The 57,671-nt window shown below is 34.2% G+C and carries 49 protein-coding genes and 1 tRNA gene (1 of these 50 running past the window's edge); 30 read left to right on the top strand and 20 right to left on the bottom strand.

The features are described 5' to 3' along the window. From EKL97_RS11345 to EKL97_RS11330, 4 genes are all read right to left on the bottom strand, one after another. Nucleotides 1–754: the 5' portion of a cysteine desulfurase family protein gene (locus EKL97_RS11345; protein WP_126568905.1), read on the bottom strand. It extends 386 nt beyond the left edge of the window; 754 of the gene's 1,140 nt are visible here — the first part of the coding sequence; it begins with the start codon at nt 752–754; its stop codon lies beyond the left edge, outside the window. 181 nt (nt 755–935) lie between these two features. Continuing rightward, nucleotides 936–3,101: a xanthine dehydrogenase family protein molybdopterin-binding subunit gene (locus EKL97_RS11340; protein WP_199736780.1), complete on the bottom strand. Its 2,166-nt coding sequence runs from the start codon at nt 3,099–3,101 to the stop codon at nt 936–938. A 41-nt stretch (nt 3,102–3,142) separates the two neighbouring features. Further along, nucleotides 3,143–3,766, bottom strand: coding sequence for a hypothetical protein (locus EKL97_RS11335; RefSeq protein ID WP_126568904.1), 624 nt, complete (start codon nt 3,764–3,766; stop codon nt 3,143–3,145). A gap of 87 nt (nt 3,767–3,853) precedes the next feature. Then, entirely contained in the window at nt 3,854–4,321 is a 468-nt protein-coding gene (locus tag EKL97_RS11330; RefSeq protein WP_126568903.1) for a (2Fe-2S)-binding protein, read from the bottom strand. Between the two features lie 359 nt (nt 4,322–4,680). Between EKL97_RS11330 and EKL97_RS11325 the strand changes: the two genes are divergently transcribed. Further along, the gene (locus EKL97_RS11325) at nt 4,681–5,007 is read left to right on the top strand and encodes a hypothetical protein (protein ID WP_126459463.1); all 327 of its coding nucleotides are present in this window, start codon (nt 4,681–4,683) and stop codon (nt 5,005–5,007) included. Nucleotides 5,008–5,121: 114 nt separating this feature from the next. On the opposite strand, the gene EKL97_RS11320 is transcribed toward EKL97_RS11325, so the two are convergent. From EKL97_RS11320 to EKL97_RS11305, 4 genes are read right to left on the bottom strand one after another with little or no spacing between them, the layout of a single operon-like run. Next, nucleotides 5,122–6,534 (bottom strand): efflux transporter outer membrane subunit, encoded by a 1,413-nt coding sequence (locus EKL97_RS11320; protein WP_126568902.1) that lies wholly within the window; start codon nt 6,532–6,534, stop codon nt 5,122–5,124. Next, on the bottom strand, nt 6,524–9,694 hold the full coding sequence (locus tag EKL97_RS11315; RefSeq protein ID WP_126568901.1) for an efflux RND transporter permease subunit: 3,171 nt from the start codon (nt 9,692–9,694) through the stop codon (nt 6,524–6,526). The genes EKL97_RS11320 and EKL97_RS11315 overlap by 11 nt, the downstream gene beginning before the upstream one ends. Nucleotides 9,695–9,727: 33 nt before the next feature. After that, a complete protein-coding gene (locus EKL97_RS11310; RefSeq protein ID WP_126568900.1) occupies nt 9,728–10,834 on the bottom strand; it encodes an efflux RND transporter periplasmic adaptor subunit in 1,107 nt (368 codons plus the stop codon). Nucleotides 10,835–10,847: 13 nt separating this feature from the next. Beyond that, nucleotides 10,848–11,357: a GbsR/MarR family transcriptional regulator gene (locus EKL97_RS11305; protein WP_126568899.1), complete on the bottom strand. Its 510-nt coding sequence runs from the start codon at nt 11,355–11,357 to the stop codon at nt 10,848–10,850. A 235-nt stretch (nt 11,358–11,592) separates the two neighbouring features. Between EKL97_RS11305 and EKL97_RS11300 the strand changes: the two genes are divergently transcribed. The 10 genes from EKL97_RS11300 (at nt 11,593) to EKL97_RS11255 (ending at nt 20,637) form a co-directional block, all read left to right on the top strand. Further along, a complete protein-coding gene (locus EKL97_RS11300) occupies nt 11,593–12,387 on the top strand; it encodes a DUF1080 domain-containing protein (RefSeq protein WP_231507346.1) in 795 nt (264 codons plus the stop codon). 119 nt (nt 12,388–12,506) lie between these two features. Next, a complete protein-coding gene (locus EKL97_RS11295; RefSeq protein ID WP_126568898.1) occupies nt 12,507–13,736 on the top strand; it encodes an HD domain-containing protein in 1,230 nt (409 codons plus the stop codon). Nucleotides 13,737–13,775: 39 nt separating this feature from the next. Next, the gene (lpxD, locus tag EKL97_RS11290) at nt 13,776–14,819 is read left to right on the top strand and encodes a UDP-3-O-(3-hydroxymyristoyl)glucosamine N-acyltransferase (protein WP_126451547.1); all 1,044 of its coding nucleotides are present in this window, start codon (nt 13,776–13,778) and stop codon (nt 14,817–14,819) included. Beyond that, entirely contained in the window at nt 14,812–16,200 is a 1,389-nt protein-coding gene (locus EKL97_RS11285) for a bifunctional UDP-3-O-[3-hydroxymyristoyl] N-acetylglucosamine deacetylase/3-hydroxyacyl-ACP dehydratase (protein WP_126460118.1), read from the top strand. Before lpxD ends, EKL97_RS11285 begins: the two co-directional genes overlap by 8 nt. A 70-nt stretch (nt 16,201–16,270) precedes the next feature. Then, nucleotides 16,271–17,056: an acyl-ACP--UDP-N-acetylglucosamine O-acyltransferase gene (gene lpxA / locus EKL97_RS11280; RefSeq protein WP_126451549.1), complete on the top strand. Its 786-nt coding sequence runs from the start codon at nt 16,271–16,273 to the stop codon at nt 17,054–17,056. A gap of 29 nt (nt 17,057–17,085) precedes the next feature. Beyond that, nucleotides 17,086–17,652: an elongation factor P gene (efp, locus tag EKL97_RS11275; protein WP_126459482.1), complete on the top strand. Its 567-nt coding sequence runs from the start codon at nt 17,086–17,088 to the stop codon at nt 17,650–17,652. An 87-nt stretch (nt 17,653–17,739) separates the two neighbouring features. Continuing rightward, nucleotides 17,740–18,669, top strand: a complete 930-nt coding sequence (locus EKL97_RS11270) for a UDP-3-O-(3-hydroxymyristoyl)glucosamine N-acyltransferase (protein ID WP_126568897.1) — start codon at nt 17,740–17,742, stop codon at nt 18,667–18,669. A gap of 1 nt (nt 18,670) precedes the next feature. Next, complete coding sequence (locus EKL97_RS11265; protein WP_126451552.1) at nt 18,671–19,033, top strand: nuclear transport factor 2 family protein; 363 nt, start codon at nt 18,671–18,673, stop codon at nt 19,031–19,033. Between the two features lie 94 nt (nt 19,034–19,127). After that, the gene (sucD, locus tag EKL97_RS11260; RefSeq protein ID WP_126451553.1) at nt 19,128–20,000 is read left to right on the top strand and encodes a succinate--CoA ligase subunit alpha; all 873 of its coding nucleotides are present in this window, start codon (nt 19,128–19,130) and stop codon (nt 19,998–20,000) included. A gap of 214 nt (nt 20,001–20,214) precedes the next feature. Next, complete coding sequence (locus EKL97_RS11255) at nt 20,215–20,637, top strand: hypothetical protein (RefSeq protein WP_126459488.1); 423 nt, start codon at nt 20,215–20,217, stop codon at nt 20,635–20,637. 49 nt (nt 20,638–20,686) lie between these two features. Here EKL97_RS11255 and EKL97_RS11250 read toward each other — a convergent pair whose 3' ends face one another. Then, a complete protein-coding gene (locus EKL97_RS11250; protein ID WP_126568896.1) occupies nt 20,687–21,877 on the bottom strand; it encodes a cytochrome-c peroxidase in 1,191 nt (396 codons plus the stop codon). Nucleotides 21,878–22,271: 394 nt separating this feature from the next. Between EKL97_RS11250 and fabG the strand changes: the two genes are divergently transcribed. From fabG to EKL97_RS11230, 4 genes are all read left to right on the top strand, one after another. After that, the gene (fabG, locus tag EKL97_RS11245) at nt 22,272–23,018 is read left to right on the top strand and encodes a 3-oxoacyl-[acyl-carrier-protein] reductase (protein WP_126568895.1); all 747 of its coding nucleotides are present in this window, start codon (nt 22,272–22,274) and stop codon (nt 23,016–23,018) included. A gap of 100 nt (nt 23,019–23,118) precedes the next feature. Further along, nucleotides 23,119–25,146, top strand: coding sequence for a hypothetical protein (locus tag EKL97_RS11240; RefSeq protein WP_126568894.1), 2,028 nt, complete (start codon nt 23,119–23,121; stop codon nt 25,144–25,146). A 14-nt stretch (nt 25,147–25,160) separates the two neighbouring features. Next, entirely contained in the window at nt 25,161–26,057 is an 897-nt protein-coding gene (locus EKL97_RS11235; RefSeq protein WP_126568893.1) for a LysR family transcriptional regulator, read from the top strand. Between the two features lie 75 nt (nt 26,058–26,132). Continuing rightward, nucleotides 26,133–27,110: a YeiH family protein gene (locus tag EKL97_RS11230; RefSeq protein WP_233588579.1), complete on the top strand. Its 978-nt coding sequence runs from the start codon at nt 26,133–26,135 to the stop codon at nt 27,108–27,110. Here the strand turns inward: EKL97_RS11230 and EKL97_RS11225 are convergent. Further along, complete coding sequence (locus tag EKL97_RS11225) at nt 27,094–27,843, bottom strand: YoaK family protein (RefSeq protein WP_126553328.1); 750 nt, start codon at nt 27,841–27,843, stop codon at nt 27,094–27,096. The two genes, EKL97_RS11230 and EKL97_RS11225, sit on opposite strands and share 17 nt — an antisense overlap. Nucleotides 27,844–27,941: 98 nt before the next feature. On the opposite strand from EKL97_RS11225, the gene EKL97_RS11220 reads away from it, so the two are divergent. After that, nucleotides 27,942–28,940: a zinc dependent phospholipase C family protein gene (locus tag EKL97_RS11220; protein WP_126553326.1), complete on the top strand. Its 999-nt coding sequence runs from the start codon at nt 27,942–27,944 to the stop codon at nt 28,938–28,940. 184 nt (nt 28,941–29,124) lie between these two features. On the opposite strand, the gene EKL97_RS11215 is transcribed toward EKL97_RS11220, so the two are convergent. Beyond that, on the bottom strand, nt 29,125–29,634 hold the full coding sequence (locus EKL97_RS11215; protein ID WP_233588578.1) for an LTA synthase family protein: 510 nt from the start codon (nt 29,632–29,634) through the stop codon (nt 29,125–29,127). Nucleotides 29,635–30,418: 784 nt separating this feature from the next. Here EKL97_RS11215 and kdsB point away from each other — a divergent pair. Further along, nucleotides 30,419–31,156 (top strand): 3-deoxy-manno-octulosonate cytidylyltransferase, encoded by a 738-nt coding sequence (gene kdsB, locus EKL97_RS11210; RefSeq protein WP_126568891.1) that lies wholly within the window; start codon nt 30,419–30,421, stop codon nt 31,154–31,156. A gap of 13 nt (nt 31,157–31,169) precedes the next feature. On the opposite strand, the gene EKL97_RS11205 is transcribed toward kdsB, so the two are convergent. Next, nucleotides 31,170–31,835 (bottom strand): spermidine synthase, encoded by a 666-nt coding sequence (locus tag EKL97_RS11205; RefSeq protein WP_126568890.1) that lies wholly within the window; start codon nt 31,833–31,835, stop codon nt 31,170–31,172. Between the two features lie 62 nt (nt 31,836–31,897). Here EKL97_RS11205 and EKL97_RS11200 point away from each other — a divergent pair, with 62 nt between their 5' ends. Together EKL97_RS11200 and EKL97_RS11195 are read left to right on the top strand one after the other, a co-directional pair. Next, a complete protein-coding gene (locus EKL97_RS11200; RefSeq protein WP_126568889.1) occupies nt 31,898–32,452 on the top strand; it encodes a 1-acyl-sn-glycerol-3-phosphate acyltransferase in 555 nt (184 codons plus the stop codon). Nucleotides 32,453–32,626: 174 nt separating this feature from the next. After that, nucleotides 32,627–33,013: a hypothetical protein gene (locus EKL97_RS11195; protein ID WP_126568888.1), complete on the top strand. Its 387-nt coding sequence runs from the start codon at nt 32,627–32,629 to the stop codon at nt 33,011–33,013. A 69-nt stretch (nt 33,014–33,082) separates the two neighbouring features. On the opposite strand, the gene EKL97_RS11190 is transcribed toward EKL97_RS11195, so the two are convergent. Next, nucleotides 33,083–33,559, bottom strand: a complete 477-nt coding sequence (locus EKL97_RS11190) for a helix-turn-helix domain-containing protein (protein WP_126568887.1) — start codon at nt 33,557–33,559, stop codon at nt 33,083–33,085. Between the two features lie 310 nt (nt 33,560–33,869). Between EKL97_RS11190 and EKL97_RS11185 the strand changes: the two genes are divergently transcribed. The 4 genes from EKL97_RS11185 to EKL97_RS11170 all read left to right on the top strand — a co-directional run bounded on the left by EKL97_RS11185 (nt 33,870) and on the right by EKL97_RS11170 (nt 38,785). Beyond that, a complete protein-coding gene (locus tag EKL97_RS11185; RefSeq protein WP_126561558.1) occupies nt 33,870–35,024 on the top strand; it encodes a M14 metallopeptidase family protein in 1,155 nt (384 codons plus the stop codon). A gap of 76 nt (nt 35,025–35,100) precedes the next feature. Further along, nucleotides 35,101–35,580, top strand: coding sequence for an Lrp/AsnC family transcriptional regulator (locus EKL97_RS11180; protein WP_072943262.1), 480 nt, complete (start codon nt 35,101–35,103; stop codon nt 35,578–35,580). 93 nt (nt 35,581–35,673) lie between these two features. After that, nucleotides 35,674–38,259, top strand: coding sequence for a phosphoenolpyruvate carboxylase (locus tag EKL97_RS11175; protein WP_126568886.1), 2,586 nt, complete (start codon nt 35,674–35,676; stop codon nt 38,257–38,259). A 10-nt stretch (nt 38,260–38,269) separates the two neighbouring features. Then, a complete protein-coding gene (locus EKL97_RS11170; protein ID WP_126459538.1) occupies nt 38,270–38,785 on the top strand; it encodes a DinB family protein in 516 nt (171 codons plus the stop codon). Between the two features lie 275 nt (nt 38,786–39,060). Here the strand turns inward: EKL97_RS11170 and recQ are convergent, their stop codons facing one another. From recQ to aroB, 6 genes are all read right to left on the bottom strand, one after another. Continuing rightward, nucleotides 39,061–41,166 (bottom strand): DNA helicase RecQ, encoded by a 2,106-nt coding sequence (gene recQ / locus EKL97_RS11160; protein WP_126568885.1) that lies wholly within the window; start codon nt 41,164–41,166, stop codon nt 39,061–39,063. Between the two features lie 87 nt (nt 41,167–41,253). Continuing rightward, a complete protein-coding gene (locus EKL97_RS11155; RefSeq protein ID WP_126568884.1) occupies nt 41,254–41,646 on the bottom strand; it encodes a DNA primase in 393 nt (130 codons plus the stop codon). Nucleotides 41,647–41,654: 8 nt separating this feature from the next. Then, on the bottom strand, nt 41,655–42,626 hold the full coding sequence (locus EKL97_RS11150) for a deoxyhypusine synthase family protein (protein ID WP_126459548.1): 972 nt from the start codon (nt 42,624–42,626) through the stop codon (nt 41,655–41,657). 84 nt (nt 42,627–42,710) lie between these two features. After that, the gene (locus tag EKL97_RS11145; protein WP_126459553.1) at nt 42,711–44,111 is read right to left on the bottom strand and encodes an arginine decarboxylase; all 1,401 of its coding nucleotides are present in this window, start codon (nt 44,109–44,111) and stop codon (nt 42,711–42,713) included. A gap of 53 nt (nt 44,112–44,164) precedes the next feature. After that, on the bottom strand, nt 44,165–44,344 hold the full coding sequence (locus tag EKL97_RS11140; RefSeq protein WP_126568883.1) for a hypothetical protein: 180 nt from the start codon (nt 44,342–44,344) through the stop codon (nt 44,165–44,167). Nucleotides 44,345–44,400: 56 nt separating this feature from the next. Continuing rightward, on the bottom strand, nt 44,401–45,468 hold the full coding sequence (aroB, locus tag EKL97_RS11135) for a 3-dehydroquinate synthase (RefSeq protein WP_126568882.1): 1,068 nt from the start codon (nt 45,466–45,468) through the stop codon (nt 44,401–44,403). 92 nt (nt 45,469–45,560) lie between these two features. On the opposite strand from aroB, the gene EKL97_RS11130 reads away from it, so the two are divergent. After that, nucleotides 45,561–46,730: a proline dehydrogenase family protein gene (locus EKL97_RS11130; RefSeq protein ID WP_126459563.1), complete on the top strand. Its 1,170-nt coding sequence runs from the start codon at nt 45,561–45,563 to the stop codon at nt 46,728–46,730. A gap of 117 nt (nt 46,731–46,847) precedes the next feature. Here EKL97_RS11130 and EKL97_RS11125 read toward each other — a convergent pair whose 3' ends face one another. Next, complete coding sequence (locus tag EKL97_RS11125; RefSeq protein WP_126553307.1) at nt 46,848–48,635, bottom strand: ABC transporter ATP-binding protein; 1,788 nt, start codon at nt 48,633–48,635, stop codon at nt 46,848–46,850. 211 nt (nt 48,636–48,846) lie between these two features. On the opposite strand from EKL97_RS11125, the gene EKL97_RS11120 reads away from it, so the two are divergent. The 6 genes from EKL97_RS11120 to rpsA all read left to right on the top strand — a co-directional run bounded on the left by EKL97_RS11120 (nt 48,847) and on the right by rpsA (nt 57,268). Then, nucleotides 48,847–48,924, top strand: a tRNA-Val gene (locus EKL97_RS11120). A gap of 356 nt (nt 48,925–49,280) precedes the next feature. Further along, nucleotides 49,281–51,731, top strand: coding sequence for an endopeptidase La (lon, locus tag EKL97_RS11115; RefSeq protein ID WP_126459571.1), 2,451 nt, complete (start codon nt 49,281–49,283; stop codon nt 51,729–51,731). 165 nt (nt 51,732–51,896) lie between these two features. Continuing rightward, the gene (gene porQ, locus EKL97_RS11110; protein ID WP_126568881.1) at nt 51,897–52,919 is read left to right on the top strand and encodes a type IX secretion system protein PorQ; all 1,023 of its coding nucleotides are present in this window, start codon (nt 51,897–51,899) and stop codon (nt 52,917–52,919) included. A 34-nt stretch (nt 52,920–52,953) separates the two neighbouring features. Beyond that, a complete protein-coding gene (cmk, locus tag EKL97_RS11105; protein ID WP_126568880.1) occupies nt 52,954–53,649 on the top strand; it encodes a (d)CMP kinase in 696 nt (231 codons plus the stop codon). A 75-nt stretch (nt 53,650–53,724) separates the two neighbouring features. After that, the gene (locus tag EKL97_RS11100; protein WP_126568879.1) at nt 53,725–55,101 is read left to right on the top strand and encodes a nucleoside permease; all 1,377 of its coding nucleotides are present in this window, start codon (nt 53,725–53,727) and stop codon (nt 55,099–55,101) included. 385 nt (nt 55,102–55,486) lie between these two features. Then, on the top strand, nt 55,487–57,268 hold the full coding sequence (rpsA, locus tag EKL97_RS11095) for a 30S ribosomal protein S1 (protein WP_126459583.1): 1,782 nt from the start codon (nt 55,487–55,489) through the stop codon (nt 57,266–57,268). Nucleotides 57,269–57,671: the final 403 nt, after the last annotated feature.

Here is a 57,671-nt window from a genome sequence, read left to right as displayed (position 1 = left end):
CTTTGCCAAGTCCGATGATTCCCGGAACATTTAAAGTACCACTTCGTTTGCTGTTTTGCTGACCACCTCCAGTGATTTGACCCGTTAATTTTGCTTTTATTTTTTTGGAAACAAATAATGCACCGATGCCTTTTGGTCCATAAAATTTATGTGCAGAAAGAGACAGAAGGTCAATGCCTAAATCAACGACATTAATTGGAATTTTTCCTATAGCCTGAGTGGCATCGCACAGGAAATAGGCTCCTTTAGATTTAGCAATTTCCCCGATTTTTTTAATATCCTGGAGTGTCCCCGTTTCGTTATTTGCCATCATGACAATTACTAGTGCAGTTTCTTCGGTCACGGATGCTGTAAGAAGGTCTAGGTCTAAAATACCATCCTTATTGACGCCTAAATAGCTGATTTTGTATCCGATGGTTTCTAGGTGAAGGCAAGTATCCAAAACGGCTTCGTGCTCTGTAATTACAGTAACAATATGTTTGCGTTTTTCGTTTGCAAGTCCTTTGATTGCAAGATTTATTGCTTCTGTTGCACCTGAGGTAAAAATAATGTCGTTTGGTTTTGCTTGAATTAGTTCCGCTGTTTGCCATCTGGCCTGTTCGACTGCTTCTTTCACCGTTAATCCAGCCAGGTGGCTACTGTTTGCATTGGCATAAAAATTAGTGAAATAGGGAAGCATGGCATCAAGCACCCGATCGTCAATACGCGTTGTTGCATTATTATCTAAATAGATTTTTTCTTGGATAAGTGTCATTTAAACTAGTATTGTAAAGTAGGTTTTATGCTTATTTAGTTCTTTTGTGAGTTTTTAAGAATCTGCTTTTGCGGAGCATAGGAATTAAAAAAGAGCTTGTAATTGCTATCACCTTTAAAGGTAAAAAATTTAGCCAGAATCATTTTGAAGTTTTAACGATTCTGGCTAAAAAAATAGGGCATTATACCGTTGCCAGACTAAACGGTAATTTTCGTATTCTTTTGCCTGTCAGGTCAAAAATGGCATTTGTCAACGCTGGTGCAAAAGGAGGAAGACCGGGTTCTCCAACTCCGCCTGCATCTTCTTCATTGTCTATAATATACACTTCTATTTGTGGAATATCCGTAATACGAGGCATTGGGTAATCATAAAAATTATTTTGTTCTACTATACCATCCTTAAATGTTATTTCATGTATTGTTGCCGCACCCAGACCCATGACGATGGAACCTTCAACCTGCGCGCGAATAATATCCGGATTTACATACCAGCCACAATCTATGACGGCCCAAACATTATCTATTTTTACACCTCCAGAGGCGTTTTTTGAAACTTTTACAATGTGTCCTACCGTTGATTTGAAACATTCAGTGATGGCTACACCATAGCCTTCATTTTTACTTCTTTTTTTCCAGCCGGAGACTTCTTCCATTTTGTCAATTAGTTTTTGGCATCTCTCATCCTGTAGATGAGCTCTTCTAAAATCCAGCGGATCCGCGCCAGCTTCTACAGCCATTTCATCCATAAAACTTTCAAACGCAAATCCGTTTGTAGAAGCATACACTGAACGCCACCACATTGTTGGTAGTGGTGTTTCAAAGGGAACATCTGAAATGCTTAAATTTTTGATACTCGCATAATAGGGTTCAAGGAATCCTTCGCTGGTACTATCATTAGGAACGTCTTTTTTTCCTCCACTCCAGTGGTCGTTATTTTGGCCTGCCATTCTAAATTTAAGCGCTTCAATTTTCCCGCCTTTTACTACACCTTCACAACGATAAGAGATTCCTGGTCGGTAAGGGCCCTGCTTAAGGTCATCCTCTCGTGTCCAAACTACCTGAACCGGAGCTCCAATTTCTTTTGAAATCAATACCGCTTCATGAGGATAATCGGTAAAGGCTTTTCTTCCAAAACCACCACCGAGGAAAGTCATATTTACAATTACCTTTTCTTTTGCAATTCCCATTTGGGTGCTTATAAAATCCTGAACCCATCCAGGTGCTTGAATCGGACCCCAAATTTCTACAGTATCTCCTTGGAAATTGGCAATACAATTCAGCGGTTCCATACAGCTATGGGATTGGTATGGGGTCTGGTAGATTACATCCAGTTTCTTATTTGATTTTTCTATGATTGCAGTAGGATCACCTTGAGATTTAAGAGGCAATCCTTCCTTCGTTTTTATAAATTCTTCCTGGCGTTTGAATATTTCGGGACTGTTTACATGTTCAAATCCAGTATCATCCCATTCAACTATTAAAGCCTTTTTCCCCTGCATCGCTGCCCAAGTCGAATCAGCCACAACGGCGACTCCTTCCCGAATGGTATTGTGGACCATCATTTTTACCACAAAAATCTGTTTTACCCCTGGTATTTTTTTTGCCACGGAATCATCAAAACTTTTTACTGTTCCACGAAGTCTTGGATTTCGTTCTACGGCTGCATAGAGCATGCCTGGAATCTTTTTATCGAGGCCAAAAATAGCAGTCCCATTTGTTTTCATGGGCGTATCCAAACGGTGTAATGGCTGGCGGATAAGCTTATATTCGGATATTTTTTTGAGTTTAGGATTTTTAGGAGCTTCTAATTTTGAAGCTTGGGTTGCCAGTTCACCATAGTGTTTCTTTTTGCCAGAAGGCCTGTGAATAACATGTCCTGCTTCGGCATAGCAATCGTCAACGGATACATTCCATTGGAGCGCAGCTGCGGCAATCAGCATTTCACGTGCCGTGGCGCTCAATTTTAGTAATTTTTTGTACGCGGATCTTATGGTTGAGCTACCACCAGTAATCTGGTTTCCGTATTTTTTTTCATTTCCTTGGGCAAATACTACGTCTATATCTTTTAAATTCACTTCTAGTTCTTCGGCTATAATTTGCGGAATGGAATGATAGGCACCCTGACCCATTTCGGCACGGTGACTAACTATGGTTACTTTTCCGGAGGTATTGATGAGTATCCAGGCGCACATTTCAATATCAGCTGCTGTTAAATCGGATGGTTTTATTAAAGTTGGAACTGTATCGCCGGGTAAATAAAACCCCATACAAAGAGCAGCCCCACCCAAACCAGTAAGTTTGAGAAAGCTTCGTCTTGTATTTACTAAATTGTTTTTTGAATCCATCATACTTTAGAAATTATTTATTTTACAATACTCTGGTTTAGAAATTATTTGGCGGGAGCATATGCACCGTTATTTAGCCATGTAAGCCATTCTTTTTTAAACTCTGCATGGGTCAGTGGCGGTAGGCTGAGCCCTTCGCCCGGATTCCATCCTGCAAGAACAAAAGCATCATCAGCATGTTTTTTGAGTTTATTAATATCCATATGTCCGTTTTTAGATGGATCCATTAATTGTTTTGCCAGCTGGTGAGCTGTTCTGCCTTCAAAAACCATTTTCATATCAGCAGGTGGCAAGTGCCAGTCTGAATTTCCTGGTGGTGTATGTAATCCAGGTGTATTTTGAGTTTGGTGGCAATTCGTACATTTCATGGCATATAATCCTCTTCCGTCAATACCGCGTTTAGGAGCCATGACATGTAAATGACTGTCTTCTCCTTGCAACGGAACGTCACCAATAGGGTGGCAGTTCACGCAGCGGGGGCTCATTAAAACTTTATAAACCTTTTGGAATGCTCTTACAGAGGCAATGCTGTCCTTGATGATTACAGTAGGATTAATATTTATATATTCACTTTCATTCTCCGGTTTTAGTGTCCAGCCCAATGCAACTACACTAACGAGCAAAAAAAAGAGAATAACAGCCGTTTTATTTTTTTGGAATAAAGCCATAGTAAATTGATTATTTTAAGAGAGGAATATCCTATAAAAAGTTGATTTAGTATATTGAAGTATCTTTTATCTTTTATCTTTTATCTTTTATCTTTTATCTTTTTCTTGTAATTGTGCGGCTAAATGAATGGCTTTTCTTACACGAGGATAGGTTCCGCATCGACAAATATTTCCTGACATCGCGTCATCAATATCCTTATCAGTCGGTTTTGGATTTTCTCTCAATAACACTGCAGCTGACATGATTTGGCCGGAATGGCAGTATCCGCATTGGGGTACATCCATTTCATTCCATGCCAGTTGCGCTGGATGGTCATTATGTAAAGACAAGCCTTCAATTGTGGTTATTTTTTTTCCTTCGGCCCTGCTGACTTTAGTTACGCAGGATCGAACTGCTTCTCCATCAAGATGCAACACGCATGCTCCGCACTGTGCAACACCACAACCAAATTTTGTTCCAGTCAGGCCCAGTGTGTCCCTTACTACCCATAGTAGAGACATGTCCGGACTTACATCAACTTGATAGGTTTTATTATTTACGTTTAATGTTATCATAAGTACTTGAAATTAGATTAAAGATCAATAGACAGTTTCCTGAAAATAGGTAAAAAAATATCTAATGTTTAAACTTACTAAAAAAAATAAAGGTTTTCTAATATTAACACTAAATTTAACGAAAAGTAAATACTGTATTATGATTCTCAACTCACTTTTACTATTGTAAAAATAGGGGTTGCATCTGACAATGAGATAATAAGTACATTTTTGAGGTTTATATTATGGTTTTATTCCTTAAAATTCTGATTTAAATGTGCAGTCCTGTTTATTGCTTCAATAATTATATACTTTTACCTAACAACAGAGATTTATAATACTTTGAAAGGACGTAATTAAATACTAAAGCAAATTGAATAATGAAGTTTACAACAATCACTCTTGGAGACAATAAGATAGAAGTTTTTAATTCTTTTATGGCAAAAGAAACTATACTATTAAACGGAAAAATAGTTTCAGAGAAACGTTCCATAGCAGGAGGAACACATCATTTTAAAATAATTGAAAACGATCAAGAAGTAGCGTGCAAATTTATTTTGGGATATGGTGCTAACGGAGTGGTAATGAGTTTATATAAAGACAACAAACCAGTAATTGAGTCCCAAAGAAATATGTTCTTTGGATTCGTATTAATTACGCTTCTTACGTTTGGGTTTGTATTTTTTTATACTTTACTCTTTCACTGAGAAAGTCCACTACTTAAATATTGGAATCCGAATTAAAAGACAAAACCACTGCTTATACAATAAACAGTGGTTCTGGAACTAACAGGAATCAATTCTAATTAGTCAAGTAAATCTTTATTGCCAGCCCCCACCAAGGGCTCTGTACAATTGAATTATGGCTTTGTATTGTTGGAATTTATTGTCTATCAAGCTTAATTCTGCATTCAAAGCATTGTCTTTTACAGTTAAAACTTCTAAATAATTCGCTAGTCCGTACGTCAATAATTCATCTGAATAATCAGTGGCTTTATTCAATGCAGCTACTTGTTTTCCCCTCACGGTGAGTTTGTAGGTTTCATTGTTGTATTGTGCCAATGCATCCGAAACTTCTTTTCCGGCGGTCAACAAAGACTGCTCAAACTGAAGATAGGCTTTTTCCTGATTTGCTTTTGCAATTTCAAATCTGGTTTTAATCTGTCTTTGGTTAAAAATAGGTTGTGTCAACCCCGTAATTATATTAGCAAAAAGGGAATTAGCACTAAACCATTCTTTCAAATCAATACTCTGAAGTCCACCTGTTGCAGTAAGTTTTAACGTTGGATAAAAATTACTTTTAGCTACATTGGTTTGCTCAAAACTCGAAATAAAGTTGTATTCTGCTGCAATCACGTCAGGTCTGTTTCTTAGTAACGTAGCAGGTACACCAAGTGTAATGGTTGGTTGTAAGGATTGTGTTTCAAAAGTGCTTCTTTCAATTTTGGCAGAAGCTTCACCCATAAGAATGCTCATCGTGTTTTCAAGAATGATACTATTATTCTTTAAATCAGCAAGGATAATTTCGGTAGCATATTTTTGCGCCTCGGTTTGCTTCACACCAACTTCGGTAACATTTCCTGCCGCCTTTAATGCTACAATTGTTTCAATACTTTGATTTCTGTTAATCAAGGTTCGTTCTGCTAATTTTATTTGTGCGTCAACAGAAAGCAATTGATAATAGGTTGCTGCAAGGGTAGCAATTAATTGTGTTTTGACCACTTGATTCGCTGCTGTAGTTTGAAGATAGGCCGCATTTGCTGCGCGCTTGTTGCTTCGTATTTTTCCCCAAATGTCTGCTTCCCAAGAAAGATTCCCTGTAAACAGGTATTGATCTACATTAGTTGCACCACCACCACCACTTATTAAGGCACCTAATTGACTGTTTTTAGAAAGCTCTTGATGCGTCCAGTCGGCACCTACAGAAAGGGAGGGAAAATACCCGGCTTTTCCCTGTCGCATGGCAGCCTCGGCAGCTTGGATATTTTGCATTGCAATTCTGATATCCAGGTTATTGTTTAACCCTTTTTTGATATACCCTTGCAAAAGAGGATCGGTAAAAACGACATCCCAAGCAACATTAGCAAGTGAAGTGGTATCATTTGAAACAACTTCAGTTCTGTAAAGATTTTCGGTTTTTAATTCTGGTCTGTTATATTTTTTAGCAACAAAGCACGACTGCATTACAGTAGCGGTTATAACAACTACTGCTATTTTATTTAACTTATTCTTCATTTTCTTTATTTAAAAGTGCGACATCAGTTTCCTTATTTACTGTAGAAAGTGGTTTTGTAGTAATTTTTTCTTGTAAGGTTTGGAAAACGATAAACAATATCGGTATTACAAAAATACCAAAAATGGTTCCTATTAACATACCGCCAATTGCTCCAGTTCCAATAGCATTATTCCCAACAGCTCCAGCTCCTTTAGCTAACATCAAAGGCAATAATCCGAAAATAAATGCAAATGATGTCATCAATATAGGACGTAAACGAGCAACTGCACCATGAATAGCCGCTTGGGTGATACTCATTCCTTTTTTTCTGGAATCTACAGAAAACTCGACGATTAAAATGGCGTTCTTAGCGAGTAATCCAATAAGCATAATAAGTGTTATTTGTAGGTAAATATTATCACTCACATTGAAAAAATAAGCAAATAAGTATGCTCCTGCTAAACCAATTGGCAATGAAATTAATACCGCAAAAGGCAACATATAGCTCTCATATTGAGCGGCTAACAAGAAATATACAAAAACCAAACACAATAGGAAAATATACAATGTTTGACCGCCAGCACTTATTTCCTCACGAGTCATTCCTGAAAACTCATAACCATAACCAATAGGTAAGGTTTGACTTGCCACTTCTTCAACTGCTTTAATGGCATCACCTGAGCTGAAACCTTCATTTGGAGCCCCTGTGACTTTTATAGAAGTGAATAAATTGAAACGTTCTATTGCCTGAGGGCCAAATACTTTTACTAAAGTCACAAATTGTGAAATAGGAGCCATCTGACCAGTATTATTTCTGACCAATACTTGATTTAAAGATTCGGGATTACTTCTAAATTCGGGTTCAGATTGGTAAATTACACGAAATTGTTTTCCAAATTTGTTGAAATTAGAAGCATAAACGCCACCATAATATCCTTGCATAGTGCCTAAAACATCCGTGACAGTTAACCCTGATTTCTTTATGGTAGCAACATTCAAATCAATTCGGTATTGCGGATAATTTGGAGAAAAAGAGGTAGTTGCATATTTGATTTCGGGACGGCTATTTAAAGCTCCTAAAAATTTACTTTTTACTTCATCCAACTCCTCAATTGTTCCTCCTTTTTGATCTTGTAATTGAAATTCAAAACCATTGGTAAAACCAAAACCAACAAGTGTAGGGCGAGCAAAATAGAGGACTTTTGCATCTTTAACAGAAGCCGTACGCTTAAACAATTCAGCTATTACTGCATTTATTTCCTGATTCGCATCTTTACGTTCAGCCCAAGTTTTTAATTTTACAATTACCATTCCGTAATTACTACCTGTACCACTTATTAAACTACGACCTGAAATACGAAGTACTTCTTTTATTTCAGGAATATCTTTTACTTTATTTTCAATTTGCAATAATACTTCCTCGGTTCTTTCTAATGAAGTGCCGGGCGGAAGAGAAACGTCAGAAAGAATTGCTCCTGTATCCTCACCCGGAACAAAAGCCTTTGGCGTAATATTTAATAATAAGATAAAAATCCCTGCAAAAATGGCAATTCCTAAAAAAGCCAACCATTTACGTTTTATAAAAAACTCAACAGATCTTTTATACTTAGCGGTTGTTGTTTCAAACCCAACATTGAATGCCGTATAAAAGCGTTCTGCAAAACCTTTTTTCTTTGAGTTTTTATCGTGTTCTTTCAAGAAAATGGCACACAAAGCAGGAGAAAGTGTTAGGGCGTTAATAGCTGATAATACAATTGCAACAGCCAAAGTTATTCCAAACTGCTTGTAGAAAACGCCCGCTGAACCACTAATAAAAGAAACAGGAATAAATACCGCCGACATGACAAGGGTAATAGAAATAATTGCACTACTAATATCTTGCATGGCACTATGAGCTGCTTTTTTGGGATCATGTTCCCCAGCTTCCATTTTGGCATGGACGGCTTCAACTACTACAATGGCATCATCGACCACAATTCCCACAGCCAATACCAAGGCAAAAAGAGTTAATAAATTAATGGTAAAGCCAAATAAACTTAGGAAAAAGAAAGTACCCACAATTGCAACAGGCACAGATATTGCTGGTATAAGGGTAGATCTCCAGTCTTGTAAGAAGATAAAAACCACAATAAAAACCAATAAAAAGGCTTCAATCAAAGTGTAGATCACTTTAGTGATAGATTCTTCTAAGAAGTCATTTGCATTAATTAAGGTGGCATATTTTACCCCTTTCGGGAAATTTACTTCCGCTTCATCTAACACTTTTAAAGAACCTTCAATTACTTCTTGTGCATTAGATCCTGCAGTTTGTGCAATAGCAATTGCAATAGATTTGTTTCCATTTGTGTACGCATTACTGGCGTAATTTACAGCCCCCAATTCAATTTTTGCGACATCCCCTAATTTAAGGATTTCTCCGTTTTGGGTTGAACGGATAATAATTTCTTCGAACTCTTTTACATCTTGCAGACGCCCTTTGTATTTTAATGTATATTGAAAAGATTGGTCACTACTTTCACCTAACTGACCGGGAGCGGCTTCAATATTCTGCTCAGCCAATAAAGCTGTAATATCCGAAGGAACAAGTCCATAAGCTCCCATTACATCTGGCTTAAGCCAAATACGCATCGAGTAGTCTTTTTGTCCAAAAATCATTGCTTCTCCAACTCCTGCTACACGTTTTATTTTTGGTAAAATATTGATGTTAGCATAATTTTGAAGGAAAGTATCATCATAATCCGGGTTGTCGCTGTATAAAGATAAAATCAAAATATTGTCGCTTTGTCTCTTTGAAGTTGTTACACCGGCTCTTGTAACTTCCTGAGGCAACAAAGGTGTAGCACGTGAAACACGATTTTGCACATTCACAGCTGCTAAATCTGGATTTGTACCTAATTTAAAGTAAATATTAATAGCTGCTGAACCGTCATTATTTGATGTAGAAGTCATGTAAGTCATGTCTTCAACACCGTTGATTTGTTCTTCTAATGGAATTACTACCGAGCTCATTACAACTTCGGCACTGGCGCCTTGATAGTTTGCTGCTACGGTTACCGTAGGTGGCGCTATTTCTGGATATTGTGAGACAGGGAGTGAGATTAACCCTAAAACTCCTAAAATTACGATGATAATAGAGATCACCGTTGACAATACCGGTCTGTCAATGAATTTTGAAAACATATTTTGTTATTTATTCAATAATTAGTTTCTGAATTACTTTTTTGTTGGATTGATGATAGTTTTAAAATCAATAATTTCAGCCTTAATGAGGGTTCCTTCAGTTACTATCCCCACTCCTTCAACAAGTATTTTATCGTTTACATTTAATCCGCTATCCACTACAAAAAATTGACCTCCAGGAATTGCGCGAACTTCAATTGGGATTGCTTGCACTTTGTTGTTTTTATCCACAACAAGTGCAATGCGTTTGTCTTGTAATTCTAATGTTGCATTTTGAGGAATGACAATAACATCCTCTAAATGTGTAGGGATTTGTATCGTTCCACTTTCTCCAGAACGCAACAATTTGTTTCCGTTTGTAAAACGTGCTCGTACATTAAACGATCCTGTTTGTGTGTTGGCTTGTCCGCTAAAGGTTTCAATTTTACCCTTTTGTTCATATTGCATCCCATTGCTTAAAATTAAATTTACCGCTTCCATTTTGTTTATTTTTTCTTGAAATGACTTTCCTGGAGTATTCATCATGATATCCAATTGTTCTTTTTCATTTACTGAAAAATAGGCATAAATCGTGCTCACATCCGAAATTCGGGTTAAAGGTTCAACGGTTTGGCTGCTTACATAACTTCCAAGTCTTAAAGGTAAAGTTCCTACAATTCCGTTAACAGGACTTTTTATAGTAGCATAATTAATTCTGGCAACGATACTTTGATATGTACTTTTAGCACTAGCTAAATTTGCTTTAGCCGTTTCTAATTGCACATCACTGATGATGTCACGCTCTACCAAAGGGATTAAACGATTTACCTCCACTTGAGCAGCCGCAACTTTTGCTTTTGCAGCGCCAGCTTCCTGGGTTGCTGTTTGAGTCTCTAATTTAAAAAGCAATTGCCCTTTTTTAACTTCTTGTCCTTCTTGTACATATATTTTTTGAATATATCCATCTACTTTTGGACGAATATCTATATCGGTAACGCCTTCTAAACTCGCAGGATATTCAGCTAATAAAGTTGTATTAGAGGTTGCTATCTCAACCACTTTGTAGGACATAACAGAAGGAGCCGTTTTAGCCGTTTCTTTTTTGCAGGAGAGCAAGCTTATTGATAATAAAATTACACTTATAAAATATTTTTTTTTCATCTGGGACTATTTACTAAAATTGATTAATTATTATTTTACTATTATTATTTTCTATTTCTTTGAATTTATGGATGATTTTAATCAATAATTCTTCGACTTCTATTACATGTTTTTTGTATGCTTTTGTATTTTCCAGATTGCACTGCTCTTCAGGACATGAAATGTTTTTTTCACGGTACGCTTGCAATTTTTCGATTATTTGTTTTTCAAAATCAAGTATTTTTAGATAATTAGTCAGTCTTTCGCTAAATGGACTGGATTTGAAATATTTTTTTCGATCACCAGTTAACGTATAATAATTTATTTTGTCCATTTTTAGCAGCAGATTCAAGTTCGTAGAAATCGAACTTTTACTGGCGCCCAGTTTTTCAACTATTTCTTCAAAGGTTAATCCTTTTTTGCAGCCATCAATTATTAATAGTCCCAGAATTCTGGAGCCAAGCGGAGATAAATTATACAGTAACTCAAAATGAATTCCGAACATTTCTATAAGTTCTTCTCTTTCTTTAGGAATATTGTTCATAATTTTTTTGCAAAAGTACTATTTAGTTCGGCATTTACCGAACTAAGCGAACTTAAATCTATGTTAATTTATTTAACAAATTGTAGTTAATGAAGTTACTGCTTCTACAATAAAAATCTAAAGTTTATTTCTTATTTAGTTATAATTAGATTAAAAGTTAGTTGGTGAAAAAAAAATGCTTAATATTGAAAAGTGAACATTTATCCATATTTTATTAAACCAAATGAATTTTACTATGAAATCTAAAAACTTCAAGAACTCTTTATTAATGATTTCTTTATTCTCTGCAACAGCAGTTATGGCGCAACACAACTATGTAAATACTCCGCCAGAGGTTTCCCCAATGTCAATGAAACCAGAAATGACTGAAATTTGGGAACCAGAAGTAAAAGGTATTACCCCGGCTAAAACCCTTGGAAATGCGCCTTCGGATGCGATTATTTTATTTGACGGTAAAAATTTAGCGCAATGGGTGAGCCAGAAAGATATAAATAAACCGGCAGGATGGAAAATTGTTGATCAAGATTACATGGAAGTTGTTCCGGGTACCGGAGCCATTCAAACTAAAATGGTTTTTGGGGATTGTCAGCTGCACCTGGAATGGAGCGCGCCGGATGTTGTTTTAGATGGGGGACAGGCAAGAGGAAACAGTGGCGTATTTTTCCAAAACAGATATGAATTACAAATATTGGATTCCTATAATAATAGAACCTATAGCAATGGCCAGGCCGGAAGTATTTATAAAGATCATCCACCTTTAGTAAACGCCGTGAAAACACCATTAGAATGGAATGCTTATGATGTAATATATACGGCACCTCGTTTCAAAGCAGATGGTAAAATTGATGCTCCGGCAAGAATTACCGTGTTTTTGAATGGTGTTTTAGTCCAAAATAATACTACAATAAACGGGTTGACACTTTACATCGGTTTGCATAATTATCCCTCGGCTCATGGAGAGGATGTTATTTCGCTTCAGGATCATGATTCTAAAAATCAATTTCGAAATATTTGGATCAGAAAAATATAAAATTAAATACCAACGGAGTGCTAAAACGCTCCGTTTTTTTAGCGCTACAGCACAATTAGCATTGTTCTGTTTTTGAAATCTAAATTACTTATATTTGTTGACCTAAAAAAAAACTTATAGTGAGTCAAATCAATAAGCTAAAAATATTCAATGATCCCATTTATGGGTTTATTACCATACCCAATGCCTTAATTTACGATTTAATACAGCATCCTTATTTTCAGCGTTTGCGCCGTATTTCCCAGATGGGCTTGTCGTATTTAGTATATCCTGGTGCCAATCATACCCGTTTTCATCATGCTTTAGGTTGTATGCATTTAATGCAAAAAGCGGTTGATGTATTGCGTTTTAAGGGAGTTTCAATATCTCCTGAAGAAGAAAATGCACTCTATATTGCCATTTTGTTACACGATATAGGACATGGCCCTTTTTCGCATGCTATGGAAAGAAGTATCGTTGAGGATGTACATCATGAGGAAATTTCCTTATTGTTCATGAATCAGTTAAATGTGGAATTCAAGGGCCAGTTGAGTCTAGCCATTCAGGTTTTCAAGGGGGAATATGACCGGAAATTTATGCTGCAACTTATTTCGAGCCAATTGGATATGGATCGTATGGATTATTTGAAACGCGATAGTTTTTATTCGGGTGTTTCAGAAGGCAATGTCAATTCAGAACGATTGATCCAAATGATGAATGTTGCGGATGATGTTTTGGTTATTGAAGAAAAAGGAATTTATTCTGTTGAAAAATTCTTGATGTCCAGACGATTAATGTACTGGCAGGTTTATTTACACAAAACCAGTTTAGTGGCCGAGTTAATTTTGACGAAAGTCCTAAAAAGAGCTAAAGAGTTGACCTTAAAAGGAGTACAATTGCCTTGCAGCAAGCCGTTGTCTTTTTTTATAGAAAATAAAGTTACGATGGACACATTTGATGCTCGGAGGTTAGATTTATTTGCACAATTAGATGATTTTGATATTATTGGGGCTTTAAAAGCTTGGCAAAAAGAGGATGATTTTATTCTGTCGTCTTTGAGTAAAATGATTGTCAACCGTGATTTATTAAAAATAAAATTGACGAGTGAAAAAGTCACTTTGGAAGAATTACAGCCGTTGAAAGAACGTTTTGCAGCAGAGCATCATATTTCTTTACAAGAAACAAACTATTTTATTTTTAGAGGAAAAATAAAAAATCAGGCTTACAGCAAACAGGCAGAACCCATACGGATTTTGAATAAAGACAAAACAATTGAAGACGTTGTGGATGCCTCTGATCAATTGAATTTGAAATCATTATCTAAATCCGTTACTAAATATTACATATGTTTTCCAAAACAACTGTTATAAATTCAGTATTTAAAACCTATTTTTTATATTTTTGTCGGGATGAAATTTACAGCAGAACAAATAGCAGGGATTTTAGAAGGTGAAGTTGTAGGAAATCCCATGGCAGAAGTTTCTAGATTATCAAAAATCGAAGAAGGCATCGAAGGATCACTAACTTTCTTGTCAAACCCCAAGTATCAGAATTATATTTATTCTACTAAAGCATCTGTAACAATTGTTAATGATACTTTTATAGCAGAGGCACCAATTACTACAACTTTGATTAAAGTGATTGATGCGTATTCCGCATTTTCAAAATTATTAGAATTTTACAATCAGGTAAAATTAAATAAAAGTGGGATAGAACAACCCTCTTTCCTTTCGGACAGCGTTAAATATGGAGAAAGTTTATATTTAGGGAGTTTTAGTTATGTAGGTCAAAATGTCGTTTTAGGAGAAAACGTAAAAATTTATCCCAATTGTTTTCTGGGTGATAATGTAGTAGTAGGGGATAATGTTATTCTATTTGCTGGTGCAAAAATTTATTCAGAGACCATAATAGGGAATAACTGTACGATACATTCCGGAGCTATAATAGGTTCAGATGGTTTTGGTTTTGCACCTAATCCAGACGGAACTTACACTAAAATCCCACAAATAGGAAATGTTATTATTGAAGACAATGTTGATATTGGGTCTTGTACTACAATAGATAGAGCCACAATGGGTTCAACTATTATACGAAAAGGCGTGAAGCTGGACAATCAAATTCAAATTGCGCACAATGTTGAAATTGGGGAGAATACGGTAATAGCGGCGCAAACCGGTGTTGCGGGTTCAACTAAAATTGGCAAAAACGGAATGATTGGTGGCCAAGTTGGAATTTCTGGACACCTAACCATTGGCAATAATGTACGAATTCAAGCGCAATGTGGTGTAGGAAGGAATATTAAAGATAATGAAATCTTACAAGGAAGTCCCGCATTTGGGTACAATGATTTTAGTAAATCGTACGTTCATTTCAAGAATTTACCCAAAATTGTTGCAGAAATCGAAGAATTAAAAAAACAAATTTTAAACCAAAAAAATGGAAAAAATGGTTAAACAGAAGACCATCAAAACAGAAATCTCTCTAACTGGAGTTGGATTACACACAGGTAAAGAAGTGAAAATGACTTTTAAACCTGCTCCAGTCAATAATGGTTTTACTTTTGTTCGAGTAGATCTAGAGGGACAACCTATTGTGGAAGCTGATGCAAATTATGTAGTAAATACACAAAGAGGAACCAATTTAGAAAAGTTAGGGGTCAAAATTCAAACACCAGAACATGTTTTAGCGGCATTGACGGGTTGTGACTTAGATAATGTCATCATAGAATTGAATGCTTCTGAACTACCAATAATGGATGGCTCCTCTAAATTCTTTGTTGAAGCTCTTGAAAAAGCGGGTATCGAAGAACAAAGTGCAAAAAGGAATGTATATATAGTAAAAGAAGTTATTTCATTTACTGATGAAGCCACAGGCAGCGAAATTTTAGTGATGCCAAGTGATTATTACTGTGTTACGGCAATGGTTGATTTTGGAACTAAAATTTTAGGGACTCAAAATGCGACTATGAAAAATATTTCTGATTTCAAAACGGAGATATCTGAGTCAAGAACCTTCAGTTTCTTGCATGAATTAGAATCTCTTTTAGAGAACGGTTTGATAAAAGGAGGTGATTTAAATAATGCTATTGTGTATGTTGATAAAGAAATATCAGCCACTACAATGGAAAGTTTAAAACTCGCTTTTGGAAAAGAGCAAATAACGGTTAAACCAAATGGTATTTTAGACAATCTGACTTTGCATTATCCGAATGAAGCGGCAAGACACAAACTACTTGATGTAATAGGTGATTTAGCTTTAATTGGAACTAAAATACAAGGTAAGGTAATAGCTAACAAACCAGGACATTTTGTCAATACACAATTTGCGAAGAAAATGGCTAAAATCATAAAAATTGAACAACGAAATTATGTTCCTGTTTTTGATTTACATCAGGAACCACTGATGGACATTCATAAAATCATGGCAGTTCTGCCTCATAGACCCCCATTTTTATTGATTGACAGAATTATCGAAATGTCAGAAACTCATGTGGTGGGAATGAAAAATGTAACCATGAACGAAAACTTTTTTGTAGGTCATTTTCCTGAAGCTCCGGTTATGCCAGGTGTTTTAATTGTGGAGGCCATGGCGCAAACAGGAGGGATTCTTGTTTTAAGCACGGTTCCGGATCCGGAGAACTATTTGACTTATTTTATGAAAATAGATAATGTTAAATTTAAACACAAAGTATTACCAGGCGATACTTTGATTTTTAAATGCGATTTAATTACGCCAATCCGACGAGGTATTTGTCATATGCAAGCAAATGCGTATGCAAATGGAAAACTGGTTGCTGAAGCAGAATTGATGGCCCAAATTGCTAAGAAACAGTAATTTTTTTGTTGATTTGGTTAATCGTGTATTCGGTTAATCGATTAAACAGTTAAACGATTAAACAAAGAATATGAATCAACCACTAGCATATGTTCATCCCGGCGCTAAAATCGCCAAGAATGTTGTCATTGAACCGTTTACAACCATCCATAATAATGTAGTTATTGGGGATGGCACTTGGATAGGATCTAACGTTACCATAATGGAAGGCGCAAGAATAGGAAAAAATTGTAATATATTCCCTGGTGCAGTAATTTCAGCAGTTCCACAGGATTTAAAATTTGGCGGAGAAGATTCTTTAGCAATTATTGGAGATAATTGTACCATAAGAGAATGTGTGACCATCAATAGGGGAACAATAGCCTCCGGACAGACTACCTTAGGTAATAATTGTTTGGTAATGGCAACGGCGCATATTGCCCACGATTGTCACATAGGTGATAATGCTATTATTGTAAACGGAGTCGCTCTGGCTGGTCATGTAACCGTTGGTAAATATGCCGTTATTGGAGGATTGGCTGCCATTCATCAATTTATCCATATTGGAGATCATGCCATGATTTCTGGTGGATCCTTAGTAAGAAAAGATGTTCCCCCGTTTACCAAAGCCGCAAAAGAACCTTTGTCGTATGTAGGTATTAATTCTGTGGGATTAAGAAGACGTGGTTTTACAACAGAAAAAATCAGAGAAATTCAAGATATTTACAGAATTCTGTACCAAAAAAATTATAATACCACGCAAGCTTTGGGTATTATTGAAGCTGAAATGGAGGCCACGCCAGAAAGAGATGAAATCATTGATTTTATTCGAAACTCCTCAAGAGGTGTAATGAAAGGCTATTCAGGAAATTATTAATAATCAACAAATCAACAAATAAAATAAAAATGGCATCTACATCAGACATTAAAAACGGATTGTGTATTAAATACAACAACGATATCTACAAAATAATTGAATTTCTTCATGTAAAACCAGGAAAAGGACCAGCTTTCGTTAGAACTAAATTAAGAAGTTTAACAAACGGAAAAGTATTGGATAACACTTTTTCTGCGGGTCATAAAATTGAGGAAGTTCGAGTTGAAAATCATAAATTTCAATATTTGTATCCGGAAGGTGATGAATTCCATTTTATGAATACAGAAACCTTTGAGCAAATTTCCTTGAATAAAAATATTTTGGATTCCCCAGGATTATTAAAAGAAGGCGAAAATGTAATGGTAAGTATCAATACAGAGACTGATTTACCTCTTTCTGTAGATATGCCGGCATCTGTAATTCTTGAAGTGACTTATGCGGAACCAGGTATCAAAGGAAATACTGCTACAAATGCAACAAAATCAGCAACTGTTGAAACAGGAGCCACTGTAAATGTACCTTTGTTTATCAATGAAGGAGATAAAATTAAAATAGATACTGCATCAGGTTCTTATATGGAACGTGTAAAGGAGTAGTTTTTATAGGTTTTCAGTATCAGTAGATAATTCAAGTTGTAAAGAATTAAAACTGGTACTGAAAACTGAGACTAAAGAAATGAAAAAATGAAATTCCAAAAAGTATATACTTTAGAAGAAATTGCAACTATCATCGACTGTGAATATGTTGGTGATGCTAATTTTCCTGTTTTGGGAATGAATGAAATTCATGTTGTCGAATCTGGTGATATTGTTTTTGTAGATCATCCTAAGTATTATGATAAAGCGTTAAACTCAGCGGCAACTATAGTTTTAATCAATAAAAATGTAGCTTGTCCTGATGGAAAAGCATTACTTATTTCTAATGATCCGTTTAGGGATTTCAACACATTAACAAAACACTTTAAACCTTTTCAGTATTCAAATGTTTCAATAGCTGCTTCAGCTTTAATAGGTGAAGGAACTGTAATACAGCCAAATACATTTATTGGGAATCATGTTATCATTGGAGAAAATTGTGTGATACATTCTAATGTTTCTATTTATGATTATACCGTAATTGGTGATAATGTAATCATTCACGCAGGAACAATTTTGGGTGCCGATGCTTTTTATTATAAAAAACGTCCCGAAGGATACGATCAATTACTTTCCGGTGGAAGAGTGGTTATCAAAGACAATGTGGGAATTGGAGCGCTTTGTACAATTGACAAAGGTGTTACTGGCGATACAATTATTGGTGAAGGCACAAAAATTGACAATCAGGTGCATGTAGGTCATGACACCGTGATTGGGAAAAAATGTTTAATTGCTTCACAAACCGGAATTGCCGGATGCGTTATTATAGAAGATGAAGTTACAATATGGGGACAAGTAGGAACTACCAGCGGAATCACAATAGGAGCAAAGGCTGTTATTCTAGGGCAAACCGGAGTTACAAAATCAGTAGAAGGAGGTAAATCCTATTTTGGAACGCCAATTGAGGAATCAAGAGAAAAATTGAAGCAACTGGCCAATATTAAAAAGATACCAGAAATTCTTACTAAACTAAAATAATATGTCTGCAAAAGAAATCGTTCAACAATTTTATAAATCAGATGCTTTAATCGACAGCGAAGTCATCAAAGATTATTTGCACCCGGAAGTAATAGTAGAATGGAATAGCAGCAAAGGATTCATTCAGTTGGATTATAATTCTTTATTAAATTTATCTAATGATTTAAGCAAAGCGTACGTTCGTTCTAAAGTTCGAATAAGCCATATTATTGGTGAAAATAATTTAATTTCCGTGCGCTATTCTCATTTTGTCAAAACAATTGAAAATCCTAGAGAAGAGATGTTATTAGCACATTTTATAGCTATTTGGGAAATAAAAGACAATAAATTATACAGAGGGTATCAAATGAGTCAATTATCCTAATTTAGTGTCAAAAAACTGAACACTGAACACTGATTACTGCTTACTATTTTATACTTTTGCATAACAATTTTAAAAACTACATAAAAAATATATCATGAGTGTTTTAGTTAATAAAGATTCCAAAATAATTGTTCAAGGTTTTACAGGAAGTGAAGGAACTTTCCATGCTTCTCAAATGATTGAGTACGGTACTAACGTTGTTGGTGGCGTAACTCCAGGAAAAGGAGGAACAACTCACTTAGACAGACCCGTTTTCAATACTGTAAAAGATGCTGTAGAACAAGCAGGAGCTGATACAACAATCATTTTTGTTCCACCGGCTTTTGCTGCTGATGCAATAATGGAAGCTGCAGATGCAGGCATAAAAGTAATTATTGCAATTACTGAAGGAATACCTGTGGCTGACATGATAAAAGCAAATAGTTACGTAAAAGAAAGAAATGCTCGTCTAATAGGACCTAACTGCCCAGGAATAATTACTCCGGGTGAAGCTAAAGTTGGTATTATGCCAGGTTTCGTTTTCAAAAAAGGAACTGTTGGTATTGTTTCTAAATCGGGAACATTAACCTATGAGGCAGCGGATCAAGTAGTTAAGCAAGGATTAGGAATCACTACCGCTATTGGTATTGGTGGAGACCCAATCATTGGAACTACAACAAAAGAAGCTGTTGAATTATTAATGAACGATCCAGAAACAGAATGTATTGTAATGATAGGTGAAATTGGCGGACAATTAGAAGCGGATGCAGCTCACTGGATCAAAGCAGATGGTAACCGTAAACCAGTTGTAGGATTCATTGCAGGAGTTACCGCTCCAGTAGGACGCACAATGGGACATGCAGGTGCAATCGTAGGTGGATCTGACGATACTGCTGAAGCAAAAAAGCAAATCATGCGAGAATGTGGTATTCACGTAGTAGATTCTCCAGCGGAAATTGGTAAAAAAGTAAAAGAAGTTTTAGGTTAATCTAAACTCTAATTAAATATTTTAAAAGCCTCACATTTTGTGGGGCTTTTTTATTATAAATTCAATTAAAGAAATATCTTTGCACTTTATTAAATAAATCTGTTTTTCAGATGTAATCCTAATAAAAGTAAACATAAACGAATGGTTTCTAATGGACTTCACGATTTTGTGGGGTATTTTTTTGCTAAAGCCAATTCAAATTAAAATAAAAAAAATGTATAAAGAGTTAAAAAAATTCAAAGTTACCAATCAGTTTTCATTCACTACAGAAGATAGTTTAGCCGAAGTTTGTAATGCTTCAGAAGGATCTGGAATATTTTTAGTATATGCCGTAGCAGAAGAGAAAGAGTTGATTATGGTGGGTTCTACCGGAACTGTCCAAAATAACGGAACTTTGAAAATTAAAAACGGTGGTCTAAAAGAAAAAATTGTTGAAGGACACCAATTTGCTAAAACAGGAAGAAAATATTCTTGGCCAGCGCAAATGAAAATTGAAGAGATCAGCACGCTAGAAGTGGTTTGGTATGAGACATTCAACGATAAAACTAAAGTGATTCCAACATTCGTAGAAGGACAAGTTTTACAAAACTTTCTAGACGAAAATGGAAGATTACCAAAATGGAATGTAGCTTTTTAATACAATCCGTTTTTTTAAATAATTTAAAAGCTCCTATTTGGGGCTTTTTTTATTTAAATGGTGTCGACCATTTTGTATCTACATATACATTAGTTCCTGATAATGTTTGAATAAAAGCGACAAGAGCATTAACTTCGGGAGCAGTAAGATTTAATTTTTGCCCAAAACCATTTGGCGCTAATCTTGGATCCAAATTTGTATTTCCGGGAGCTAAATTGATACTTCCATAATGCCCAATAACATTTTGTAGTGTTGTTAAATTTGCCGTATGCATAAATAAACCATTAGAACTTCCGTTTGGTTTTACCAGATCTCTCAATGAAGGTGCTCTTGTGTTTGTGATGTCAATTCCCGGGGCGTTTAAAACACCTATAATACCATTGTTTTTTGTATTGGGATCAATGTCAAATTCAGGTGCGGCATGGCAAACTGCACATCCTACTCCTCCAGAAGTTCTGTTTCCGGTTGCGTCAAAAACCGGAGGCGCCAGGAACAAATTTTTACCTTGATTTTCTTGTGTCGTAAAGTTGGTGAAGGGTTGGCCGTCGTTTGCAACTAATACCCTTCCAGCATCATATTTAGAATCAAAGGATTGGATGCTTCTAATAAATTGCGCCAAAGCCAGCTGAATCTTGCTTTCAGTAATGATTTCAGAGCCATACGTATATTTAAACAATTCTTTGTAATACCCAATGTTTTGCAATTTTGAAATTAGTACTATCAAGTTTGCATCACCTAAGGTTCCGCTAAAACCCATTTCAATGTGATTTTGAATAGGTTGTGTCGTTTGTAACTCTAATGTGGTTGCTCGTTCGTCCCAAAAAAACTTGTTTTCTCTTGAAAATCTAGAATTCACCAATCTCATAGAATGTCTGGTGGTCTTTCCGTTTATTCCGTCGCTGGCAATAGCCACATCTCCAAAAGCATTTGCTTGAATGTGGCAGGAAGAACAGGAAATTGTGTTATTTGAGGATAAGTTTTTATCATAAAATAGAACCCGACCTAATGTTGCTCCTTTGTCAGTTACTGGATTTCCTGCAGTGTTATCTTTAGTTATGTAAGAAGGGATAATTTGGTTAGCATAATTACTCAAATTATTTAAATCAATTTTACCAGGAAAAGTAGCAGTCACATTGGGATAGGAATCGGCAATCACAGTTGTTTCATTGCTTTCATTTTTGCTACAAGCTGTAAAAACGAGTAATCCTACAAAAAATAATAAGGAAGAGATCTTGTTCATATCAATTGGTTAAGTTAAAAAATGAGGTCGTTGATTCTATTTGGGTTTCTTGTATTTTAGATTGTTTTTTTACTTTTTTTTATAATTAGAGTCAATTTCAAATCTAGTAATTTTATTATGATTACATCTAAACATTTTGAAGCTTTAATCATGTCAAACAGTTTTACTAAGTTTTAGGACAATTTTTTTTATAAAAGGTTTAATTGAAGATGTATTTTTTTTTCAACCCACAATTATTGCTATATTTGACAAGTGTAAATTAGCCCTGATAGAAGTGGAAATCCTTTTTCTTGTCAGTTCGATTTCGTTTGAAAAGCGAGGAGGAGAACAAGAGAAAAAGATTGAAACGGATAGCAGGAATAGCTTCAAATAAATATTAAATTAATTTTAGAACATGAAATTACTAGAAGGAAAGGTTGTTATAATTACTGGCGCAAGCCGTGGAATTGGTAAAGGAATTGCAGAAGTTTTTGCTAAAAATGGGGCAAATGTTGCTTTTACGTATAGTTCATCTGTTGAATCAGCTTTGGTTCTTGAAAATGAATTGAACGCTTTAGGGATTAAAGCCAAAGGATATCAATCAAATGCAGCCGATTTTAATGAAGCACAAACTCTTGTAGACGCGGTTTTAGCTGAATTCGGAACAGTCGATATTCTGATAAACAATGCCGGAATTACTAAAGACAACCTATTGATGCGAATGTCTGAAGGCGATTTTGATCAAGTAATTGATGTTAACCTGAAATCGGTTTTTAATATGACTAAAGCCATTCAACGTACTTTCTTGAAACAACGTTCAGGTTCAATTATCAATATGAGTTCAGTAGTAGGAGTGAAAGGAAATGCAGGACAAACGAATTATGCGGCTTCTAAAGCGGGAGTTATTGGTTTTTCTAAATCTGTAGCATTGGAATTAGGATCTCGTAACATTCGTTGTAATGTAATTGCTCCGGGATTTATAGAAACGGAAATGACCGCTAAGTTAAATGAAGATGTTGTAAAAGGATGGAGAGATGGAATTCCTTTGAAACGTGGCGGAACTACTGAAGATGTTGCTAATGCGTGTCTTTTCTTTGCTTCGGATATGAGTGCGTATGTAACGGGACAGGTTATGAATGTTTGCGGAGGAATGCTTACCTAAAATTTAATTAAAAGATTGTAAAATTCAAAGATTTAAAGATTTTTGAACTACGTAATTAATTTTTAATCATTAAATTCTTCAATCTTTTAATAAAGAATAAATGACAACAAACACGCTACTATTATTACTGCTTTCGTTACTAATAGCTGGTGGTTTGTCATTTTTTCAATATATTTACAAAGCCAAAAACAAATCGAAAGTCGGTTGGTTTTTGGCTTTTTTGCGTTTTTTATCCATTTTTGGAATTTTAATGTTGTTGATTAATCCAATACTAACCAAAAATACCTTCGAAACGGTAAAAACACCCTTACCGATTGTTGTTGATAATTCCAGTTCTATTTCTTTTTTGAATGCCAATGAAAAAGCATTAGAATTGTATAAAAGAATACAATTAAACTCAGATTTGAAAGATAAATTCGATGTGCAAACGTATCAGTTTTCAGATGATTTTGAACCTACGGAAATTTTTAATTTTAAGGGAACTCAAACCAATATCGATGTTGTTGCCAAAAATCTAAAAAGCATTTATAAAAACACAGTATATCCAACAGTTTTAATCACAGATGGAAACCAAACTTCAGGGAATGATTACGTCTATAGTTTTGACCCCTTAAATAAAGTTTATCCGGTAATATTAGGCGACACAACAAAATTATTTGACTTAAAAATCAATCAACTGAACGTTAATAAATATGCTTTTCATAAGAATAAATTTCCTGTAGAAGTTTTTTTGCAGTATTCAGGAACCAAAAGTGTAACAGCTGATTTTGTTATTTCACAAGGGAATTCGGTATTCAGTACACAATCCATTACCTTATCACCATCCAAGAAGACAGCAACTGTACCCGTACTTTTGCCGGCTGATAAAATAGGATTACAGGTTTTTAAAGTTACAATTTCATCAAAAGAAAAAGAAAAAAATACATATAACAACACCAAGAATTTTGCAGTTGAAGTTATTGATCAAAAAACAAATATTGCCATAATTTCAGCTATAAATCATCCCGATTTAGGGGCTATGAAAAGAGCTATTGAATCGAATGTACAGCGTAAAGTAATAATTGTTAAAACAAATGAAATCAAAACATTACAAGATTATAATGTTTTGATTTTATACCAACCAACGACTGAATTTAAAACTATTTTTGAAAGTAATAAAGTTGCCGGAATTAATACATTTATTATTACTGGAAACAACACCGATTTCAATTTTTTGAATCAGCAACAGGAGAATTTGAGCTTTAAAATGAGTGGACAAAAAGAAGAGTATTTGTCGGTTTTTAATAAACAGTTTAATTTGTTTGCTGCGGACAATATTGGGTTTGAAGATTTACCGCCTTTGCAAAACGCTTTTGGAACCGTAACTACAAAAGGAGTTGTGTCAGTTTTGCTTTCATATAAAATCAGAACAATAGATACGAATGCGCCTTTACTGGTTTTTGCAGAAAATCAAGGCAGGCGAGCCACTTATCTTTTGGGTGAAAATAGTTGGAAATGGCGCTTGCAAACACATGTAAATAATCAATCTTTTGAAAAATATGACGTTTTCATGGATAAGATTATTCAATTTCTGGCTTCTAATAATTCTAAAAAATCATTGGTTGTTGAACATGAAAGTTTTTATAATTCCGGTGAAGCCATTGAAATAACGGCACAGTATTTCAATAAAAATTATGAGTTTGATGAAAAAGCCCGTTTGACTATAACGGTAAAAAATACCGAAACCAAGCAAACGAAAAATTACGATTTACTAAAAGGGAATAATTCCTATAAAGTCAATCTTGACGGATTGAAAGCCGGTTCTCATACTTTTACGGTAAAAGAATTAAATTCTAAAACGACGTATTCCAGTAGTTTTGAAATTCTTGATTTTGATATTGAAAAACAATTTGTTAATCCCGACGTGGAGAAATTGACGCAATTAGCTGGGCAAACACAAGGAAAAGCGTATTTTTCAGATCAAGTAGACGTATTGATTAAAACGCTTTTAGAAAATGAGGAATACAAGACGATACAAAAGAGTAGTGTTACCAAAACTCCTTTGATAGATTGGATGTGGTTATTGGTTTTAATTTCAATTTTACTGACAACCGAATGGTTTGTTCGAAAACACAACGGATTACTTTAATACAATTAAACAACATGGATTTTAGACTGAAAGTATTTTATACTGTTGCCAATCGTTTGAGTTTTACAAAAGCGGCAACCGAATTGTTTATTACGCAACCTGCTATTTCCAAACACATTCAGGAATTAGAAGAGGACTATAAAATCAAACTGTTTGACAGAAATGGTTCTAAAATAGCATTGACAAATGCTGGTGAGGTATTATTGAAACACACCAAAAACATTTTTGAAGTATACCGCGAAATTAATTTTGACATGAGTACACTGATTAATCAACGTTCCGGATTGTTGCAATTAGGAGCCAGTACTACAATTTCTCAGTATATAATTCCGCCACTTTTATCTCGTTTCCATCAAAAATTGCAAGATGTAAAAGTAAGTTTACTCAACGGAAACACGGAACAAATAGAAAACGCTCTATTAAAAAAAGAAATTGAAATAGGAATTGTTGAAGGGCAATCCAAAAATAAATCTATTAAATATACCGAGTTTTTGAAAGACGAATTGGTTTTGGTCTGTAAGAGTTCCAATCCGTTAGTAAGTCGTGATGAAGTGACTCAGGATGATCTTAAAAAGATGCGTTTTTTAATGCGAGAACAAGGTTCAGGAACACTTGAAGTTATTGAACATGCGTTGAAACCATTTAAAATTAAAGTATCCGAACTACAAATTGAAATGCAATTGGGAAGTACAGAAAGTATAAAATCCTATTTAATGCACTCGGATTGTGTGGCTTTTATATCGATTCATGCCATAAAAAAAGAACTTCAAAACAATGAATTGGCTATATTAGATATTGAAGACCTGATTATAGAACGATACTTTTATATTATTACGCTTCAAGGAAAAACAGATTCATTATCCGATTTGTTTATTCAGAATATTTCCAATCATTATAATTTAAAGTTATAGCAGATTATAATTTGCGATTGGCATAAATAGTTTTATCGTTCCACCTTTGTACTGTACTAATTCAACAACTTTACATTGGAAACGAATCAAAAAGCAATTCAGAAGGAATCTTTTATTTTTTTTAAAGTAAATGCCACATTGCAGCAACTCATTTTCGTTGCATTGCTTTTGTTTTGCACCACAATTTTTATTTCTCCACCAATTGCTTTGGTACTAGGATTGATTGTTGCCAACCTTTTTGGACATCCTTTTTTAGAATTGAATCATAAAGCCACTAATTATCTGTTGCAGTTTTCGGTAGTTGGTTTAGCATTTGGAATGAATGTTCACAGTGCGGTATCTGCAGGAAAAGAGGGTTTTTATTTTACAATTGCTTCTATTGTGAGCACTTTAATTTTAGGAACTTTTTTAGGAAAATGGTTTAAAACGGATACAAAAACATCACATTTAATTTCTTGTGGCACTGCAATTTGCGGAGGAAGTGCAATCGCCGCTATTGCTCCCGTAATCCAATCGAATAAAAAACAAACCTCAGTTGCTTTGGGAGTGATATTTATTCTGAATTCGGTAGCGCTGTTTTTATTTCCTGCAGTAGGTCATTGGCTGGATTTATCGCAAAAAGAGTTTGGATTATGGTGCGCTATTGCTATTCATGATACGAGTTCTGTAGTAGGAGCAGCGAGTAAATTTGGTCCTGAAGCCATGCAAATAGCCACAACAGTAAAATTAGCCCGTGCGTTGTGGATTATTCCTGTAGCATTGATTACCGCATTTATTTTCAAAAATAAATCTGGAAAAATAAAAATTCCTTATTTTATAGGATTGTTTATTTTGGCAATGATTGCCAATACCTATCTGCCAGAAATGAAGAGTGCAGGACCACATTTAGTTTCAGTTGCCAAAATAGGCCTGACGGTAACTTTGTTTTTAATTGGTGCCGGATTAAATAGGAATGTAGTGAAATCAGTGGGATTAAAACCGCTTGTGCAGGGAGTTTTGCTTTGGACATTCATTGCAGTTTCGACTTTAATTTTAATTATTTATTTAAAATAGTTTTATGACGGAAGGTTTTTCGTTTGATCACATGAAATTGTAATCTGATATAATCATACAAAAGCGCAAACAATAAAAAGGTTGCGGCAACAAAAAGTGTTTTCATTTCTAGTAAATTATACAAAAAACCACCTAGAATACAGCCCATGAAAAAGAAGATAATAATCGATAATCGGAGATAAATACTTGTTTTAAGTTTTTTATTTTCTTCGGGTTTTTTATAAAAAAACAACTGTGACAGTTCGATTCCCAAATCAGTAAAAAGCCCCGTTAAATGGGTTGTTCTAACTGTAGACTGAGAGATTTTTGTAACCAAAGAGTTTTGTATTCCCATGGCAAAAAGCATCGAAAAAGCAATCCATTTTCCTTCAATGCTGGATAATTCAGACGCTAGTCCAAAAATACCAATGCCAATCAAAACAATCATTTCCAGTGAAATAGGAATGACGTGGGATAAATCAGGATGTTTTTTAGAAATTAATTCTGCTAAAAAATTAGAGGTAAAAGCGCCCAACAAGAAGAAAATAGTAAATACAAAAAAGGTAATGGCTGCTATATAATTCTGTTTCATTATTTCTTCGGCAAAATAGGCAAAATGTCCCGTAACATTTGTGGTCAATGTGTGTACGGATAAAACTCCAGTAACATTTACAATTCCGGCAACAAAAGATAGTAAAGTGGCTAAACGCAGGTTATGAATAAAAGTTCTGTTTTTTCCTTGATGTCGAAACATAGTTGTAGTTTTCTTGTTTTAATTAACAGAATCTTAAACCCAATTTTTTCTAATAACGATTTAAAGAAATACATTTGTACTTCAAAAAAATAAATTTAATGAAAAATTTTAAAATTAGACCTACACTTATCACTTTATCTGCTCTTGGAGTTGCACTTTTTCTTTTGTCATGGGGCGTTATTGGTCATGAACGAATCAATAGAGCGGCGGTAATGGCACTTCCAAAACCATTGCAGACCTTTTTTTACAATCATATCGATTTCATTACCCAAGAATCTACTGTTCCGGATTTGAGAAGAAATGTTTTGAATGATAAAGCAGAGCCGCCCCGTCATTATTTTGACATGGAGAATTTTGGAGCTGTGGAAACGATTCCTAAAACTATGGAAGAAGCGAAGCTGAAGTACGATGAAAAGTTTTTGACTAAAAACGGAATTTTACCTTGGTATATTCAGGATATGATGGTCAAATTGACTAAAGCGTTCAAGGACAAAAGAAAAAATGAAATTTTATTTATTGCGGGGGATTTAGGCCATTATATTGCCGATGCACACATGCCGTTGCATACATCAGACAATCACGATGGACAAAACACGAATCAAAAAGGAATTCATTCCTTATGGGAAAGCCGTTTGCCGGAATTGTTTGCCAAAGGGTATAAATTAAATGTACCTGAAGGAATATATTTAGACAATGTGGAGAAAGCTACTTGGGATATCGTTTTTGACACGCACAGTTTAGTGGAACCTTTGTTGGCTGCCGATAAAAAATTAAGAACTGCAACTGCTGAAAACAAAATGTACGTAACGGATGCCGATGGAAATGTTGTCAAAAACAAGTACGGAGGAATGTTATATTCGGATGAGTATGCTGCTAAATTGCACACGGAGTTGAACGGAATGGTTGAACAACAAATGAAAAAAGCCATTACCGCAACAGCAAGTTTTTGGTACACGGCTTGGGTTAATGCTGGAAAACCAGATTTAAGTACTCTTGATACTGCCGAACTTACAAAGCGCAATAGCAAAACTTTAAAAAAGGATTTGAAAACTTTTGAAAAAGGGACACTTTTTGGTTTAACAAACGAAAAAGAATAACGATATATTTCCAATTAAAAAACGGGTGAAACTTCAATTTTGACCCGTTTTTTTATGCTAATAAATTTTTTGATATTTCTTTTTCTTTAACATATCTGAGGCTGTTTGATGATACGAAATCATTTCATTTACTAAATCCGTTCTTTCTTTTGTGAGCGGTATTTGATCATAAAATATTTAAAAATCAGTAGCTGCTTTTTGATTGGGTTTCAAAGTCAATTGAAATTGTTTGACGGTTTGTTTGAGAGAAATAATAGTCAATACATTTTACCCCGCCATCAAGAGATTTTGCATCTCCGGGAATGTCAATTTTTCCATTTGGATACGTGAATGGTCTGTGATTGCTCACGGTCATAATGTGATTAAAAAACGGCTTATTTGCCGCTGCTTCTTTGTTTATTTCCGTGATTGCTTTGTTGTACATATCTTCATCGCAAACGTCCCAAATATTAGCAAAAGTGATTTCGTTGGGTTCAAATGTTTTTCTGTCTACAATTTCATATCCATTTCCTGAAAAGAAATCGCCCATATTGTCAAAAAAGGAATCGCCGCCATACATGAATTTTACAGTATAGCCTTTTTGTTTAAAGAGCATTCCGGTAGGGAATTTATTTTTATTGTCTTTCCTTTTTATAACACTTTCGCCGGGAGTAGGAAGAAAACATAAAGTAATGGCTTCAAGTTCACTTTTCATAAATGCCATATAAAATTTATATAATAGGCTGGTTTTTTAATTAATTGACAAACATATTTTGAGAATTTTATTTAACGGATAAAGCAGGAATTGCCAATAACGATAATGTGAAGAGAAGCAGGTAAATTCCTGGAATTTTGATTTTTTGTACAAAAGCGGGAATGCTTTCAAGATAGTTTTTTGATTTCTTTACTTTTAAAATAAGTGACCAATCCTGTACAAATAAATAGTGCAGAAAATAAGGGAATAACAGGATAGGATTGCATAATATTACCTATCACTTCATTAGTATACACCAGATAATTTACTGCGATAAAATTGTATTTGACCCCAAATTCATTCCGAAAAAGGTATTCACTGATTCTATTTTGTAAAATTAAACCACATATAGAAAGATGACAAAGGAAAATAACCAGAACCTGATTTGTTTCGGTATTTTGTATTGGAGATGAAAATATGATAGAGCCACAAAAAGTCACTGACCAAAACAAAAACAAAAATCAGATAAAAATCCAAATATAAATAAGTGTAGCGTATCAATCCAAGTAAAGGAGGCTTGTGTGATGGGATAAAAAAAAATAATAACTCTTAAAATAAAACTCATACTAATGTAAAACACTACAATTAAGCACTGAGAATGTAGTGCCGTTTTTCTAATTCATAAAAACAGACTAACTTAGTAGCCTGCTAGCAAGAGTGGATTAGGATAATGAAGTAATTTTATACTTTAAAGAGTCTAGCTGTAACGGCTATAAAACTCTTAAACGCAAATAAAAAAATAAAAATGAAAATAATAGCAGTCATTCCCGCACGATACGCCTCGACACGATTTCCTGCCAAACTAATGCAGGATTTAGGTGGTAAAACGGTAATTTTAAGAACGTATGAAGCAGCTGTAAACACTAAATTATTTGATGCTGTTTTTGTAGTAACTGATTCCGATTTAATTTATGACGAAATACGTACTCACGGAGGAAACGTTATTCGAAGCATCAAAGAACACGAATCCGGAAGTGATCGAATTGCAGAAGCAATAGAAAATCTGGATGTTGATATTGTAGTCAATGTACAAGGAGATGAGCCTTTTATTGATGCGGCACCTTTAGCTAAAGTGATTGAAGTTTTTAGAAATGATTTGGATAAAAAAGTAGATTTAGCGTCGTTGATGCGCGAAATCACGAATGAAGCAGAGATTAATAATCCCAATAATGTAAAAGTTGTGGTGGATCAAAACGGATTTGCCTTGTACTTCTCCCGATCGGTTATTCCGTATCCAAGAGCGAAAAATGTAGGCGTACGGTACCTGCAACATATTGGTGTTTATGCGTTTAGAAAACAAGCATTATTGGATTTTTATAGTTTGCCCATGCAATCATTAGAAGCATCTGAAAAACTAGAGCAATTGCGTTATCTTGAATTTGGAAAACGCATTAAAATGATCGAAACTACTCACATTGGTATTGGTATTGATACCCCAGAAGATCTAGAAAAAGCTAGGAAAATGTTAAAAATTCAGAGATGAAAAACCGTTTTGATTAGGCAATTTTCTCGATGACAATAAGTTCATTATGAACTTCAACTCTTGGAATAGTTCTAATTTTAAATTGATTTTTGTAAAACTCGGTTACATATTTTTTATTTCTTTGATTTTGATTCTCATCTAATAACATCGTATTAAAAAGAATAAAACCATGACTTTTTAAAAGCGAGCAAACCCTATTGGTAAAAAAAGGTTCAAATAAAAAATTAGGCATTGTAGTGTCCTGGAAAATATCAATGATAATCAAATCGTATTTAGTAGGGGTTTTTAACACAAATGCAAAAGCATCCTCAATTACAATTGTAAGATTTTTTGTTTTATCCAAGTCAAAATAGGCATTGGCTATTGTAATTATTTCAGGATCAATTTCAACACCGGTAATTTTTCCTTTGTATTTTATTTCTTCTACCAATGTTTTGATGACACTTCCACCAGCAACACCTAAAACTAAAATATGCTCCATGGTCACAATTTTTTTGTATCCAATGTTTTTTAAGCCTAACCTCAGAATCCGTTGCAAACTGCCATAGGAATAATTTGTGTTTTGCGAATCCATGACCAGTTCCCCATTTGCCCAAGTCACCTCAATCGATTTGCTCAAAGCCGATTTAGTTTGATAAATAGTTAAAGGAATTACGTAGCTGAATATTTTTTTTAGCATTAATGATAGATTTACCCAAAAATAAGATATTAATTATTTATTTTGTACGAAAGAAAGCAAGAATGAAGAAACAATTATACAAATGGATATTTTCCAGACTAATGGGTTGGAAAGTAGTGGGTAGTATTGATCCAAATATCACGAAATGTGTCATGATGATAATGCCACATACCAGCGCTCATGATTTTTATTTAGGGGTTTTTATCCGAGCAATAACCGGTTTACAAATGAATTGGGTAGGCAAAAAGGAATTGTTTCGTTTTCCTTTGGGATTTTATTTTAGATACATGGGTGGAGAACCGCTTGATAGGACAGGAGGGTTGAATAAAGTGGATTCTATTGCAGCTATTTTTCAAAGAAAAAAGGTTTTTCGTCTGGCAGTAGCTCCGGAAGGAACCCGTAAAAAGATTAGCAAACTTAAAACAGGATTTTATTACATTGCTTTAAAAGCAAAGGTTCCTGTAATTCCTATTGCATTTGATTTTGGAAAAAAAGAAATTAATTTAGGAAATCCTATTTTTCCTTCGGGAGATATTGAGCCCGATATAACCGTTTTGAAAAAACATTTTATAGGAGTCAAGGGTAAAATTCCAGAACAGGGATACTCATTTGAATAACTCTTAAAAAAACTTAAAAAATGTTAAAACCATATAATTGATTTCTCGTAAGTGTATTAAAACTCTAAAATATACAACATGAAACATTTGGTTATTAGTACCGCATTTTTAGTTTTATTTTTCGCTTGATACAATAATAATGATTCTGATACTAGCCCGGCAGAATTAAATTTGATGACATCCAGTAATACCTCCGGGAAAATTACGCTTACCAATTTATTAACTACAACACCAATAGTCAAATTATTTGCCAGTGCTGCTTCAGCCACTGATGGTGGATTAATTATAATTAAAAATTTCTCAACTGTTTTCGCTTCAACTGCTGCTGCGGGAACAATTGCAGTAACGAATCAAGTACGGATTTATTGTTCTAATTCACTTTTAGGCAATCCTGTGGCTGTGGCTTATGACAGTGTTACAAAAAACATATATGTTGCTGAAAGATTAAATGCAGGAGGACAAGTACTAACGTATAGTTTTCCTGTTGCTTCGGGTGATTTTGCTCCCGTAAATGCGAGAGCGGAAGCGGGTGTAACGTCAATTTTTGTCTTAAGAAAATAGATTTTTGTTTTCAAGAATGCTTTTTTAATCCATAACCCCAATTCTAAAATCAGAATTGGGGTTATTTATTTAATTTGGAACATAACTCTTGAAAGAGCCATTTTTATAAAAGATAACAATGGTGTCAATTTCAGAAGCAACCGCTTCACCAGGACTATTTATTGGATCACTTTTTTTAGTTTCCAATGCAGGAATCAAAACAGTATTTTTTAGTTCAGAAAATAAATTCTCAGGGATTATATGATCACTGGCCAGAGCAGGGATATTTTGTTCAGAGACCTGATTAATAATTCTTTCTTTTGCCTTAAACTCTTCCGCATTTTTTGGAAAGGTTCCTTTTCCATTCAGAATCCAATACAAATCAACATCAGGAAAAACATCTAAAATTTTAAGTATAAAATCCAAGCTTGGTTTGTTTCTCCCAGAAAGCAGGTGAGACAGGCTGGAGCGTTGCACACCAATTTTATCTGCAAAAGAAGAGGCATTCAAATTGTAGTAGTCCAGTATAATCTCTAATCTTTTTATAAAATCTTCTATGTTTACCATTGTAAATTAATGTAAAAATTAACTAGTTACAAATGTAATCAAAAGAAGCTTACGTATCAAAATTAAAGGTATAAATAGTATTTTAAAAGTCTAATAAACTAAAGTTATACTTTTAATAAATACACATAATTAATTGATAAACAAAATTCTAATTATTATAAAATAAATTTATAACAATTGTTAATATTTGCCGGATTTTCTACCTGGTTTAACTGGCGAAAAGTGTTTACAGTATTGAAATATTCTTTGTTTTAAATGTTTACAAATGTAAATGCAAAGATGTTTACTTTTGTAAATCAAATAAAATGGTATGAATTTAGAAGAATTATTCGATCAGTTTAAGGAAGAATCCGTTCGTGGACGGTACGTCACTTTAACATCAATCGAGCCTTTGTTGCAAAAATTAAACACGAACAATCAACTTCAAATTATAGGAAAATCAGTTCTTGGAAAATCTATTTATTCGTATGAAATTGGAAAAGGAAAAACGAGAATTTTTCTGTGGTCCCAAATGCACGGAAATGAAAGTACAACTACAAAAGCGCTATTCGATTTTTTTAATGTACTGCATAGTGGTTCTGCATTAGCACACCAATTATTAGACTTCTTTACTTTTTACACCATTCCGATGTTGAATCCTGACGGTGCAACATTATACACAAGAGAAAACGCCAATAAAGTTGATTTAAATCGCGATTCGCAAGCGCTGACACAACCAGAAAGCAAGCTGTTAAGGGCAGCTTTTGATTCCTTTGAGCCTGATTATTGTTTTAACCTGCATGATCAGCGTACTATTTTTGGTGTAGATGATACCGGGAAACCTGCGACAGTATCTTTTTTAGCACCTTCCTATAATGAAAATCGAGATATAAATGAATCTAGGTTGAAAGCGATCAACTTGATTGCCGGAATAAATGAGGATCTACAGCGTTATCTTCCCAATCAGATTGGGCGTTTTGATGATTCGTTTAATATAAATTGCATTGGAGACACGTTTCAGTTTTTAGGAGTACCCACTTTATTGTTTGAAGCGGGTCATTTTGAGAATGATTATCAAAGGGAAGAAACACGAAAATACGTTTTTATGAGTTTAATTTCAAGTTTTAGGATACTCTCCGAAAACGTTATAGTTGATAATGGAATTGACAAATATTTGAGTATTTCTCAGAATAAAGTCGTTTTTTATGATTTTATGTATAAAAACATCAAAATAAATTATGATGGTATCGAAATTATCACCAATTTTGCAGCACAATACAAAGAAGAGCTAATTGAAAATCAGGTCTGTTTTAATGCCTATGTTTCACAAATAGGCGATTTGGAGGATTATTTTGGTCATTTCGAATATGATGCTAAAGGAGCTTTATACAAAGATGATCATAACGATATTCCTAAATTGAATCAAAAAGCTGATTTTTATTTAGATAATAACGTGAAATTTGTTAACGGAATGATAAAAATATAATATTTACGTCTTTTTGTTGTTTTTATGTATATTTTTATACTTTGTTATAGTAATTAATAATATTAATTAAAGAATTATGAGTAAGTTTCGTTTAGATGAAGTAGATCACCAGATTTTAGATATGTTGATAGACAACACAAGAGTTCCATTTACGGATATTGCAAAAAAATTATTGATTTCAGCAGGAACTGTGCATGTTAGAGTGAAAAAAATGGAAGATGCCGGTATTATCATGGGATCCTCATTAGTGCTTGATTATGATAAATTAGGCTATTCTTTTATTGCTTATGTTGGTGTTTTTCTAAATAATACGTCTCAAACGAAGTTTGTTTTGGAGCGTATCAACGAAATTCCTTTTGTAACAGTAGCTTCAGTCACCACTGGAAAATTTAATATTTTTTGTAAAATTAGAGCAAAAGATACCAAGCATGCTAAAGATGTGATCTTTATGATTGATGATATTGATGGTGTTTATAGAACCGAAACAATGATTTCCCTTGAGGAAAGTATAAATGATAAGAAGCGTTTGATGCATACTATTTTCAAAAATATGTAATTACTCTTGAATGCACTATATTATAAATATAACCTCAAGTTAGTTCTTGAGGTTTTTTTATGAAAAATTAACTAAACCAACTACAACAAAATTATGTACACACTACCCAAACTTGAACGTTTTAATCAAGATGTCCTCTCTAAATATCACATTTACAATAGTGTTTTTATAACATTGCCATTTCACTCCATAGATAATACGGGAGCTTTACTTCCTTTGTTTACAGATATTTGTGATACAGGATTTAAAAAGCAAGAAACTCCAAAAGAAATTTTTGATTTTTTTGCCAAAAGATATTTACATGATCCTTCAGAAACAGAAAAAATTGATATTATGTTTCGTTTTATTCAATATATCGAACGCCAAATTGTTTTGTTTGATGCTATTGAAGATGCTGCTTTTCCGGTTGTTAATAATATGGAAGGACGAGGATCTTTGAGAGATATCAAAGAAAAATCAGATGCGAAAGACAAGGAAGAGGAATTGATTGCTTTTCTGGAGGATTTCAATGTAAGGACAGTTTTGACGGCGCATCCGACGCAATTTTATCCCGGAGCAGTTCTTGGGATAATTACTGATTTGACCGAAGCGATTCGGAAAAATAACTTACTTGCAATTAAACAGTTACTGGCTCAATTAGGAAAAACACCTTTTATTCAAAACGAAAAACCAAATCCTTTTGACGAAGCAGTAAGTTTGATCTGGTATCTTGAAAATGTTTTTTATCAAACTTCAGGCGAGATCGTACAGTATTTGCAAAAAAACATTTTTAACGGCAATTCCATAAAGAATCCTTTGATTAAACTTGGATTTTGGCCAGGCGGCGACCGTGATGGAAATCCATTTGTGACTACTGAAATAACGCTAAAAGTAGCAGAACGTTTGCGAACCTCCATTTTAAAGTGTTATTATATCGAAATTAGGAATTTAAAAAGAAAGCTAACCTTTTCAGGAGTAAATACTTTAGTGACTGAACTGGAACAAAAACTTTATAGGTCTGTATTTTATTCTACAGGAGAAATTTTCATTACTTTAGATGAATTCAAATCACAATTAAATAAAATTAAACAAATAATTATCGACCAGCATCAATCGTTATATTTGGATGAATTGGACGCGCTTTTAATAAAAGTGAATTTATTTGGATTTCATTTTGCGTCATTAGACATACGTCAGAACAGTAAAATTCATGATGCTGTGTTTAAAGATATAGTGGATTTTTATTTAAAAACAAATCCCTCTGTTTTTCCGAAAAATTATTTTGAATTAACAGAACAGGAGAAATTTACGATTTTAGGAAATGTAAGTGGGAATCTTGATGCTACTGTGTTTTCAAATGAAATGTCGCGTTTGACAATCGAATCCATTCAAACGATAAAAACAATTCAGGAAAAAAACGGAGAATTTGGCGCTAACCGGTACATTATCAGTAATAATGAAAGTGCACTTAATGTTATGGAGACCTTTGCGTTATTTCGTTTGAGCAATTGGGAAAATCCTCTCGTTGATATTATTCCGCTTTTTGAATCGGTTAATGATTTGCAAAATGCACATGCTATCATGGAAAAATTATATACTAATCCTGGTTATGCAAAACATTTAACGAACAGAGATAATAAGCAAACCATCATGCTTGGTTTTTCTGACGGTACAAAAGACGGAGGATATTTGATGGCGAATTGGAGTATTTACAAGGCCAAAGAAGAGCTTACTGCAATTTCCAGAAAATATGGTGTAAAAGTAATTTTCTTTGATGGTCGAGGCGGTCCACCAGCGCGTGGCGGAGGGAAAACACATAAGTTCTATGCTTCATTGGGGCCTAATATTGAAAATAACGAAATTCAGGTTACTGTACAAGGTCAAACGATTAGTTCTAATTTTGGGACTTTGGATTCCTGTCGCTACAATTTAGAAAATTTATTGAGTGCCGGAGTAACCAATCAGGTTTTCAGCAAAGGTCAAAATGAATTGACTTTGGACGAAAAAAACATAATGGATCAATTAGCTGGTTTAGGATATGAGAAATATTTAAGCTTTAAAAATCATCCAAAATTTATTCCTTATTTAGAGCAGATGAGTACGTTGAAGTATTATGCTAAAACAAACATAGGAAGTCGTCCTTCTAAAAGAAGTAAATCAGAACATTTAGATTTTGCTGATTTACGAGCGATTCCTTTTGTAGGTTCTTGGAGCCAATTGAAGCAAAATGTACCCGGGTTTTTTGGTGTAGGTACAGCTTTAAAACATTTTGAAGATACAAATCAGTGGGATAAAGTTCAGGATTTATACGATAATTCGTTGTTTGTTAAAACCTTATTAGAAAACAGTATGATGTCATTGGCCAAATCATTTTTCCCATTGACTGCTTACATGAGAAAAGATCCTGAATTTGGAACATTTTGGCAAATTATTTATGATGAATTTTTAGAAACAAAAAGATTACTTTTGAAAATTGCAGATCATAAAGAGCTTATGGAAAATTATCCAGATGGTAAAGCATCAATTCAAATAAGAGAACGTATAGTGCTGCCACTATTAACAATACAACAATATGCTTTATTGCGTATCAATGAATTAAATAAAGAAAATACCCCTGACGAAGCTTTGATACAAGTATACGAAAAAATTGTAACCCGTTCCCTTTTTGGAAATACTAATGCCAGTAGAAACTCCGCTTAAACGATAAAATATGAAGTCAACTCAATTACCCGAAAACGAATATGCCTCTTTTTATACTCCGTATATAAATGCTTTGGGAGACGTAAATTTGATGGAAGAATTAGAAATTTCATTACATGATTTTATCCATTTTATTCAAAACATTCCAATGGATAAATTTGATTATAGATATGCGCAAGGGAAGTGGAATATCAAGGAAATTATTCAGCATGTAATTGATACGGAGCGCATATTTGCCTATCGTGCGTTGCGAATTTCCAGAAATGACCAAACAGCTTTGCCTGGTTTTGATGAAAATGATTATGTAAATAATACTGAAGCTGCCAATAGAAGTATTCAAGATTTACTAACTGAATTCTCAGCGGTGCGACATTCGAATTTATTTCTTTTCAAAAGTTTATCTGAAGAGCAATTAAAGAGAATTGGAACTGCCTCAAATACTGCTGTTTCAGTTCGAGCCATAGGTTTTATTATGATTGGACATCAAAAACACCATCAAAAAGTTTTTGAAGAAAGGTACTTATAAATTATTGAAAACAAGTTGACCAAATTTTCAACTTGTTTTCAAAAGACATAGTATTTACAGGATTTGTGGAAGGCATCATATAATATGTGATGCCTTTTATTTGACCAAATTTTTTTAGAAAGTATTTATGACTTTCTTTTCCGTTAAAAATAATTTTTGTGATGCCGGGAAATTCTTTAAACAATGTTTCAAAATCATTTTCTTTTTGGTTTTTGACGGGAATATTTCAGTTTCAGAATTTACAAAATCCAGAAAGGATTGTATTATATTAGTGTTTAAAGTATAGCTTTTTCTTTTTCGAGTATGGCTAATGCTAACCGGATTTTTCCGTAGTCTATTTTTTCTTCAAAATAATCAAAATAAGGTTTTAAGGCATTTGGTGATTCCAGTTTTATTTGCGCTTCAGCAATTTGAGAAACTTCTTCTTTTGAGATAAGCGAATCCAAATCTATATTAGCTCCATCAACATACAGTTTTGCTAAATGAGACATAATTGTACTTAAACCTAATTTTCTTTTTTGGGCAATTTCCTCTACAGAGAATCCGGTAGTATAAAGTTCTAATGTTTCTTTGTAGGTTGTGGCTTCTTTTTTCTTTTTAGCGCCTTTTGCTTTCTGGAAATCTTGGATAACTTTTATAAAAGCATCGCCATATTTTTCCAGTTTTGCTTTACCAACGCCGTCAATTGCCAATAATTCTGTTTCGCTCATCGGTCTTTCAATTTCCATTTGGCGTAAAGCCGCATCACTGAAAATCACATAAGCCGGTACAGATTCTTCCTTAGAAATTTCGTACCGTAGTTTACGTAAAGTTTCAAAAAGTGAATTTGCAACGGATTTGGTTTGTTTAATTTCTTGCTTGTCGATATTGATTTTTTGAACTGTGGTCAGTTGTACTTTCTCACCTTCAAATAATACTTTTTTTGCAAAGGCTGTCAATTTGATTTTGTTTTGCTGGTGAAAAGCAATTTCACAATAGCCCAAATTGATCAATTGTATCAAATATTGATTCCAGTCATACCATGATAAATTAGCACCAACACTGTATGTTTTCAGGTTTTGGTATTCTTTTTCATAAATATATGCATTTTTTGAACCGCGTAAAAAGTCAATGATTACTGGTAATGGTTCTATTTCCTTCAACCGAATAATTGCCGATAAAGCTTTTTGAGCGATCACCGTTCCGTCAAAAAAAAGTGGTGGATTTTTACAAATATCACAGTTTCCACAATTCTCTGTGACAAGTTCGCCAAAATAGGAAAGCAATATTTTTCTGCGACAACTCAACGCATCGGCATATTGTTTCATTCGTTCTAATTTGGCCAGTTGCACTTCAGCATTCAAACCTTGAGAGGCAAATTTTTGCAACTGAATCAGATCGCCATAACTTTCGAATAATACCGTTTCTGATGGTAATCCATCGCGACCGGCACGACCAATTTCCTGATAATAGCCTTCAATATTTTTAGGTAAGTTATAATGAATGACCCAGCGTACATTGGATTTGTCAATTCCCATTCCAAAAGCAATGGTAGCACAAATCACCTGGCAATCATCATTGATAAATTCATCCTGTGTTTTAGAACGAATTTTCGTGTCTAAACCTGCGTGATACGCTTTGGCATTCACGCCTGTTTTTTGTAGTTTTTCAGCCAATTCTTCTGTTGTTTTTCTGCTTAAACAGTAGATAATTCCCGATTCATTGGGCTTTTCTAGGATGAAATCTATAATTTGTTTGACTCTGTCCAAAGCGGGACGCACTTCTAAACTTAAATTTTTTCGATCAAAAGAAGCAACAAATATTTTTGGATTTATCAAATTTAATTGTTGGCTAATATCTTTACGTGTAGCCTTATCAGCCGTTGCAGTTAAAGCTAATATTGGAGTAGAAGGGAAGCGCTTTTTGAGGTATCCTAAATTAGTATATGCAGGACGAAAATCATGTCCCCAAGCTGAAATGCAATGTGCTTCATCAATAGCAATTAAACTTATGGTCAAACTATTGAAAAGATTATCCAGAAACGACAGGCTTTCCGGAGCGATATACACTAATTTAATCACATTCGATTTTAACCTTTCGATATAAAACTGACGTTCATTTTCAGTTTGGCTACTGTTGATGAAACAGGCTTCAATACCATTTGCTTTCAGACTATCTACCTGATCTTTCATCAAAGCAATCAGTGGAGAAATTACGATTGTAATTCCCGGAAAAACCAATGCGGGCAATTGAAAACAAATAGATTTTCCTCCACCTGTAGGCATAATTGCCAATGTATCCTGTCCGGAAAGTACACAATTTATTATCTCTTCCTGGTTTGGGCGAAATTTTTCAAAACCAAAGTTTTCTTTGAGTTTGGCATATAAAATTTGATTAGTCATTTTGGCGTATATTTAGAAGTCTAAAGTTATAAAAAAAGGAACTCGTGAATGAGTTCCTTTTAATAAATATATTTGAGAAGGGATTGATTAATCCTCTTCATCGTCATCATCTGAAAAATCTTTTTCGTCTGCATCTTCATCATCATCTCCTGAATCAGTATCTGGTTTATCATTAGCATCATCCTCGTCATCATCATCCATATCGTCCTCTAAATCAAGCCCTTTAATTGGTTCAACAACTTCATCGATGATTATTTCATCATCTTCATCATAATTTTCAATTCTATCAGCCAGTTTTGTGCTCACTTTTACTAAATAAATGGTATCTTCAGTTCGTACTTCAACTGCTTCAACTAATTCATTTTTAGCGTTTCTAAAACTAATAATATTTGAATCATCATAACCATCTGGAAATTTATCAACCAATAGGTTTAAAATTTCATTGGTAAGTTTGGCGTAATCTACAATTACTCTTTTCATAAAATATTCTATAAATCTAATAAATAAGCGAAAATTAAAGGAGCTACAATGGTAGCATCGGACTCAATAATGAACTTAGGGGTTTTAATGTCTAATTTACCCCACGTAATTTTTTCATTTGGCACCGCTCCAGAATACGAACCGTAACTGGTTGTTGAATCTGAAATCTGACAGAAATAACTCCAGAAAGGAATGTCATGCATTTCCATATCTTGGTATAACATTGGTACTACACATATTGGAAAGTCTCCAGCAATACCACCACCAATTTGAAAGAAACCTACACCATTTGTACTGTTTTTAGGATACCAATCAGACAAGAAGACCATATATTCGATACCGGATTTCATTGTTGAAGCTTTTAAATCTCCTTTTATTACATAGGATGCAAATATATTTCCCATGGTACTATCTTCCCATCCCGGTACAATGATAGGCAAATTTTTCTCAGCGGCTGCATACATCCAGCTGTCTTTTAGGTCAATTTCATAATATTCTTCAAGAACACCTGAAAGCAACATTTTGTACATAAACTCATGCGGAAAATATCTTTCGCCTTTATCATCTGCATCTTTCCATATTTTGTAAATGTGTTTTTGCAAACGACGGAAAGCTTCATGCTCCGGGATACAAGTATCAGTTACACGATTTAATCCTCTTTCTAATAAATCCCATTCGTCCTGTGGAGTCAAATCACGGTAATTAGGAACTCTTTCATAATGAGAATGAGCGACTAGATTCATCACGTCTTCTTCGAGATTTGCACCAGTACACGAAATAATATGCACTTTGTCCTGACGAATAATTTCAGAAAAAATCTTACCAATCTCGGCAGTACTCATAGCTCCAGCCATGCTCACCATCATTTTTGCACCATTGGCTAATTGTTCTTCATATGCCTTAGCGGCGTCAACTAAAGATGCAGAGTTGAAATGCAAATAATGCTTTTCTATAAACTGACTGATTGGTCCTTTGCTCATTTTTATTTATTTAAATACTTAGAAATCAATTCGTTAAAATTAGTATTTCAAATTTAACGAATTTTTATATTGAATAATTGTTATTTATTTTTTGTCGTACCCTAATATTTTCAAAACATCGTCGGAAGTTTGTTGTTCGGAGAAAACCTCAGTAGCTAAAATACCATTTTCGTCTCTGTCTATTAATATGTGTTTGGGTTGCGGAATCAAACAGTGATGCAAGCCACCGTATCCGCCAATCGTTTCCTGATAAGCCCCAGTATTGAAAAATCCTATGTATAACGGTTTTTCTTTGTTGTATTTGGGGAGATAGATTGCGTTCATATTTTGCTCAGAGTTGTAATAATCATCGCTGTCGCATGTCATTCCTCCTAATAAAACTCTTTCGTAAGTTTCATTCCAGCGATTCACAGCCAGCATGATAAAACGTTTGTTTATAGCCCAAGTGTCCGGTAGCGTTGTGATGAAAGAGGAATCAATCATGTTCCACTTTTCTCTGTCATTTTGTTGTTTTTGATACAATATCTGGTATATTGCACCGCCACTTTCTCCTACTGTGAAGGACCCGAATTCAGTGAAAATATTTGGAACCTCAACCTCGGCTTCATCGCAGGCAATTTTGATTTGATTGATAATTTCGTCAATCATATATTGATAATCGTACTCGAATGCTAATGAATTTTTGATCGGAAAACCACCGCCAATATTCAGTCCATCAAGTGTAGGGCACTCTTTTTTTAATGCAATATAAACTTTGATACATTTTACTAATTCATTCCAGTAATAGGCATTATCATTTATTCCTGTATTGATAAAAAAGTGCAACATTTTTAGTTCCAATTTTTTATTTTCCTGAATTTGTTTTTTGTAAAAATTGACAATGTTTTTATACCCTATTCCTAATCTTGACGTGTAAAACTCAAATTTAGGTTCTTCTTCAGCAGCAATACGAATTCCGATTTTGAATTTCCCTTTTATTTGTTCTTGTAAAAGATCAAGCTCTTCATAATTATCAATAATTGGAATTGCATTTTTATGTCCATTATTTATTATTCGGGCTATATTTTCAATATACTGATCTCTCTTAAAGCCATTGCATATCACATAGGTGCTTTTATTAATTTTTCCGTTTGCCAGTAAGTTCTCAACAATATTGATATCAAAAGCAGATGACGTTTCAATATGGATGTTATTTTTAAAGGCTTCATTCATTACAAATTCAAAATGAGAACTTTTAGTACAATAGCAGTAGTAATATTTTGCCTCGTATTTGTTTTTCTCCATCGATTTACGAAACCAGCTTTTGGCTTTGTTAATGTTGTTGGAAATTTGAGGTAAGTAGGTGAATTTTAATGGAGTGCCATATTGTTCTACCAATTTCATTAAATCGATATTATGAAACTGAAGGTTGTCTTTGTTTAAAGTAAATTCTTCCTGTGGAAAATAGTAGGTTTGATTGATTAAATCAGAATATTTTGTATTCATTAGATGTCATAAATTTATAGATTAAAATATTGTAAAATAAAGAAATCCATAATTCAAACCCGAATATTTGCATAGATAATCTGAAGTTTTTCGTGATCTGCTTTCATGTATTGAAAAATATCAAAACTAAAGTTTCCTTTGATAGAATAAAAACGTTTCAATATTCTTAGAAAAGAGATATTGTTTCGGGTTTTATTACAACTATAATTTTGTTTGTTTTGACTTTTTTTCATTACTGCAAATGTAAAAAATATTATATACGTAATGCAATCCTTTTTATAAAAAATAATTAAGATTTATAATCCTGAAAGGCTTTAAGAATTAATTCATTTTCAACCATTTGATTGATTTTTATTTTTCCGATACCTTCTATCAATGCGAACTGGATGTTTCCATATTCGTTTTTTTTGTCGTGAATCAGTAATTCTAAGATTGGTTTGATATCATTTTCTTCAAAAACGATGTCGGTATAAATAGCCTTTATACTGGATTTTATCTGAGAATATTCTTCTATATTGATCAGTTTTTTATGTAGTGAAAGGTAACTCTCTAATATCATCCCAACGGCTATGGCTTCACCGTGCAATAAAGTTGTTTTGTTATCATTTTCCAAAAAATAACTTTCAATGGCATGACCCAGTGTGTGACCAAAATTCAACGCTTTTCGGATATTTTTTTCGGTTGGATCTTGCAGCACAATTTCATTTTTTATCTCGACTGAACGGTAAATTAATACATCAAAATCCGCAAAATCTATGGTCTTTAAATCTAAAAATTGTTCCCAATATTCTTTATCATAAATCAAACCGTGTTTCAGCATTTCGGCAAGACCGGAACGCATTTCGTTTTGTGGCACTGTTTCTAAATATTGAGTATCAATAAGCACCATTTTAGGCACATTAATAACACCGATTTGGTTTTTTAAATTTCCTAAATCCACCCCGTTTTTGCCACCTACAGAAGCATCGACCATTGCGAGTAAAGTGGTTGGAACGTGAATAAAATCAACACCGCGTTTGAAGGTTGATGCTACAAAACCACCTAAATCAGTGACAACGCCACCGCCTAAGTTAATGATAAGGCTTTTTCTGTCAGCCCCAAGTTCCGTGAGTACTTTCCAAATTTGGACGCAAGTCTCAATATTTTTATTTTCTTCGCCAGAATCAAATTCAATGATTTCAATTATAAGATCAGTTTCCAGAACAGGAAGAAAATGGGGCAGACAAAACTCATTAGTATTGCTGTCAACAATAATAAATAGGTTGGAGTATTTATTTTCTTTTAAATGAAGGTTTATTGCTTCATATCCTTTTTCGTTAAAATGTATCGGGTAACTGTTGGCTTGAATTGATTGCATCTGTATGGATTAATTGGAACCGCAAAATAAGGCATTTTTTGCTAAATAATATTCAAAACTCTGTCTATATTTGTACAAAAATCTAACAAATAATGGAAAAAATATTCAATAATACTCAAGTTGCCTTTTCATTAAAAAGTGATACGGAACTTGACAGAGCTTATTTTCTTTTCAAAATGATTGCTAATCAGCCTCTGGTACGTATTGGAACTGCAGTTACAAATTTTGCCCTTAAAGCCAATCTTCCTGTTGAAGGTTTGATTCGCGCTACGGTTTTTGACCATTTTTGTGGTGGGATAAATGAAGTGGACTGTCTTTCGGTGGTAGATAAAATGTATACCAAAGGAGTTTCCTCTGTTTTGGATTATTCTGTAGAAGGAAAAGAAGCCGAAGATCAATTTGATGCCGCGCTTGAAATGACCTTGAAAACTATTGAATTTGCCAGAGAACGCCAAGCCATTCCTTTTGCCGTTTTTAAACCAACCGGTTTTGGGCGTTTTGAATTATATGAGAAGTTGGGCGAAAAACAAACATTGACTCCAGAAGAACAGGCAGAATGGAATAGAGTGATGGCTCGTTTTGATTTAGTTTGTAAAGATGCCCATTCTAAAAATGTTGCTCTTTTGATAGACGGTGAAGAAAGTTGGATGCAAGATGCGGCTGATGATTTAGTGACCGAAATGATGCGCAAATACAATAAAGAAAAAACCATTGTTTTCAATACGTTGCAAATGTACCGTTGGGATCGTTTGGATTACTTGAAAAAATTACATGAACAGGCTATAAAAGAAGGTTTTTTTATCGGAATGAAATTGGTTCGTGGTGCGTACATGGAAAAGGAAATTGTTCGGGCTGCTGAAAAAGGATATCCATCACCAATTTGCGCTTCAAAAGAAGCTACGGATGAAAATTATGATGGTGCTGTGCGCTATATGACGGATCATTTAGAGGTAATGTCTGTTTTTGCAGGTACCCATAATGAGTCCAGCACTTATACGCTAATGGAATTAATGACGGAGAAAGGAATAAAAACTAATGATGACAGAATCTGGTTTGGACAATTGTATGGTATGAGCGATAACATCAGCTACAATATGGCCGCTAATGGCTATAATGTTGCTAAATATTTGCCTTTTGGTCCAGTAAAAGATGTGATGCCGTACTTAATTCGTCGTGCGGAAGAAAATACTTCCGTAGCGGGACAAACGAGTCGTGAATTAGAAATGATAAAAGCAGAACGCAATCGAAGAAAAGGGAAGTAGGAAAGTGGTCAGTGATCAGATTTTAGTATTCAGTTATATTAGAATTTATAAAAAGTTTTAATAAAAAACTCCATTCAGCTTATTGAATGGAGTTTTTTAATGTCAAATTTATGAAATCTAAAAATTGCTAAACTGCAGATTACTTAAATTTTTATAAATCCCATTTTCTAGAGCGATTAATTCCTGATGTGTTCCTTGTTCTGTGATTTTTCCTTTATCCAAGACCAAAATTTGATCCGCACTGCGAATCGTCGATAGGCGGTGCGCTATTATAATACTAGTTCTTCCCTGCATTAGAATTTCAAGCGCTTCCTGAACTAGTTTTTCACTTTCACTGTCTAATGATGATGTGGCTTCATCCAGAATTAAAATACTTGGATTTTTCAATAATGCTCGGGCTATGGCAATACGTTGGCGTTGTCCGCCGGAAAGTTTAATACCTCTTTCTCCCACAATTGTTTCAAATTTTTCAGGGAAACTTTCGATAAAATTATAGGCATTGGCTTGTTTTGAAGCAGTAACAATTTCTTCTTCGGTAGCGTTGGGATTTCCATAAGCAATATTCTCTCTGATGGTTCCGCCAAATAATATTACGTCTTGCGGTACAATACTCATGTTTCCACGAAGACTTTCTAAATCAAAATCATAAATATTTTTTCCGTCAACCAATATTTCTCCTTCGTCAATAGTATAAAAACGCAATAATAGGGAAGCAATAGTAGATTTTCCGGTTCCGCTTGGTCCGACAATAGCAATTTTTTGACCAAAATTAGCGGTAAAACTAACGTCTTTTAATACTTTAATTTCTTTTCTGGAATGGTAACTGAACGCTACATTCTTGAAAGTGACATTGCCTTTTATTTTTTCAATTGCAGCCGGATCACGCACCGAATTAATTTTTTCAGGAGTTTCATCTAATAATTCAAAAACACGTTCGGTTGCGCCAATCGCTTTTTGGATTTGGGCATATAGTTCCGCAATTCCGCCAAAAGAAGCACCTACAAATGTAGAATACAACACAAACGAAATCAATTGGCCAACGCTCATTTCTCCGCTAATACTCAATCGAACACCAAACCAAACTACGGCAACAATAGCTCCAAAAAGACAGAAAATAATGAATGAAGCAAAATACCCTCGGTATTTCCCGCCTTTGATGGCAATTGCAACCACTTCTTTTATTTTTCCGTTGTAACGGGCAATTTCGTACCACTCATTGGCAAAAGCCTTAACAATACTGATGCCTTGCATGGTTTCTTCAACAATTACTTGACTTTCGGCCACTTTATCTTGAACATTTTTTGAATATTTCCTGATGAATCGCCCAAAAATAACCGCAGCAACGGCCACTAGTGGCACTACGGACAACATCAATAATGTCAATTTGATGCTTTCATTGGCCAATAAAAGAACGCCACCAATAATTAAAATGAATTGTCTTAAGAATTCGGCTATAGTAGATGTTAAAGTATCTTGTATCTGGGTAATATCTGAACTGATTCTACTGTTTAATTCGCCAACACGCTTTTGCGAGAAGAAAGACATAGGTAGTTTTACCAAATTGCTGTACAGTGATAATCGTAGATTAGCTAAAGTATTCTCCGTAAAATTGACAAATAAATACAATCTAAAAAACGAAAAAATGGACTGAAGAAATAAGATTACAATTAAACCACCCGCAATCATGTTAGCTTGAGTATTGTCTTTGTTTTTCACACAATCAATTAGCATTCCCATCAACTTAGGAAAAGCAAGAGCAGTCGCTCCAGTGAATAATAAAAAAACTAATCCTACATAAAATTTCCATCGGTGATTTCCTGCATATTGAAATATTACAGTTGCTTTTTGGAGTGAACTTGCAGTAATTTTTGATTTTGGTAAATCGTTTTCTTTGAACCTGGCCATTATCTATTGTTTATGTCGCAAATGTAAGACTATAGCGAATGAATACAAAAAAATACTAGTTTTTCATTACAAAGATAAAGTGCTATTATAGAGCACGAAAGAAAACTGAGTCACTATTTTATTGATTTTTTTTACTTTTTTGCTTGCAGATACGATTTCTAGCTGTATATTTGCACTCGCAATAAGGATATGAAAATATCTGCATTGTTTAGGGCAATTAGCTCAGCTGGTTCAGAGCACCTCGTTTACACCGAGGGGGTCGGGGGTTCGAACCCCTCATTGCCCACCATAAGGGACAAGGAAGAAAAATTCTTCTTTGTCCTTTTTTTATTTGAAAAATTTTTTAGCAGTCTGACTGAATCAAAAACTAACACTTCCTCCTATTTATCAAAGACATTTCATAGGTAATATTTACCTATGCGAATCAAGTGTTGAAAAAAGCTAAAAAAAAAGAAAGATATATCTTTCGAATTATTTGTAGGAAGATAAAATTAATTTGCTTTTACTTTGGCATAATGATTGTCTCTTTTAGGGTTGTACAAATTATTAGTGTCATACAACGATTTTATTTAAATTAATACTATGATATCATATATTTACTTGGCAAATGAAAATTTTTAATGACAAAAAGACTTAAATAAATATATGTCAAATCATAAAATACTTACTATTGACAATCTGTCACTTCAGGAATTTGATTCGGAAGCAGATTTAATTCCACTTTTGACTCCCGAAGACGAGGAGGAAATGAACAATGAGGCTTTACCTGAATTATTGGCTATATTGCCCTTGCGGAATATGGTTTTATTTCCAGGAGTTGTAATACCAATTACTGCGGGACGCGATAAATCGATTAAATTGATCAATGACGCTAACGCTGCAGGGAAAACTATTGGAGTTGTTGCTCAAATCAATGAGGAAGATGAAGACCCAACCAAAGCAGATATTCATAAAATAGGTACGGTAGCCCGTATTTTACGTGTACTGAAAATGCCTGACGGGAATATAACGGTAATTCTTCAAGGTAAAAAACGTTTTGAGATTGAGACTGTTATTGATGAAACATCTTATATTACTGCAAAAATCAAGGAAGTTCCAGAGAAAAGACCTAAGAAAAACGATACTGAATTTGTTGCCATTCTGGATTCAATCAAAGAATTAGCGATTCAGATTATAAAAGAAAGTCCAAACATTCCCAGTGAAGCTACTTTTGCCATCAAGAATATTGAAAGCCAATCGTTTTTAGTCAACTTTGTGACTTCGAATATGAATTTGACAGTTAAAGAAAAACAAGATTTATTAGCGATTAATGAGTTGAAAGAAAGAGCTTTAGAAACGCTTCGCTACATGAATATTGAGTTGCAAAAACTCGAATTAAAAAATGATATTCAGTCTAAAGTTCGGTTTGATTTAGACCAACAACAGCGTGAATATTTCCTGCACCAGCAAATGAAAACCATTCAGGAAGAATTAGGTGGCGTTTCTCAGGAAGAGGAAATGGACGAAATGTTACAGAAGTCCTTGACCAAAAAATGGGACGAGAAAACCAAAAAACATTTTGATAAGGAATTGTCTAAAATGCGTCGCATGAATCCCCAAGCGCCTGATTTTGGTATTCAAAGAAACTATCTGGAGTTGTTTTTGGAATTGCCTTGGAACGAATATTCTAAAGATAAATTTGATTTAAAAAGAGCACAGAAAATATTAGATAGAGATCATTTTGGTCTTGAAGATGTTAAGAAAAGAATGATAGAACATTTGGCAGTTTTAAAATTGCGAAATGATATGAAATCCCCAATTATTTGTTTGACAGGACCTCCCGGAGTTGGAAAAACATCTATTGGACGCTCTATAGCAGAAGCTTTAGGCCGAAAATATGTTAGAATTTCTCTTGGTGGGTTGCGTGATGAAGCGGAAATTCGCGGACATAGAAAAACGTATATAGGTGCCATGCCTGGACGAATTATCCAAAGCTTGAAAAAAGCCGGAACCTCAAATCCTGTTTTTGTTTTGGATGAAATCGATAAATTATCAAACAGCAACCAAGGTGATCCGTCATCAGCATTATTGGAAGTTTTAGATCCGGAACAAAACAATTCTTTTTATGATAATTTCCTTGAAATGGGATATGATTTGTCTAAAGTGATGTTTATTGCTACATCGAATAATATGGCTGCGATTCAACCTGCGTTGAAAGACAGAATGGAAATCATCAAAATGTCAGGCTATACGATTGAAGAAAAGGTAGAAATTGCACGTCAGCATTTGTTTCCAAGACAATTGAAAGAACATGGTTTGACAACCAAAGATTTAACTATTGGTAAAAAACAATTAGAAAAAATTGTCGAAGGATACACACGTGAATCCGGAGTTCGTGGCCTAGAAGCTAAAATTGCTCAAGTAATCCGTAATGCAGCAAAATCCGTTGCAATGGAGGAAGCGTATAATAAAAAAGTAACGGATGACGATATTATAAAAACGCTAGGTGTTCCAAGGCTAGAAAGAGATAAATACGAGAATAATGATGTTGCCGGAGTAGTAACTGGTTTGGCCTGGACCTCTGTTGGCGGTGATATTTTGTTTATAGAATCGTTGCTTTCCCCAGGAAAAGGAACCATGACAATTACCGGAAACTTGGGTACAGTAATGAAAGAATCTGCCACCATTGCTTTAGAATATATTAAGGCCAATGCATCATTTTTAGGATTGGATTCAGAGCTGCTTTCTAAATATAACATTCACTTACACGTTCCGGAAGGAGCCACTCCAAAAGACGGACCAAGTGCAGGAATTGCAATGCTGACGTCCTTAGTTTCGTTATTTACACAAAAACGAGTGAAGAAAAACCTAGCCATGACAGGAGAAATTACTTTACGTGGGAAAGTATTGCCAGTAGGCGGAATCAAAGAAAAGATTTTGGCTGCAAAAAGAGCCAATATTAAAGAAATTATTCTGTGTCATGAAAATAAGAGTGATATTGATGAAATAAAACCTGAATATCTGGAAGGACTTTCTTTTCATTATGTAAAAGAAATGAGCGAAGTATTGAAATATGCTCTAACTGATCAAAAGGTTAAAAACGCTAAGGATTTGTAATAAAAACAAATTCTAAATTTAAAATCCAACTTCTAAAACTTGATTTTCAAGCAAAGGAATTTGGATTTTTTTATTTGTAATTACCAGTTTTAAAGTTGCCATTTATTGTATTTATAATTTTATCTTCGCAGTTGCGTTTTACTTATACAAACTCCAATTTAAAGCATGCTAAAAAAACTATATCTGTACTCTTTTATTTTTGTTTGTGCTGTGTCTTACAGTCAAATAGGAGGGAAGTACACCTATCAGTTTTTAAATTTAGTGACCTCACCAAGACAGGCAGCTTTAGGCGGGAAAGTGATTACAATTTATGATGAGGATGTCAATCAGGTCCATTTTAATCCGGCTACTATAAATGCAGAAATGGACAACCATTTGGCTTTGAATTACGGGAGCTACTTTAATGAAGTGACTTATGGAACTGCTTCGTACGCGTATACATACGATCGTCATTTACAGACCTTTCAGGCGGGTATAAATTATGTAAATTATGGTAATTTTGAAGGATTTGATGAAAATGGCCAGCCTACGGCAGCATTTACTGGAAGTGAAATAGCGCTTTCTTTCGGGTATGCCTATAATATTCCCTATACGAATATTCATATTGGTGCGAGCGCTAAATTGATTTCTTCAAATTTAGACATTTATAATTCTTTTGGTGGTGCGTTAGATATAGGCGCTCTTTTTATTGATGAAAAAAATGATGTCAATTGGGCTTTGGCCATTCGAAATATAGGCACACAGTTTTCAACGTATAATGGTACAAATGAAAAACTGCCACTAGAAATAATCGCAGGAGTGTCACAGGAATTAGAAAATGTCCCTATTCGCTGGCATCTTACTTTAGAGAATTTACAGCAATGGAATATTGCTTTTTCAAATCCAGCTAGAGCTACATCTTCATTTAATGGAGAATCAACCGAAGAGAAGGTGTCATTTGTAAATAATGCTTTGCGTCATGTAATTATGGGAGTAGAGCTTTTTCCTAAAAGAGCCCTTAATTTGCGATTGGGATATAATTTTAGACGAGCCGAAGAATTACGTATTGTCGAGCAACGTAATTTTTCAGGAATTACATTGGGTTTTGGACTTAAATTAAATAAACTTAAATTTAATTATTCATATTCAAGATATACCTTAGCAGGAAATACAAGCCTTTTTGGATTGACAATTAATTTTCAAGAATGATTTTGATATAACATTGAACTTTAAATTTTACATTTTGAACAAAAAAATCACCATTGCGATTGACGGTTTTTCATCAACCGGAAAAAGTACTTTAGCCAAACAACTCGCAAATCATTTTGGATATGTATTTGTAGATACCGGAGCAATGTATCGTGCCGTTACTTTTTTTGCGATGCAAAAAGGATATGTTAGCTCCACTTTTTTTGATAAACAAACATTGATTAATAGTCTGTCAAATATTAAGTTGCAGTTTAAATTCAATACTGATTTGGGTTTTGCCGAAATGTATTTGAATGATGTGAATGTCGAAACTGAAATCAGAACGATTGAAGTGTCTAGTTTTGTCAGTAAAGTAGCCGAAGTTTCTGAGGTTCGCAGTAAATTAGTCGAACAGCAAAAAGAAATGGGAAAAGACAAAGCAATTGTTATGGACGGCAGAGATATAGGTACCGTTGTTTTTCCGGATGCCGAGCTTAAAATATTCATGACCGCCAGTGCAAGCACAAGAGCAAAAAGACGCTATGACGAGTTAGTTCAAAAGGGCGATAGTATCACGTATGAAAAAGTTCTCAAAAATGTAGAAGAGCGGGATTATATTGATACTCACCGGGAAGATTCTCCCTTGATAATGGCCGATGATGCGATAGAAATTGACAATTCACATTTAAATCGTAAAGAGCAATTTGAGCTTGTTTTAGAATTAGTAAATGAAATTACTAAAACGATATAATTAGTTGCAGATTTAATTTTTAATAGTAGATTTACGCCTTGTAAATTTTTTAAAATAAAAAAAACAATTCATCGCATGGGAATTAAAAATAGATTGGTAATAATGAGTTTTCTTCAGTTTTTTGTTTGGGGAGCTTGGTTGATTACCATTGCAAATTATTGGTTTGGCACCAAGAATTGGGAAGGAACTCAATTTGGATTGGTTTTTGGAACTATGGGAATTGCTTCTTTATTTATGCCGACACTAACCGGAATTATTGCTGATCGATGGGTAAATGCTGAGAAATTATATGGAATTCTTCATATTTTGTATGCTGCAGTATTATTTTTTATCCCACAAGTTACTACTCCGGAAACCTTTATTTATAGTATGCTTTTAGCAATGTGTTTTTATATGCCAACGATTGCTTTGAGTAACTCAATTTCTTACACGGCTCTAAAATTAAACAATAAAGATGTAATCAAAAATTTCCCTCCAATACGGGTTTGGGGAACAATCGGTTTTATTGTTGCTATGTGGATCACTAATTTGACCGGAAATAAAGCAACGGAATATCAATTTTATATTGCAGGTTTAGCAGCGGTACTTTTGGGAATTTACTCTTTTACGTTACCCAAATGTAAACCGCAGCGCTTGTCTAAAGAGAATGCTTCTGTGATGGAAACACTAGGATTAGAATCCTTTAAGTTATTCGCAGATTATAAAATGGCTTTGTTCTTTGTTTTCTCCATGTTTTTAGGAGGCGCTTTACAATTAACAAATGCGTACGGAGATGTTTTCTTGGATGAATTCAAACATTTTCCAAAATATGCTGATTCTTTCGTAGTGGAATATTCAACTATTATCATGTCGATTTCTCAAATATCGGAGACTTTATTTATTCTTGCGATTCCTTTTTTTCTAAGACGTTTTGGTATCAAACAAGTGATGTTGATCAGTATGCTGGCTTGGGTATTGCGTTTTGGATTATTTGCTTACGGCAATCCTACAGACGGGTTGTGGATGATTATTATGTCCTGTGTGGTATACGGAATGGCATTTGATTTCTTTAATATATCAGGATCATTATTTGTTGAAACCACCACAGATCCAAAAAATCGTTCTTCGGCACAAGGATTGTTTATGATGATGACCAATGGTTTTGGAGCGGTTTTAGGAAGTTTTACTTCGGGATGGGCTATTGATAAATACTTTACAAAATCATTTAATAATACTACAGATTTGGCTGGTTTTCTGGAAACAGAAACAACAAATTCAAAGATGTTAGAATTTATTTCAAATCAAGGAAATACAATTACATCAGACGGTTTGTTTAGTAAAGCCATTTTTATGAAAGACTGGCATACCATTTGGTTGGCTTTTGCTATGTATGCACTGATAATTGCCTTGGCTTTTGCCGTTTTATTCAAGCACAAACACAATCCTGTAGATTTTGAAAATGTAAGTCATTAGAAAGGAAAGAAAAATAAAAAAAACCGATAACTAAAAATAGTTATCGGTTTTTTTATGCTGGGAATCAAATATTTACATAACTAGCCCCGAGTGAAGCGGTATCCTTTTATACAGTATCCAGCCTTCAAAAGGCTGGATACTGTATAAAAGATATAGCGGAAAGCGGGAGTAATCGTCATAAAAACCCCAAAACGTACTGCTCCTAAAAACCAAGACATTATCGTATTTAAATTATTTTGCAAATTAAGATAAATGTGTTACTTTTGCAGTCCTTTTGGTGAATAAGAGTTTCCTTTAGGTATTACTTAATTATACAAACAACTTCTGTTGTTTTCTAGCACATTAAGAAACTCGAGAGAATACAGAATACAAATTTTCAATCAGCATGTCTGAACAAGTAAAATCACAAGAAGAGTTTTTAGCAAATTTTAACTGGCACAACTTTGAAGAAGGTATTGATGCAGTGGATCAAAAAAACTTATTAGAATTTGAAGAACTAGTTTCAAAAACATTTATCGCTACGGATCAAGAAGAAGTAGTAGATGGAACAGTTGTTAGAATTACAGATAGAGACGTTATTGTTGATATCAACGCAAAATCGGAAGGTGTTATTTCATTGAACGAATTCCGTTACAACCCAAGCTTAAAAGTAGGTGATACTGTTGAAGTATTAATTGACATCCGTGAGGATAAAACAGGTCAATTAGTTTTGTCTCACAGAAAAGCACGTACTATCAAATCATGGGATAGAGTTATTTCGGCTAACGAAACAGGAGAAATCGTTAATGGTTTTGTAAAATGCAGAACTAAAGGTGGTATGATCGTTGACGTTTTCGGAATTGAAGCGTTTTTACCAGGATCTCAAATTGATGTTAAACCAATTAGAGACTACGATGTATATGTAAACAAAATGATGGAATTCAAAGTGGTAAAAATCAACCACGAATTCAAAAATGTTGTTGTTTCTCATAAAGCGCTTATTGAAGCGGATATCGAAATCCAGAAAAAAGAAATCATCGGTCAATTGCAAAAAGGACAAGTATTAGAAGGTGTTGTTAAAAACATTACTTCTTATGGTGTCTTTATTGACTTAGGTGGAGTTGATGGATTGATTCACATTACTGACCTTTCTTGGTCAAGAATCAACCACCCATCTGAAGTATTGGAATTAGACCAAAAATTAAATGTTGTAATCCTTGATTTCGATGACGAAAAAACAAGAATTCAATTAGGATTGAAACAATTAAACGCTCACCCTTGGGATGCTCTAGATGCTAAATTAGCAATTGGAGACAAAGTAAAAGGTAAAGTAGTTGTAATCGCTGATTACGGTGCATTTATTGAAGTGGCTGAAGGTGTTGAAGGTTTAATCCACGTTTCTGAAATGTCTTGGTCTACTCATTTACGTTCTGCTCAAGATTTCGTAAAAGTAGGAGATATTGTTGAAGCAGTTATCTTAACATTAGACAGAGATGACCGTAAAATGTCATTAGGTATCAAACAATTGTCTCAAGATCCTTGGACTGATATCACTTCTAAATATCCTGTAGGTTCTAAACATTCAGGTATCGTTAGAAACTTTACAAACTTTGGTATTTTCGTAGAACTAGAAGAAGGAATTGATGGATTGATTTACATCTCAGACCTATCTTGGACAAAGAAAATCAAACACCCATCTGAATTTGTAAATGTTGGTGAAAAACTTGATGTAGTAGTATTAGAATTAGATGTTGATGGACGTAAATTATCTTTAGGTCACAAACAAACTACTGCTAATCCTTGGGATCAATATGAAGATTCATTTGCAGTTGGAACAATCCATAACGGTGAAATCTCTGAAATTGTTGACAAAGGAGCTACTGTAGAATTTGGTGATGATATCGTTGCTTTCATTCCTACACGTCACCTTGAAAAAGAAGACGGAAAGAAATTGAAAAAAGGCGAAACAGCTGATTTCAAAGTTATCGAATTCAACAAAGAATTCAAAAGAGTAGTTGCCTCTCACACTGCTATCTTCCGTGAAGAAGAAGAGAAAAATGTAAAAACAGCTACTGAAAACACATCATCTTCAGCATCTACAAACAATGCTTCGGCATCAACTTTAGGTGATAGTAATGATGTATTAGCAGCATTAAAAGCTAAAATGGAAAAGTCAGAGAAAAAATAATTTCTTGATTTTTTGAAAATAGAAAGCTCCACAGTAATGTGGGGCTTTTTTTTGCTTCCTTTTTAATGAGCATAACATATAAGTTCACCATCCACAATCGTCCCGCTGTTCGCAGTATCTTTTTATTGTGCAGTACTAATTTTTAAAAAATAACTTTGGGTAGCACCATAAAAAGGATACTTGCTGCCATCTGAGCTATTTTACTTCGTTTCATTTTCATAACACTATTAAAAAAATATAATTATTTGAAAATCAATATTTTGAAAATTATTTTTATTTTTTTAAAACCAAAAGTAATAATAGTGCGTAAATGCTTTTATATAACTTTTCACTAGTGTCCACTAAAAAATAAAACAAGTTCTTTGAAATTATTGTAAATCTGTATTTTAAGAGTCATTTTTGA

The organism is Flavobacterium sp. LS1P28 (assembly GCF_003970335.1).
Taxonomy (GTDB): Bacteria; Bacteroidota; Bacteroidia; order Flavobacteriales; family Flavobacteriaceae; genus Flavobacterium.
Note: the sequence above shows the minus strand (reverse complement) of the source record. Positions and strands in the feature narration are given on the sequence as shown.

Bases quoted from the DNA above. Each gene is read 5' to 3' on its own strand.
- EKL97_RS11340 (WP_199736780.1), bottom strand. From the start codon at position 3,101: ATGATGGATTCAAAAAACAATTTAGTAAATACAAGACGAAGCTTTCTC.
- EKL97_RS11335 (WP_126568904.1), bottom strand. From the start codon at position 3,766: ATGGCTTTATTCCAAAAAAATAAAACGGCTGTTATTCTCTTTTTTTTG.
- EKL97_RS11330 (WP_126568903.1), bottom strand. From the start codon at position 4,321: ATGATAACATTAAACGTAAATAATAAAACCTATCAAGTTGATGTAAGT.
- EKL97_RS11325 (WP_126459463.1), top strand. From the start codon at position 4,681: ATGAAGTTTACAACAATCACTCTTGGAGACAATAAGATAGAAGTTTTT.
- EKL97_RS11320 (WP_126568902.1), bottom strand. From the start codon at position 6,534: ATGAAGAATAAGTTAAATAAAATAGCAGTAGTTGTTATAACCGCTACT.
- EKL97_RS11315 (WP_126568901.1), bottom strand. From the start codon at position 9,694: ATGTTTTCAAAATTCATTGACAGACCGGTATTGTCAACGGTGATCTCT.
- EKL97_RS11310 (WP_126568900.1), bottom strand. From the start codon at position 10,834: ATGAAAAAAAAATATTTTATAAGTGTAATTTTATTATCAATAAGCTTG.
- EKL97_RS11305 (WP_126568899.1), bottom strand. From the start codon at position 11,357: ATGAACAATATTCCTAAAGAAAGAGAAGAACTTATAGAAATGTTCGGA.
- EKL97_RS11300 (WP_231507346.1), top strand. From the start codon at position 11,593: ATGAAATCTAAAAACTTCAAGAACTCTTTATTAATGATTTCTTTATTC.
- lpxD (WP_126451547.1), top strand. From the start codon at position 13,776: ATGAAATTTACAGCAGAACAAATAGCAGGGATTTTAGAAGGTGAAGTT.
- EKL97_RS11285 (WP_126460118.1), top strand. From the start codon at position 14,812: ATGGTTAAACAGAAGACCATCAAAACAGAAATCTCTCTAACTGGAGTT.
- lpxA (WP_126451549.1), top strand. From the start codon at position 16,271: ATGAATCAACCACTAGCATATGTTCATCCCGGCGCTAAAATCGCCAAG.
- efp (WP_126459482.1), top strand. From the start codon at position 17,086: ATGGCATCTACATCAGACATTAAAAACGGATTGTGTATTAAATACAAC.
- EKL97_RS11270 (WP_126568897.1), top strand. From the start codon at position 17,740: ATGAAATTCCAAAAAGTATATACTTTAGAAGAAATTGCAACTATCATC.
- EKL97_RS11265 (WP_126451552.1), top strand. From the start codon at position 18,671: ATGTCTGCAAAAGAAATCGTTCAACAATTTTATAAATCAGATGCTTTA.
- sucD (WP_126451553.1), top strand. From the start codon at position 19,128: ATGAGTGTTTTAGTTAATAAAGATTCCAAAATAATTGTTCAAGGTTTT.
- EKL97_RS11255 (WP_126459488.1), top strand. From the start codon at position 20,215: ATGTATAAAGAGTTAAAAAAATTCAAAGTTACCAATCAGTTTTCATTC.
- EKL97_RS11250 (WP_126568896.1), bottom strand. From the start codon at position 21,877: ATGAACAAGATCTCTTCCTTATTATTTTTTGTAGGATTACTCGTTTTT.
- fabG (WP_126568895.1), top strand. From the start codon at position 22,272: ATGAAATTACTAGAAGGAAAGGTTGTTATAATTACTGGCGCAAGCCGT.
- EKL97_RS11240 (WP_126568894.1), top strand. From the start codon at position 23,119: ATGACAACAAACACGCTACTATTATTACTGCTTTCGTTACTAATAGCT.
- EKL97_RS11235 (WP_126568893.1), top strand. From the start codon at position 25,161: ATGGATTTTAGACTGAAAGTATTTTATACTGTTGCCAATCGTTTGAGT.
- EKL97_RS11225 (WP_126553328.1), bottom strand. From the start codon at position 27,843: ATGTTTCGACATCAAGGAAAAAACAGAACTTTTATTCATAACCTGCGT.
- EKL97_RS11220 (WP_126553326.1), top strand. From the start codon at position 27,942: ATGAAAAATTTTAAAATTAGACCTACACTTATCACTTTATCTGCTCTT.
- EKL97_RS11215 (WP_233588578.1), bottom strand. From the start codon at position 29,634: ATGAAAAGTGAACTTGAAGCCATTACTTTATGTTTTCTTCCTACTCCC.
- kdsB (WP_126568891.1), top strand. From the start codon at position 30,419: ATGAAAATAATAGCAGTCATTCCCGCACGATACGCCTCGACACGATTT.
- EKL97_RS11205 (WP_126568890.1), bottom strand. From the start codon at position 31,835: ATGCTAAAAAAAATATTCAGCTACGTAATTCCTTTAACTATTTATCAA.
- EKL97_RS11200 (WP_126568889.1), top strand. From the start codon at position 31,898: ATGAAGAAACAATTATACAAATGGATATTTTCCAGACTAATGGGTTGG.
- EKL97_RS11195 (WP_126568888.1), top strand. From the start codon at position 32,627: ATGACATCCAGTAATACCTCCGGGAAAATTACGCTTACCAATTTATTA.
- EKL97_RS11190 (WP_126568887.1), bottom strand. From the start codon at position 33,559: ATGGTAAACATAGAAGATTTTATAAAAAGATTAGAGATTATACTGGAC.
- EKL97_RS11185 (WP_126561558.1), top strand. From the start codon at position 33,870: ATGAATTTAGAAGAATTATTCGATCAGTTTAAGGAAGAATCCGTTCGT.
- EKL97_RS11180 (WP_072943262.1), top strand. From the start codon at position 35,101: ATGAGTAAGTTTCGTTTAGATGAAGTAGATCACCAGATTTTAGATATG.
- EKL97_RS11175 (WP_126568886.1), top strand. From the start codon at position 35,674: ATGTACACACTACCCAAACTTGAACGTTTTAATCAAGATGTCCTCTCT.
- EKL97_RS11170 (WP_126459538.1), top strand. From the start codon at position 38,270: ATGAAGTCAACTCAATTACCCGAAAACGAATATGCCTCTTTTTATACT.
- recQ (WP_126568885.1), bottom strand. From the start codon at position 41,166: ATGACTAATCAAATTTTATATGCCAAACTCAAAGAAAACTTTGGTTTT.
- EKL97_RS11155 (WP_126568884.1), bottom strand. From the start codon at position 41,646: ATGAAAAGAGTAATTGTAGATTACGCCAAACTTACCAATGAAATTTTA.
- EKL97_RS11150 (WP_126459548.1), bottom strand. From the start codon at position 42,626: ATGAGCAAAGGACCAATCAGTCAGTTTATAGAAAAGCATTATTTGCAT.
- EKL97_RS11145 (WP_126459553.1), bottom strand. From the start codon at position 44,111: ATGAATACAAAATATTCTGATTTAATCAATCAAACCTACTATTTTCCA.
- EKL97_RS11140 (WP_126568883.1), bottom strand. From the start codon at position 44,344: ATGAAAAAAAGTCAAAACAAACAAAATTATAGTTGTAATAAAACCCGA.
- aroB (WP_126568882.1), bottom strand. From the start codon at position 45,468: ATGCAATCAATTCAAGCCAACAGTTACCCGATACATTTTAACGAAAAA.
- EKL97_RS11130 (WP_126459563.1), top strand. From the start codon at position 45,561: ATGGAAAAAATATTCAATAATACTCAAGTTGCCTTTTCATTAAAAAGT.
- EKL97_RS11125 (WP_126553307.1), bottom strand. From the start codon at position 48,635: ATGGCCAGGTTCAAAGAAAACGATTTACCAAAATCAAAAATTACTGCA.
- lon (WP_126459571.1), top strand. From the start codon at position 49,281: ATGTCAAATCATAAAATACTTACTATTGACAATCTGTCACTTCAGGAA.
- porQ (WP_126568881.1), top strand. From the start codon at position 51,897: ATGCTAAAAAAACTATATCTGTACTCTTTTATTTTTGTTTGTGCTGTG.
- EKL97_RS11100 (WP_126568879.1), top strand. From the start codon at position 53,725: ATGGGAATTAAAAATAGATTGGTAATAATGAGTTTTCTTCAGTTTTTT.
- rpsA (WP_126459583.1), top strand. From the start codon at position 55,487: ATGTCTGAACAAGTAAAATCACAAGAAGAGTTTTTAGCAAATTTTAAC.